The 57,671-nt window shown below is 71.4% G+C and carries 49 protein-coding genes; 11 read left to right on the top strand and 38 right to left on the bottom strand.

The annotated features are described in order from the left end of the window. Positions 1 to 9: 9 nt before the first annotated feature. The 3 genes from RM479_RS18255 to RM479_RS18245 all read right to left on the bottom strand — a co-directional run bounded on the left by RM479_RS18255 (position 10) and on the right by RM479_RS18245 (position 3,111). Positions 10 to 969, bottom strand: a complete 960-nt coding sequence (locus RM479_RS18255; RefSeq protein WP_311512928.1) for a CRISPR system precrRNA processing endoribonuclease RAMP protein Cas6 — start codon at positions 967 to 969, stop codon at positions 10 to 12. Positions 970 to 1,047: 78 nt separating this feature from the next. Then, positions 1,048 to 1,575: a DUF1697 domain-containing protein gene (locus RM479_RS18250; RefSeq protein WP_311512927.1), complete on the bottom strand. Its 528-nt coding sequence runs from the start codon at positions 1,573 to 1,575 to the stop codon at positions 1,048 to 1,050. Positions 1,576 to 1,746: 171 nt separating this feature from the next. Continuing rightward, positions 1,747 to 3,111, bottom strand: a complete 1,365-nt coding sequence (locus tag RM479_RS18245) for a hypothetical protein (protein WP_311512926.1) — start codon at positions 3,109 to 3,111, stop codon at positions 1,747 to 1,749. A gap of 378 nt (positions 3,112 to 3,489) precedes the next feature. Here RM479_RS18245 and RM479_RS18240 point away from each other — a divergent pair, with 378 nt between their 5' ends. After that, a complete protein-coding gene (locus RM479_RS18240; protein WP_311512925.1) occupies positions 3,490 to 4,500 on the top strand; it encodes a hypothetical protein in 1,011 nt (336 codons plus the stop codon). A 71-nt stretch (positions 4,501 to 4,571) separates the two neighbouring features. Here RM479_RS18240 and RM479_RS18235 read toward each other — a convergent pair whose 3' ends face one another. Continuing rightward, positions 4,572 to 6,338, bottom strand: a complete 1,767-nt coding sequence (locus tag RM479_RS18235) for a solute symporter family protein (RefSeq protein ID WP_311512924.1) — start codon at positions 6,336 to 6,338, stop codon at positions 4,572 to 4,574. Further along, positions 6,335 to 6,643 carry a DUF485 domain-containing protein gene (locus RM479_RS18230; protein WP_397222508.1) on the bottom strand — a complete coding sequence of 103 codons (309 nt, stop codon included), beginning with the start codon at positions 6,641 to 6,643 and terminating at the stop codon, positions 6,335 to 6,337. Before RM479_RS18230 ends, RM479_RS18235 begins: the two co-directional genes overlap by 4 nt. Before the next feature lie 645 nt (positions 6,644 to 7,288). Between RM479_RS18230 and RM479_RS18225 the strand changes: the two genes are divergently transcribed. Beyond that, entirely contained in the window at positions 7,289 to 7,549 is a 261-nt protein-coding gene (locus tag RM479_RS18225) for a hypothetical protein (RefSeq protein ID WP_311512923.1), read from the top strand. Between the two features lie 193 nt (positions 7,550 to 7,742). On the opposite strand, the gene RM479_RS18220 is transcribed toward RM479_RS18225, so the two are convergent. From RM479_RS18220 to hutH, 6 genes are all read right to left on the bottom strand, one after another. Continuing rightward, the gene (locus RM479_RS18220; protein ID WP_311512922.1) at positions 7,743 to 8,837 is read right to left on the bottom strand and encodes a GNAT family N-acetyltransferase; all 1,095 of its coding nucleotides are present in this window, start codon (positions 8,835 to 8,837) and stop codon (positions 7,743 to 7,745) included. 339 nt (positions 8,838 to 9,176) lie between these two features. After that, positions 9,177 to 10,382 carry an imidazolonepropionase gene (hutI, locus tag RM479_RS18215; RefSeq protein WP_311512921.1) on the bottom strand — a complete coding sequence of 402 codons (1,206 nt, stop codon included), beginning with the start codon at positions 10,380 to 10,382 and terminating at the stop codon, positions 9,177 to 9,179. Next, positions 10,379 to 11,731 (bottom strand): formimidoylglutamate deiminase, encoded by a 1,353-nt coding sequence (locus RM479_RS18210; protein ID WP_311512920.1) that lies wholly within the window; start codon positions 11,729 to 11,731, stop codon positions 10,379 to 10,381. The genes hutI and RM479_RS18210 overlap by 4 nt, the downstream gene beginning before the upstream one ends. After that, positions 11,728 to 12,933, bottom strand: coding sequence for an allantoate amidohydrolase (locus RM479_RS18205; RefSeq protein WP_311513003.1), 1,206 nt, complete (start codon positions 12,931 to 12,933; stop codon positions 11,728 to 11,730). Before RM479_RS18205 ends, RM479_RS18210 begins: the two co-directional genes overlap by 4 nt. A 51-nt stretch (positions 12,934 to 12,984) precedes the next feature. After that, complete coding sequence (gene hutU / locus RM479_RS18200) at positions 12,985 to 14,643, bottom strand: urocanate hydratase (RefSeq protein ID WP_311512919.1); 1,659 nt, start codon at positions 14,641 to 14,643, stop codon at positions 12,985 to 12,987. Between the two features lie 23 nt (positions 14,644 to 14,666). After that, a complete protein-coding gene (gene hutH / locus RM479_RS18195; protein ID WP_311512918.1) occupies positions 14,667 to 16,214 on the bottom strand; it encodes a histidine ammonia-lyase in 1,548 nt (515 codons plus the stop codon). Between the two features lie 368 nt (positions 16,215 to 16,582). Between hutH and RM479_RS18190 the strand changes: the two genes are divergently transcribed. After that, the gene (locus tag RM479_RS18190; RefSeq protein ID WP_311512917.1) at positions 16,583 to 17,341 is read left to right on the top strand and encodes an IclR family transcriptional regulator; all 759 of its coding nucleotides are present in this window, start codon (positions 16,583 to 16,585) and stop codon (positions 17,339 to 17,341) included. 9 nt (positions 17,342 to 17,350) lie between these two features. On the opposite strand, the gene RM479_RS18185 is transcribed toward RM479_RS18190, so the two are convergent. Continuing rightward, a complete protein-coding gene (locus tag RM479_RS18185) occupies positions 17,351 to 18,034 on the bottom strand; it encodes a hypothetical protein (protein ID WP_311512916.1) in 684 nt (227 codons plus the stop codon). Between the two features lie 136 nt (positions 18,035 to 18,170). Between RM479_RS18185 and RM479_RS18180 the strand changes: the two genes are divergently transcribed. Further along, positions 18,171 to 18,443 (top strand): hypothetical protein, encoded by a 273-nt coding sequence (locus RM479_RS18180; protein ID WP_311512915.1) that lies wholly within the window; start codon positions 18,171 to 18,173, stop codon positions 18,441 to 18,443. A gap of 267 nt (positions 18,444 to 18,710) precedes the next feature. Here RM479_RS18180 and RM479_RS18175 read toward each other — a convergent pair whose 3' ends face one another. From RM479_RS18175 to uvrC, 9 genes are all read right to left on the bottom strand, one after another. Next, a complete protein-coding gene (locus RM479_RS18175) occupies positions 18,711 to 19,082 on the bottom strand; it encodes an RNA polymerase-binding protein RbpA (protein ID WP_274811506.1) in 372 nt (123 codons plus the stop codon). An 81-nt stretch (positions 19,083 to 19,163) separates the two neighbouring features. Further along, complete coding sequence (gene secG, locus RM479_RS18170) at positions 19,164 to 19,400, bottom strand: preprotein translocase subunit SecG (protein WP_274811507.1); 237 nt, start codon at positions 19,398 to 19,400, stop codon at positions 19,164 to 19,166. Between the two features lie 337 nt (positions 19,401 to 19,737). Continuing rightward, positions 19,738 to 20,517, bottom strand: coding sequence for a triose-phosphate isomerase (tpiA, locus tag RM479_RS18165; RefSeq protein ID WP_311512914.1), 780 nt, complete (start codon positions 20,515 to 20,517; stop codon positions 19,738 to 19,740). Positions 20,518 to 20,566: 49 nt separating this feature from the next. Then, a complete protein-coding gene (locus tag RM479_RS18160; RefSeq protein ID WP_311512913.1) occupies positions 20,567 to 21,751 on the bottom strand; it encodes a phosphoglycerate kinase in 1,185 nt (394 codons plus the stop codon). Positions 21,752 to 21,896: 145 nt separating this feature from the next. Then, a complete protein-coding gene (gene gap, locus RM479_RS18155) occupies positions 21,897 to 22,901 on the bottom strand; it encodes a type I glyceraldehyde-3-phosphate dehydrogenase (RefSeq protein WP_311512912.1) in 1,005 nt (334 codons plus the stop codon). A 328-nt stretch (positions 22,902 to 23,229) separates the two neighbouring features. After that, complete coding sequence (whiA, locus tag RM479_RS18150; protein WP_311512911.1) at positions 23,230 to 24,210, bottom strand: DNA-binding protein WhiA; 981 nt, start codon at positions 24,208 to 24,210, stop codon at positions 23,230 to 23,232. 372 nt (positions 24,211 to 24,582) lie between these two features. Further along, positions 24,583 to 25,557 (bottom strand): gluconeogenesis factor YvcK family protein, encoded by a 975-nt coding sequence (locus RM479_RS18145; protein ID WP_311512910.1) that lies wholly within the window; start codon positions 25,555 to 25,557, stop codon positions 24,583 to 24,585. A 220-nt stretch (positions 25,558 to 25,777) separates the two neighbouring features. After that, positions 25,778 to 26,662, bottom strand: a complete 885-nt coding sequence (gene rapZ, locus RM479_RS18140; RefSeq protein ID WP_311512909.1) for an RNase adapter RapZ — start codon at positions 26,660 to 26,662, stop codon at positions 25,778 to 25,780. Further along, entirely contained in the window at positions 26,659 to 28,710 is a 2,052-nt protein-coding gene (uvrC, locus tag RM479_RS18135) for an excinuclease ABC subunit UvrC (RefSeq protein ID WP_311512908.1), read from the bottom strand. The genes rapZ and uvrC overlap by 4 nt, the downstream gene beginning before the upstream one ends. A 245-nt stretch (positions 28,711 to 28,955) precedes the next feature. Here uvrC and RM479_RS18130 point away from each other — a divergent pair, with 245 nt between their 5' ends. Next, on the top strand, positions 28,956 to 30,044 hold the full coding sequence (locus RM479_RS18130) for a mechanosensitive ion channel family protein (protein ID WP_311513002.1): 1,089 nt from the start codon (positions 28,956 to 28,958) through the stop codon (positions 30,042 to 30,044). A 60-nt stretch (positions 30,045 to 30,104) separates the two neighbouring features. Here the strand turns inward: RM479_RS18130 and RM479_RS18125 are convergent, their stop codons facing one another. The 13 genes from RM479_RS18125 to RM479_RS18065 form a co-directional block, all read right to left on the bottom strand. Further along, positions 30,105 to 30,503 (bottom strand): Rieske (2Fe-2S) protein, encoded by a 399-nt coding sequence (locus tag RM479_RS18125; RefSeq protein WP_311513001.1) that lies wholly within the window; start codon positions 30,501 to 30,503, stop codon positions 30,105 to 30,107. 158 nt (positions 30,504 to 30,661) lie between these two features. Next, a complete protein-coding gene (gene uvrA / locus RM479_RS18120; protein WP_311512907.1) occupies positions 30,662 to 33,496 on the bottom strand; it encodes an excinuclease ABC subunit UvrA in 2,835 nt (944 codons plus the stop codon). Between the two features lie 697 nt (positions 33,497 to 34,193). Further along, positions 34,194 to 35,216, bottom strand: a complete 1,023-nt coding sequence (locus RM479_RS18115) for a TerC family protein (protein ID WP_311512906.1) — start codon at positions 35,214 to 35,216, stop codon at positions 34,194 to 34,196. Positions 35,217 to 35,595: 379 nt separating this feature from the next. Beyond that, positions 35,596 to 36,678 carry a glycosyltransferase family 4 protein gene (locus RM479_RS18110; protein ID WP_311512905.1) on the bottom strand — a complete coding sequence of 361 codons (1,083 nt, stop codon included), beginning with the start codon at positions 36,676 to 36,678 and terminating at the stop codon, positions 35,596 to 35,598. Next, a complete protein-coding gene (gene murJ, locus RM479_RS18105) occupies positions 36,675 to 38,297 on the bottom strand; it encodes a murein biosynthesis integral membrane protein MurJ (protein ID WP_311512904.1) in 1,623 nt (540 codons plus the stop codon). Before murJ ends, RM479_RS18110 begins: the two co-directional genes overlap by 4 nt. A gap of 10 nt (positions 38,298 to 38,307) precedes the next feature. Beyond that, the gene (locus RM479_RS18100; protein WP_397222542.1) at positions 38,308 to 39,066 is read right to left on the bottom strand and encodes a hypothetical protein; all 759 of its coding nucleotides are present in this window, start codon (positions 39,064 to 39,066) and stop codon (positions 38,308 to 38,310) included. A gap of 545 nt (positions 39,067 to 39,611) precedes the next feature. Further along, entirely contained in the window at positions 39,612 to 40,673 is a 1,062-nt protein-coding gene (locus tag RM479_RS18095; protein WP_311512903.1) for a copper transporter, read from the bottom strand. Next, positions 40,670 to 41,842, bottom strand: coding sequence for a putative cytokinetic ring protein SteA (gene steA, locus RM479_RS18090; RefSeq protein ID WP_311512999.1), 1,173 nt, complete (start codon positions 41,840 to 41,842; stop codon positions 40,670 to 40,672). The genes RM479_RS18095 and steA overlap by 4 nt, the downstream gene beginning before the upstream one ends. A 204-nt stretch (positions 41,843 to 42,046) precedes the next feature. Beyond that, positions 42,047 to 43,756, bottom strand: coding sequence for a DNA repair protein RecN (recN, locus tag RM479_RS18085; RefSeq protein WP_311512902.1), 1,710 nt, complete (start codon positions 43,754 to 43,756; stop codon positions 42,047 to 42,049). An 86-nt stretch (positions 43,757 to 43,842) separates the two neighbouring features. Then, the gene (locus RM479_RS18080; protein WP_311512901.1) at positions 43,843 to 44,775 is read right to left on the bottom strand and encodes an NAD kinase; all 933 of its coding nucleotides are present in this window, start codon (positions 44,773 to 44,775) and stop codon (positions 43,843 to 43,845) included. A gap of 143 nt (positions 44,776 to 44,918) precedes the next feature. After that, positions 44,919 to 45,719 (bottom strand): TlyA family RNA methyltransferase, encoded by an 801-nt coding sequence (locus tag RM479_RS18075; RefSeq protein ID WP_311512900.1) that lies wholly within the window; start codon positions 45,717 to 45,719, stop codon positions 44,919 to 44,921. 6 nt (positions 45,720 to 45,725) lie between these two features. Continuing rightward, positions 45,726 to 45,914 carry a hypothetical protein gene (locus tag RM479_RS18070; RefSeq protein WP_311512899.1) on the bottom strand — a complete coding sequence of 63 codons (189 nt, stop codon included), beginning with the start codon at positions 45,912 to 45,914 and terminating at the stop codon, positions 45,726 to 45,728. A 33-nt stretch (positions 45,915 to 45,947) separates the two neighbouring features. Beyond that, entirely contained in the window at positions 45,948 to 46,634 is a 687-nt protein-coding gene (locus RM479_RS18065) for a coiled-coil domain-containing protein (RefSeq protein WP_311512898.1), read from the bottom strand. A 210-nt stretch (positions 46,635 to 46,844) separates the two neighbouring features. Here RM479_RS18065 and RM479_RS18060 point away from each other — a divergent pair, with 210 nt between their 5' ends. Next, positions 46,845 to 47,201, top strand: coding sequence for an SCP2 sterol-binding domain-containing protein (locus RM479_RS18060; protein ID WP_311512897.1), 357 nt, complete (start codon positions 46,845 to 46,847; stop codon positions 47,199 to 47,201). A gap of 20 nt (positions 47,202 to 47,221) precedes the next feature. Then, positions 47,222 to 48,511 carry a DUF1015 domain-containing protein gene (locus RM479_RS18055; protein ID WP_311512896.1) on the top strand — a complete coding sequence of 430 codons (1,290 nt, stop codon included), beginning with the start codon at positions 47,222 to 47,224 and terminating at the stop codon, positions 48,509 to 48,511. 7 nt (positions 48,512 to 48,518) lie between these two features. On the opposite strand, the gene RM479_RS18050 is transcribed toward RM479_RS18055, so the two are convergent. Further along, complete coding sequence (locus RM479_RS18050; RefSeq protein WP_311512895.1) at positions 48,519 to 50,012, bottom strand: serine hydrolase domain-containing protein; 1,494 nt, start codon at positions 50,010 to 50,012, stop codon at positions 48,519 to 48,521. Positions 50,013 to 50,499: 487 nt separating this feature from the next. On the opposite strand from RM479_RS18050, the gene RM479_RS18045 reads away from it, so the two are divergent. Then, positions 50,500 to 51,507, top strand: a complete 1,008-nt coding sequence (locus RM479_RS18045; protein ID WP_311512894.1) for an HAD-IIA family hydrolase — start codon at positions 50,500 to 50,502, stop codon at positions 51,505 to 51,507. 572 nt (positions 51,508 to 52,079) lie between these two features. Here RM479_RS18045 and RM479_RS18040 read toward each other — a convergent pair. Then, the gene (locus RM479_RS18040; RefSeq protein WP_311512893.1) at positions 52,080 to 52,637 is read right to left on the bottom strand and encodes a single-stranded DNA-binding protein; all 558 of its coding nucleotides are present in this window, start codon (positions 52,635 to 52,637) and stop codon (positions 52,080 to 52,082) included. Between the two features lie 310 nt (positions 52,638 to 52,947). Here RM479_RS18040 and RM479_RS18035 point away from each other — a divergent pair, with 310 nt between their 5' ends. Both RM479_RS18035 and RM479_RS18030 read left to right on the top strand, forming a co-directional pair. Then, entirely contained in the window at positions 52,948 to 53,952 is a 1,005-nt protein-coding gene (locus RM479_RS18035; RefSeq protein ID WP_311512998.1) for an MBL fold metallo-hydrolase, read from the top strand. A 131-nt stretch (positions 53,953 to 54,083) separates the two neighbouring features. Beyond that, the gene (locus RM479_RS18030) at positions 54,084 to 54,431 is read left to right on the top strand and encodes a GNAT family N-acetyltransferase (protein WP_311512892.1); all 348 of its coding nucleotides are present in this window, start codon (positions 54,084 to 54,086) and stop codon (positions 54,429 to 54,431) included. Between the two features lie 25 nt (positions 54,432 to 54,456). On the opposite strand, the gene RM479_RS18025 is transcribed toward RM479_RS18030, so the two are convergent. Together RM479_RS18025 and RM479_RS18020 are read right to left on the bottom strand one after the other, a co-directional pair. Next, positions 54,457 to 54,864, bottom strand: a complete 408-nt coding sequence (locus RM479_RS18025; protein ID WP_311512997.1) for an NUDIX domain-containing protein — start codon at positions 54,862 to 54,864, stop codon at positions 54,457 to 54,459. 65 nt (positions 54,865 to 54,929) lie between these two features. Then, positions 54,930 to 55,907, bottom strand: a complete 978-nt coding sequence (locus tag RM479_RS18020; RefSeq protein ID WP_311512891.1) for a tetratricopeptide repeat protein — start codon at positions 55,905 to 55,907, stop codon at positions 54,930 to 54,932. Here RM479_RS18020 and RM479_RS18015 point away from each other — a divergent pair. Continuing rightward, positions 55,839 to 57,086, top strand: coding sequence for a hypothetical protein (locus tag RM479_RS18015; protein ID WP_311512890.1), 1,248 nt, complete (start codon positions 55,839 to 55,841; stop codon positions 57,084 to 57,086). The two genes, RM479_RS18020 and RM479_RS18015, sit on opposite strands and share 69 nt — an antisense overlap. The last annotated feature ends 585 nt before the right edge of the window (positions 57,087 to 57,671 follow it).

The raw sequence follows: 57,671 nt of genomic DNA, 5'->3' as shown, positions 1-57,671 counted from the left end.
GCCTCACAGTCAGTCGAAGAGCACGCCTCCGAAATCCTCGATTTCGGCCACCGCCCGCACGGGCGCCTCGGCCCCGGGCGGCCCGGACGGCGCGGGCGGACGCCGGGGGGCGCGGCGAGGCCGTTGGGCGGCCTCGCCGACGACCGTCCGCTCCCAGGTCACCGTGTCGACCAGCACCGACCCGAAGCCCTGGGCGGTGTACTTGCCGACTCCCGACAACTCCACGAGTTCGAGCAGGGTGGTGAAGACCTCGGCGTGCCGCCGGTCCCCGCCCACCACGTCCAGGCGCAGCGCCCCCCGCCAGCCCAGGACGGTCCGGCCTTCGGCCTGGTGGTGTTCGACCAGCCGCACCTCCTCGTCGGGCACGGGGGACCGGCGCACCAGATCCAACCCCTCGGACACCGATTCCAGCCACGGCCCGGACAGCGCGGGTGGCGCGAACCGGGCGACCGCGCCCACGGCCCCGCTGCCGCCGACGATGCCGCCGCCGGAACGGTGCACGGCGCCGAAGATCCGGCGCGGCCCCGGCCACACGTGGGGGATCCGCTCACCGGTGGTGTCCCGGGTCGTGGTGACCACGGGGGTACGGCTGCGCAGTTCGGCCGTCCGCACCGGGGCCGGGCCCCGCGCGCGGGTCAGCAGCGTCGCGTAGTCGTGGTCGAAGGTGCGGGTCACCGAGAGGGGTTCGAGGATGTGGTCGCCGATCCGCTGGATCCGTCCCACCGTTCCCTCCGGATCCACCGGCGGGGCCACCGCGTCGTCCAACCAGGTGAGGGTCCAGTGGTGCAGCCGATCACCCAACGGGGCCGGCCACCCGTTCATCGCCCACCGTTTGGCCGAGGCGTGCTCTTCGGGGGGCTGGGGCCACCAACGGTTGAGCAGACCGTGGCAGTCCTCGGGTCGGATCGGACGCGCCGTGTCGGCCAGATCGCGCAGGATCACGGTCCATCGTCTCGGCACGGACACCACCGTTCCTTCCCGGAGTCGTGCACCGTGGACTTCTCTCGGACAGATGTTTTCTCTCGAACAAGGATCTCGGCACGGGGCTCACCGGGTCATCTCGGCGATCCTGAGGACCGTTCGCCAGTTGCGTCCGGTGACGACGCCGTCGGTGTGACGGGCCACCACGTCGGGCAGCCGGGCCTGGCGAAGCCCCTCCTCGTGAACGGTGTAGGCCTCGGTCGCGGTCACCGCGAGGCGTTCGTCCGGGTACCGCTCCATGTCCAGCGAGGAGAGCGCGCGGGTGTCCAGGGTCCCGGAACAGAACAGGACGAGGAACCGGGAGGGATCGACGACCTCCAGCGGATTGGCCGACACGGCGGCGGCGAACGTCTCCGCGGTGCGCACCACCACCGGCACGTCGAGACCGCACCGGTCGCGCAACCCCTCGGAGACCGCGACGGCGACCGCGTCGGGCCCCTCGTCTCCCGAGGTGACCACGGCGTTACCGCTCTGGAGGTGGGTGGCGACGTCCCGATACCCCAGATCGGCGAGCAGGCGCCGCAGATCGGTCATGGCGATCCGTTTGTGTCGGCCGACGTTGATCCCTCGAAGCAACACCACGTACACGGTCATGGGGGCCATTGTGCCGCCCGTCGCCGACACCGGAACCCGGGCATCGGCACTCGGTCACATATCCGTGGGGCATCGTGCGTCGCCCGTCTTCGCTGAGAGATTCCTCGTTGGCCGTTGCGAGGGCTCTGCAGACCACGGTCCAAGCGTGCGCGAAGAAACAGACTCCGCCCGTCAACCCCCTTCGACAGGGGAACCCGTCGGTTCCGTTCCAGGAGACACCTCGGCTTCGGGAGCCGGCTCTGGTGACGTCTCCGCCCCGACCGAGGAGACCGGGCCAGGGCTACGTGCGCAGGCGATGTTCACCAGCATGTTCGCGTGGTGCTCGGATACGGTTTCGATCTCCTGCGGTTCGGAGGCGCCGGCCTCGGACAGAGCCACCCGGGCGAACAAGGCCGCTTCCCGAAAGGGGACGTTGCCCGCCAGGCATGGGACCGCGACCATGGTCAGATCCGTATCGACTCCGAGCATCTCCCGTGTACGAGCGGTCGGCCACAGCCCGATGAAGCCCTGTTCGATCTTCATCTGAGCCCCCTGCTCCTCTTCCGATGGTCCTCCGATACTCCGGGGCGAGGACATCTCGTCTGCCAGATAGGCGTATCCCACGGAGACGGTGTGATCGGCGTCGATCCGCAGCATCTGTTCGCCGCTGACCGGGTCCGGCGGTGTCAGTGTGAGGGTGCTCAATGTCGGAGAGACGGCTCCGAATCGTTCTTCGCACTGGACACTCGGACCGGATGCGACCTCCAACTCAGCCGCCTGGGTGATCACAGCGGCGGCAGGAAGGTACACATCCTCGTTGTGCACTTTGAACCACCGCTGGTCCAGCGTTCCGAGCCACAGATCAGGCCAGGCCTCACCGAGGCACATGCCGTCCACACCGACCGAACATTCGGGACCGTAGCGTCCGGCCTGCTCGAACTGCCGGCCTGGACCTTCGCGAAAGCTGACCCCTTGGTCACCGGTCATCACAGTGTGCTCGGCACCGTACACGGGCGCGTTCCGGCACGCGGCCACCAAAGCATCCTCGGGGGTGTTGGGGGCGATCGTCTCAGTGATGGTGAAAATGGCGATACCCGCGCCGAACACACCGGCCAACACCGTGGCCGAAGACTCCCCTCCGGAACCTTCCTCGGAGCGGCCACGGCGGTACCAGGCCAGTACGAAGACGCCGGCGACGACGATCAGAGAGCTCAACGCCAAACTCGTCAGCCGCATGGACCCGTCACCTTGGAGGGTGCCGTTGGCGAACAACAGATGACGCATAACGTATGCGATCAAGGCGAAGACGAACAGTGTCGCCAGAGCAACGATCGCCCGCCTCATGGAACGGCCTCCCCGCGGATGCGATGCGCGCCCATGGCGGACCATGCCGGCGAACCGACGAAAAGGAACCGTGAGAATCCACCCCAGGGCGGACCAAAAAGCTCGAAAGGCTTTACGGAAATAGGAGAGGGAGGTGCGCAGATGACCAACGCCCGGCGAGACCTCAGCCCTCGGCACCTCCGGAGTGTCGGATGGTCGTCGACCTTCGGGCATGACGGCGCCTCCTCATCACACGACAGGGGAAAGACAAACCGAACAGTGAACCACGAGAAGACCTAAAGCGAACAGAAGCCCTAAAAAAATTAAAGTGCACAGATCACCGAAATGCAATACCCATTCACTGACACACCCCTTCCCTTCGCGTTAAAATTCGGACATAGCACCCCGATGGGCTGTTTTGCCTGAATTTCACCGAGGGGCCGTCCGGCTGCACAGGGGATGGACGGACGGAGTCGGCCCACGGCCGGGGCTCGGAACCGCTCTACATCACTGGGTTCCCGACCGCCGGCGCATGACCGCGCCTCCTTTGCGCATGCACCGGAACCCGTACGCTGGTGCACGCAGCGCACCCGAGCCGACACCGGAGCCACCGTGACCCGTCTGAGTCATACCTTCGACATCGCCCCCGTGGACCGGGAGACGGTGGACCGGATCGTCGCGGGCCTGTACCAGGTGGCCGCCGCGTGCCGGTTCGACGGCCGCGGCTGGCTGATCACGCCCGACGAGGAGGCACTCTCCCTCCTCGTCGAACGCGCCGGAGAACTGGGACTGATCGACGTGCGAGAACGCGAGAAGCGGATCGCCGAACGGGAACAGGCCATCACGGAACTGCGCGAGGGCGACCCCTCGCCCGGACGGCGCGAGGAGCTGGAGATCCAGGCCTCCCGGCTCGGGCTCCAATTGCGGAGCGGCCGGCACCTGGAGCCGCGCACCCGCTACCTGGTCGCCGAACTCTCCTCCGACGGGATCCCCGTCGAACCCGGAGACGACGAGACCAAGGGCTGGAGCGGCACCGGCGTCGCCGTCACCTCCTGGGACCCGTGGGGGCGGGCGGCGATCGACTACGCCATGCCCGACGGCACCGGAACCGGGGAACCCGCGGTGACCTGGGGTTCGGTCGCCCACGACGGGGCCGCCGGCACCCTGGACTGGTCCCTGGAGGTCCGGTTGCCCGGACGCGGGGCCCGGTTGCGGTCGGCCTCCGGGGCCCTGCACATCGACCTCGACGCCTGGTACGCCGCCCTGGACGGTGGCCCGGTACCGCCGGTGCATCTGAGCGCCACCCACGCCATGGCCCGGGTGGAGGGGTGGATCGACGCGACACGCACCCCCGAGGGTCGTTGGTCGGTGAAGGCCGTCCTGGACGTGCGGGGGCGCGGGGTCTACCGGCCGTTCGTGGCGGCGGCGCTGTGGGCGATGCGGGCCTCCTTCCGCCGCCAGGACGCCCGCATCCGACGGGAGGGCACCGGGGAACCGACCACGGCCGACCGGTTGGAGCAGGCCGCCCGGGACTGGGACACGGCCGCTCAGGCCGCCCCGCAGGTCCCCGATCTGCTGGCCGACCTCGCCCGGGTCATGTCCGAGGAACGCCGACGCCCCTGACCCGCCCGCTCCGCCCACCCGGAGCCGGGGTCCTCGACGGACTGCTCCGGCGCGGCCCCCTCCCCCACCCGTCAGTCCCGGTCGGCGCCCCATCCGGTGAGGGAGCGCACCCGCAGCTCGGTGAACCGGGCGCTGTTGCGCTCGGGGGAGAGCAGGCTGCCCACCACCGCGCAGGCGAAACCGAGGGGCACCGCGAGCAGCGCCGGGTTCTCCATGGGGAAGAACCCGATATCGATCCACGGCGGCAACACCGACAGGTTCTCCCCGGTGACCGGGTCGGTCTTGCCCGACATCACCGGTGAGAACAGCATGAGCAGGAGTGTCGCCGACAGCCCGCCGTAGATGCCCCACTCGACGCCCTTGGTGTTGAACCGGCGCCAGAACATGGTGAGCACGATGACCGGGAGGTTCGCGGCGGCGGCGATGGCGAAGGCCAGTCCCACCAGGAACGCCACGTTCTGTTCCTGGGCCTGTACGGCCAGCACGATGGCGACCGCGCCGATGAGACAGGCCGAGAATCGGGCCACCCCCATCTCCTGCGACTCGCGCGGCCTGCCCCACATGAGGATGTGGCCGAACAGGTCGTGGGCGATGGAGGAGGACGAGGCCAGGGTGAGGCTGGCGATGACCGCCAGGATCGTGGCCAGCGCCACCGCCGAGATCAACGCCAACAGGACGGCGGCGCCCACCGGGCCGGCGGTGAGCCGGCCCAGCTCCTCGGCGAGCATCGGCACGGCGCTGTTACCGGAGGGGTCCAGGGCCATGATGCGTTCGGAGCCCACCAGAGCGGCGGCGCCGAAGCCCAGGGCGAGCGTCATCAGGTAGAAGGCCCCGACCATGACGATGGTGCGGTTCACCGAGGAGCGCGCCGAACGCCCGTCGGGCACCGTGTAGAAGCGGATGAGGATGTGCGGCAGGGCGACCGTGCCCAGCACCAGCGCCAAGCCCAGGCTGATGAGGTCGAGCTTGTTGAACAGGGTGGTGGTGGGCTCCCCCGGCACCTCCACCCCGAAGCGCAGCCCCGGCTCCAGGAACGCCGTCCCGTGGCCGCTGGCCTCGGCCGCGGCGCCGAGCAGGGCCCGCGGATCGAACGAGAACATCGCCAGGACCAGGACGGTGAGCATCCCGGTGGCGGCGAGCAGCACGATCGCCTTGATGATCTGCAACCAGGTGGCGGCCTTCATCCCGCCGTACATGACGTAGACGATCATCAGCACGCCCACCAGCACGATGGCACCGGTACGGGCCTGGGAGGCGCTCATCCCCAGGAAGGTGCCGCCGTCGTGCAGCCCCAGCAGGACCGAGACCAGGGCGCCCGCCCCGACCATCTGGGCGACCAGGTAGAACACGCACACGGTGACCGTGGAGATCGTGCAGGCCAGGCGCACCCGCATCCGGCGCATGCGGAAGGCCGGCAGGTCGGCCATGGTGAACCGGCCGGTGTTGCGCATCAGCTGGGCCATGGGCAGCACCAGCAGCCAGGCCACCAGGAAACCGATGGAGTACAGGAACCCGTCGTAGCCCTGGAGGGCGATCATGCCGGCGATGCCCAGGAACGAGGCGGCGGACAGGTAGTCACCGGTCAGGGCGAGGCCGTTCTGGGTACTGGAGAACCCGCGCCCGCCCGCGTAGAAGTCGACGGCGCCCTTGGTGGTGTGCCGGGCCCGGATGGTGATGGCCAGGGTGACCAGGACGAACAGCGCGCACAGGCCGATGGTCCAGGCGTGCGCGGGCCCGAACCGCCCGTCCAGGGCGGTGGGCTCGGCGAGGAGGTGGACGATGCCGTCCCCCGTGACGGCACCGTCCGCACCCGCCCTCGAAAGCGATCCGACGATCATCGGGACACCGCCGGACCGTCCACGGCGGGCCGCGGCGACCGGGCGCCCCCGTCGGCCTGGTCGCGGATCTGCGCGGCCAGGGGGTCGATCGCACGCGCGGAGAAACGGCCGAACGCCCAGGCGAGCACGAAGGTGAGCAGGAACTGCCCTATTCCCAGGAGCAGGGCGACATTGATGGAATCGGCGATCTGCACGCTCATGAAATCGCGCGCGTACGCCGACAACAACAGATAGGCCATGTAACTACCGAGGAAGGCGACGACCAAGGCGCCGGCCTGGTATGCGAATCTCCTTCGTAGTTTCACGAAGCGGGGATCGACGGACACACGTTCGCAGGCGTGGGCGATATCCGCCTGCTCACGTCGTCGCGCCGCCGCCGACCTGGCCGGTCGCGCGCCGGACTCCTCCCCGGCCTCCGGTGCGCGCCTTCTGTAGACACCCTCCATGTAATCGACCACGAGCCTCCCCCTGTTCCCCTTCCCCCGGACATCGCTCCCCCGCGACCCCATCACCGACCGGCGCGCCGACCACGGCGGGCGGCTCCCGTCCCCCTTCGCCGCGCCGCGAGCGCCCCCTTTTCCGGGCGGTACTGGCAATACCCTAGCCACGCCGTTCGCCGCCCGTTCACCAAATGCACAAATCGACTGGAGGAAATCATGGTGTCCCGTTCCGAGAACGGACGAAGAATAAGTGAATATGACAGTCGGTGTTATATCACCGCGCATCGCGCGATCCGGATCACAGCGACGCCGCCGAACCGGAGAAGGCCTGCTCACCGCGGGCGCGCGGGAGCGGGCGGGCCGCACGCGTCCCCGGTCTTCGCTAGGCTTCGGGGCGACCCCGAACCCCGTGCACGGCGAACCCGGCGCACATTCGGCCGTTTCGTTCGTACAGGTGTATGATTAAGGGGTCCTGCACTGTTCACGCGATACCGAAGGGAAATCCCCGCCGTGGTCACCGAGGTCTTCACGCGCAAGTACTGCGATCCCCACGCCGTTCGCGAGGAGAAGGTCGAGGCGACTGAGGTCATCCAGTTCGCCTGGGAGGGCACCGTCCGCGAGGTCGACGCCTGCACCGACTGCTTCAAGGAGCACGAGGTACGGTTCGAACCGCTCGTGGACTACTCGCGTCCGGTGAAGAAGCAGCGCCGTGTCACGAAGAAGGCCGCCTCCGACGCGGCCGACGGCGCGACCACCGAGGGCGACGAGTAACACCCACGGCCCGGCCGGTCGGCGCTCCCGCGCACCCATGGCCGGCCGCGTACCCGAGCACTCCTCCCCGAGGGGCGAGGGCTCCCGTGTCCCAGGAGACGGCCTCGACGCGTCGAGCACGAGCGGGGGTCGGCGACACCCCCAGTGACCGCCGACCCCCGCGTCCTCGTGCGGCCCTCGGGCCGCGCCGGGTTCAGCCCCGGCCCATCAGCCGGGCCAACTGCCCGACACGGCCCGACTCACCGGCCGGCCCGTTCTGCAGGGCCTCGGCCACCGGCAGCCGGGCGTGCACGTACGAACCCTCCTGCGTCCGCACCGCGGCCCCGAAGCGTCGCATGATCCGCAGCATCGCGGTGTTGGACAACGTCGTCTCCGCCCGCACCTCGGCCAGGCCCCAGTCGGCGGCGATGACCGTCAGCGCACGGGTCAACGCGGTACCCACACCGCGGCCCTGCCACCCGTCCTCCACCAGGAACGCGATCTCTCCGACCCCCGGATCCAGGGTGTACATCAGATGCGCCAGTGCCACCGGGTGTTCCTCGCCCTGCGGCCGCACCGCCAGCGTCAGTCCGCGATCGGGATCGCAGAACACCCGCAGTATCTGCGGGGTCGGTTCGCGCATGCCCGCCAGATAACGTCCCCGCACCGTCTCCGGGGAGCACCGCCGGTGCAGGTCCACCACGGCGGGGGCGTCCGCCTCGCGCACCTGGCGCAGCGACAGCGCCGTCCCCTCGTTCGTACGGATGGTCCGATCGGTGGGCACCGGGCCCGTCGAGGGCATCACCGAACGCACCAGGGCGTCCGCCCGGCTGGACTCGGTCCAGGTGAAAGGCTGCGAGGACCGACGCACCAGCACCCCGCGCAACGGACCCACCGGCACCAGCATGGCGGTGCCCGGCTCCGACCCGTCCACGCCCTCGGCCCGGGTCAGGTTGGTCCAGTGCGCCTCCTCCGCCATCAACAACTCGGCCAGCGCGGCGGGCAGACGATTGGGGTGGGAGCGCAACCGCGCGGTGAGCAGCAGGGCCCGCGTGACGTCGTCGCCCACCTCGCGCCGGTGGGCGGGGACCGCCGTGACCGTCCCGGTGGGGCAGTGTTCCTGGAGCGCGCGCAGGGCGGCGCCGTGATCGTCGGGGATGTCCACCACGAACTCGTCCACCACACCCGTCACATCGGTATGGATGGACAACCCCACGATGTTCCCTCCCCGTCCGGCGAGGGCGTCGACGAGTCCGGCCAGACCGCCGGGGCGGTCCTCGACCGCGGTCCTGATGCGCCACAGGCCCACTGTGCCCCCTGGAGAGAAGATGTTCCCGCCGCCGCGGGACGACGCTGTCACCACGGCGGCGGGACGCGCACCGACGTGTCTCCACATTGAGGGGTCGAGGTTTCCGGCGCGTTATGCGCCGGTTGAGTTCTCCGTTCCCGTTCCCGTTCGCTTCGGCCTGCCCGCGGCCGACGGCCCGCGGCGGACGAACCGGAGTCCGCCCCTCCGGGCTCCGGAACCCCGGGGGCGCACCGTGCCCTCCCGACCCTTCGCCTCGGGCCGCGCGGGGCACCCGGGGCACGCGGCCCCTTCCGCACCCCGGACGTCCGCTCCGCCGGCCCCGTGCGCCGTCATCGCCGGTCAAGGACGGCCGTGCGCGAGGACTCCGTCCTTCCACACCGCCGCGACCTGCGGGACACCGGGCCGGTAGGCCAGGTAGAGGTGGTTGGGCGCGTTCAGCAGGACCAGATCGGCGCGGGCCCCCGGGGACAGCCGGCCCACGTCGGTGCGGCGCAGCGCCAGCGCGCCACCGGCCGTGGCCGCCCACACCGCCTCGTCGGGGGTCATCCCCATGTCGCGCACCGCGACCGCGATGCAAAAGGCCAGACTCGACGTGAAGCACGACCCCGGATTGCAGTCACTGGCCAGCGCCACGATCGCGCCCGCGTCGATGAGCGCGCGGGCGTCCGGGTAGCTCTGCCGGGTGGAGAAGTCCACACCGGGCAACAGGGTCGCCACCGTCGGCTCGGAGCGCTTCGCCGCCTGCGCCAGGGCGTCGACGTCGGCCGCCGACAGGTACGTGCAGTGGTCCACCGACGCCGCGCCCACCTCCACCGCCAACCGCACGCCCGGCCCCTCACCCAGCTGGTTGCCGTGCACCCGGGGCAGCAGGCCGCGGGCCATCCCCGCCGTCAGGACCCGACGCGAGGCCTCCTCGTCGAAGGCGCCGCGTTCGCAGAACACGTCGATCCACCGCGCGCGCGGGGCGCACGCCTCCAGCATCGGCCCGGTGACCAGGTCCACGTACCCCTGAGGGTCGTCGGCGTACTCGGGGGCCACCACGTGCGCCCCCAGGAAGGTGACCTCGTCGGTCACCCGTCCGGCCACCGCCAGGGCACGCTCCTCGTCGGCCACGGTCAGCCCGTACCCCGACTTGACCTCCAGGGTGGTCGTTCCCTGGGCTCGCGCCTCGGCCACGAACCCCCGCGCGCCCGCCAGCAGCTCGGCGTCGCTCGCCGCCCGGGTGGCCGCCACCGTGGTGCGGATCCCCCCGGCCGAATAGGGGCGTCCGCTCATCCGGGCGGCGAACTCCCGACTGCGGTCCCCGGCGAACACGATGTGGGAGTGGGAGTCCACGAACCCCGGGATGACGCACCGTCCGGCGGCGTCCACCCGCGCGTCGGCGGCCGGGGCGTGGGCGCGCGGCCCCGCCCACGCCACCGCGCCGCCCTCGATCACCAGGGCGGCGTTCTCGACCGTGCCGACCCGCCCCTCTCCCAGGCCCGGGTCGTTGGTGACCAGGGTGGCGATGTCGTCGATGAGGATGCTCTCGGGCACATCGGTCATGTCGCGATCTCCTTGATCACCGTGTCGAGGTCGTGGGCGAGGTCGGGCCGACGGGTGTGGACGCCGTCGCGGACGATCCAGCGGCCGTCGGCCATCACGTGCCGCACGTCGGAGGCGTCGGCGGCGAAGACCACCGCGTCCACGGCCCGGTCCGGGTCCGCGCCCGCCAGCCGCACCCCCTCCAAGGGGACGTTGACCAGGTCGGCGCGGGCCCCGGGGCGCAGCGCGCCCGCGTCGTCCCACCCCAGGGAGGCGTGGGCGGTGGCGGCGCGCATCAGGTCGCCCGAGCCCAGGGTGCCGCGCCGGTGGGTGCGCAACCGCTCGTGCAGCTCCACCGCGCGCGCCTCCTCGAACAGGTCGATCCGCGCGTGCTGGTCACTGCCCAGGCTCAACCGGTCCGCGTCCAGGTCCCCGGTGCGGGGCAACCCGTCGGCCAGGTCCCGTTCGGTGGTCGGGCACAGGCACACCGTGGAGCGCGAGGCGCGGATCGCGGCGACGTCGGCGTCGGTGAGGTGGGTGGCGTGCACCAGACTGGTGCGCTCCCCCAGCACCCCGGCGTCGGCGAGCACCGCGACGGGGGTGCGCCCGTGGGCGGCCAGACAGACCGCGTTCTCGGCGGGCTGCTCCGACACGTGGACGTGCAGGGGGCCGCCCAGCCCGTCGGCCACCACCGCCACCCCGGGCAGCGCGTCGGCGGGAACGGCGCGCACCGAGTGGGCGGCCACGCCCAGGCGCGCGTGCCCGGGGAGCGGCCCGAACCCGGTGACCCGCTCGGCCCATCCGGCGACGTCGCCGTCCCCGAAGCGCACCTGGGGCCCGGCCAGGGGCCGGTGGGTGCCGTCCGGTTCCAGTCCGCCCGCCAGGTAGCACACGTCGAGCAACGTCACCCGCAGCCCGGCGTCGGCGGCTGCGCCGAGCAGGGCCCGCCCCATCTCGTTGGGATCGGCGTAGCGGACCCCGCCGGGGGCGTGGTGGAGGTAGTGGAACTCCCCGACGCACGTCACCCCGGCCAGGGCCATCTCGGCGTAGACCGCGCGGGCCAGCCGCAGGTAGGTGTCGGGATCGAGTCGGTCGGCGACCCGGTACATCACCTCGCGCCAGGTCCAGAACGAACCGCCGTCGGCGTGGGTGCGCCCCCGCAACGCCCGGTGGAAGGCGTGCGAGTGCGCGTCGGCCAGCCCCGGCAGGGTGACCCCGGTGAGCGTCTCGGCGTCGGCGGGCGGCTCGACGCCGGCGACGACCGACGCGAACCAGCCGTCGACGATCTCCAACAGGACCCCGTGTTCGGGGGCACCGTCGGCGGAGCCGGTCCAAGCCAGCTCGCACCACAGCCGGATCGGGGCGCTCATCGCGCTCCCTCCCCGGTGAGCAGGTCCGTCAGGACGTCGGCCAGCGCGATGACCCCGGCGTGGCAGTCGTCCGGGCGCGCCCACTCGTGGGGGGAGTGCGACACCCCGGTGGGGTTGCGCACGTACAGCATCGCCGTGGGCACGTGGGCGGCGAGCACCCCGGCGTCGTGCCCGGCGCCGGTGGGCAGCACCGGCACCGCCGGGCCCCCGCCGGCGATCACCGCGCCGAGCCGGTCGCGCAGCGCCTCGGCGAACCCCACCAGCGGGGTCCGGGACTCGGTGACCATCTCCACACCCACACCGTGTTCTCGGGCGGCCCGCTCGGCGGCCCCGCGCACCTGGACCACCACCGCCTCCAGCGCCGTCTCGTCGGCGGCCCGCGCGTCCAACCAGGCCCTGACCAGTGACGGGATCGCGTTGGTGCCGTTGGGCGTGACGAGGGTCTTGGCGACGGTGGCGCGGGCGTCGTGCGCCACCGCCGCCTCCCGGGCGGCCAGGACGGTGTGCGCGAACGGCAGCATGGGATCGTCGCGGTCCACCAGGCGGGTGGTCCCGGCGTGGTCGGCACGGCCGGTGAAGTCGATCCGCCACCGGCCGTGCGGCCAGATGGTGGAGGCCACGGCCACCGCGTGCGGGGTGTCCTCCAGGGCGCGCCCCTGTTCCACGTGCAGCTCGACGAACACGTCGAGCAGCCCCAGGGTGTCGGGGTCAGCGCCGATGCCCTCCGGGTCCAGCCCCGCCCCTTCCATCGCTTTCGACCAGGTCAGGCCGTCCGCGTCGGTGAGGGAGCGGGCCCGCTCCGGAGAGATCCCCCCGGTGGCGAGCCTGCTGCCCAGACAGGGGACACCGAACCGGCCGCCCTCCTCCTCGACGAACACCACCACGGCCAACGGCCGCGCGGGACGCACCCCGCGCCGCCGCAGCTCGTCCACCGCGGCCAGCGCGCTCACCACCCCGAGCGGACCGTCGAAGGGCCCTCCGGAGGGCACCGAGTCCAGGTGCGAGCCGGTGGCGACGGCCCCCGGTCCGGGTCCGCCCCACCAGGCCCACAGGTTGCCGTTGCGGTCGGTCCGCACCTCCAGCCCGCGGGCCTTCGCCTCCTGGACGAACCAGGCGCGGGCGTCGGTGTCGGCACCCGCCCAGCTGAACCGGTGGTAGCCGCCGTCGGTGCCCCGGCCCACCGGGGCCAGGTCCGCCCACATCCGGTCGAACGCCCCCGCGTCGGGGACGGTGCGCTGCTCTCCCACGGGGCGCTACTCCCCCTCGCGCATGGGGACGCGGATGCCGTGCGTCTCGGCGACCCGCTCGGCCTCCTCGTACCCGGCGTCCACGTGGCGGATCACGCCCATGGCCGGGTCGTTGGTGAGCACCCGCTCCAGCTTGGCGGCGGCCAGGTCGGTGCCGTCGGCGACGCTGACCTGCCCGGCGTGGATGGACCGGCCCATGCCCACGCCGCCACCGTGGTGGATGGACACCCAGGAGGCACCCGAAGCGGTGTTGACCAGGGCGTTGAGGAGCGGCCAGTCGGCGATGGCGTCCGACCCGTCCTTCATTCCCTCGGTCTCGCGATAGGGCGAGGCCACCGAGCCCGTGTCCAGGTGGTCGCGGCCGATCGCCAGCGGCGCGGAGAGCTCCCCGGACGCCACCAGCTCGTTGAACCGCAGGCCGGCGGCTGCCCGCTCACCCTGGCCCAGCCAGCAGATGCGGGCGGGCAGCCCCTGGAACGCCACCCGTTCCCCGGCCATGCGGATCCACCGGGACAGGTGCTCGTTGTCGGGGAACAGGTCCAGGATCGCCCGGTCGGTGCGGGCGATGTCGGCGGGGTCGCCCGACAGGGCCGCCCACCGGAACGGGCCCCTGCCCTCGCAGAACAGCGGCCGAATGTAGGCCGGCACGAACCCGGGGAAGTCGAAGGCCCGGGTGAACCCGCCCTGGCGGGCCTCGTCGCGGATCGAGTTGCCGTAGTCGAACACCTCGGCGCCCGCGTCCAGGAATCCGACCATCGCCTCCACGTGCGCGGCCATCGACTCCCTGGCCCGCACCGTGAACTCCTCGGGCTTGGCGGCGGCCAGGCCCTTCCAGTCCTCGAACGCCACCCCGGCGGGCAGGTAGGCCAGCGGGTCGTGGGCGGAGGTCTGGTCGGTGACGATGTCGAGGGGCGCCCCGCGCGAGAGCAGTTCGGGGAACACCTCGGCGGCGTTGCCCAGCACGCCGATGGACAGCGGTCGGCGCTGGTCGCGGGCGGTCGTAGCCAGCTCCAGGGCGTGGTCCAGGTCGTCGGCGCGCACGTCCAGGTAGCGGTGCTCGATGCGGCGGTCGATGCGGCTGGAGTCACACTCCACCACGATCGCCACACCGTCGTTCATGGTCACCGCGAGCGGCTGGGCGCCGCCCATGCCGCCCAGCCCGGCGGTCAGGGTGATGGTCCCGGCCAGGGTCCCGTTGAAGCGCTTCGCGGCGACCGCCGCGAACGTCTCATAGGTGCCCTGGAGGATGCCCTGGGTACCGATGTAGATCCACGAACCGGCGGTCATCTGCCCGTACATGGTCAGTCCCTGTGCCTCCAGACGGCGGAACTCCGGCCAGTTCGCCCAGTCGCCCACCAGGTTGGAGTTGGCCAGGAGCACCCGGGGCGCCCACTCGTGGGTGCGCATGATGCCGACCGGGCGCCCGGACTGCACCAGGAGGGTCTCATCGCCCTCCAGGTCGCGCAGGGAGGCGGTGATGCGGTCGAAGCTGCGCCAGTCGCGGGCGGCCTTGCCGGTGCCGCCGTAGACCACCAGTTCCTCGGGGTGCTCGGCGACCTCGGGGTCGAGGTTGTTGTGGAACATGCGCAGGGCGGCCTCCTGCTGCCAGCCCTTCGTCGACAGGGTGGTGCCGCGGGCGGCGCGGACGGTGCGCGGAACGCTCATGGGGCGGTGTCCTCCTGGGGATCTCAGTGCAGCGGGATGACGGACCCGGCGGCGTCGAGGACCGACCCGTCGGTGATGAGCTCGGCGACCCGGGCGATCTCGGGCGCCAGATGGCGGTCGGGGCCGGGGCCGGAGACGTGTTCGCGGACCGTGCGCAGGACCGCGCCGGTGGCGGGACCGGGCCGGAGCGGGGAGCGCAGGTCCAGGGCGCGGGCGGCGGTGAGCAGCTCCACCGCGAGCACGGTGGTGAGGCCGTCGACGGCGCGGCGTAGCTTACGGGCGGCCGACCAGCCCATGGACACGTGGTCCTCCTGCATCGCCGAACTCGGGATGGAGTCGACGCTGGCGGGCACGGCCAGGCGCTTGAGCTCGGAGACGATGGCGGCCTGCGTGTACTGGGCGATCATGTGACCCGAGTCGACGCCGGGGTCGTCGGCCAGGAACGCGGGCAGCCCGTGGGAGCGCGACACGTCGAGCATGCGGTCGGTGCGCCGCTCCGCGATGGAGGCCACGTCGGCGACCGCGATGGCGAGGAAGTCGAGCACGTACGCCACGGGCGCGCCGTGGAAGTTGCCGTTGGACTCCACCCGGCCGTCGTCCAGCACCACCGGGTTGTCGATGACGCTGTCCAGCTCGCGCCCGGCCACGGTCAGCGCGTGATCGAGGGTGTCGCGGGCGGCGCCGGCCACCTGGGGTGCGCAGCGCAACGAGTAGGCGTCCTGCACCCGGTTGCAGTCGGGTCCCCGGTGGGAGGCCACGATCGGGGAGTCGGCCAGCAGGGCGCGCAGGTTGGCGGCGGAGGCCGCCTGCCCGGGATGGGGGCGCAACCGCTGGAGGTCCTCGGCGAACACCCGGTCGGTGCCCAGCAGCGCCTCCACGCTCATCGCCGCGGTGATGTCGGCGACCTTGAGCAGCCGCTCCAGGTCCAGGCAGGCCAGGGCGAGCATGCCGAGCATGCCGTCCGTGCCGTTGATGAGCGCCAGCCCCTCCTTGGCGCCCAGTTCGACGGGGGTGATCCCGGCCTCGCGCAGGGCGGTGTAGGCGGGCTTGAGCTCACCGGCGGCGTCGCGCACCTCCCCCTCGCCCATGAGGGCCAGCGCCACGTGCGACAGCGGCGCCAGGTCGCCGGAGCAGCCCAGACTGCCGTACTCGTGGACGATCGGCGTGATCCCGGCGTTGAGCAGCGCGGCCAGGGTGTCGACGGTGGCGACCTCCACCCCGGTGTTGCCCGAGGCCAGGGTGCGCAGGCGCAGCAGCATGAGGGCGCGCACGACCTCGCGCTCCACCTCGGGACCGGCGCCGGCGGCGTGCGAGCGGATCAGCGACCGCTGCAAACGGGCCCGAAGATCGGGGGCGATGTGCCGGGTGGCCAGCGCGCCGAACCCGGTGCTGACCCCGTAGGCGGGCACTTCTCCCCGGGCCAGGCTCTCGACCCGTTCGCGCCCGTGTCGGACGGCCTTGCGGGTCTCCTCGGTGAGGGTGACGTGGGCACCGTGTCGGGCGACGGCCAGGACCTCGGCCGGGGTGAGCGGGGCACCGCCGACGGGGACGGAAGGAACTCCAGTGGACATGCCCCCATTCGACACCCCGCGCCACCCCCGGTGAAGACCTGACACGGCCGTTGTGTCTGAGATATCGGACAGTCGCCCCGGCCGACTGGCGGACGACCCCCACCCCACAGCGCGGCCCCGGTGCCGCCGCGAGTCGAGCGTGCGCGGTGACCGGAGCGCGATCCGGCCCTTCGGCGACCGCCGCGTGGGCGGCACCGGCCGACGTCGTTCCGCGTCCCCCGGACCCGCTCGGCGGTGGCCCCGGGTGCCGGCGTGGTGTCCCTCACCGGACGGATGCCCGACCACCGCGCACAGCTCATGGGGGCGTGTGCGAGCACACGGGTGCCGAAAGCACGGATGCCCGGGTCGGGTCGTGGGACGATCGGGGCATGAGCCTCGTTCCGGCGGCGACGCGCGCGTTGCGGCTGCTCCGTTTCCTGGCGACCCGCTCCGGCCCGGTGTCGGCGTCGGCGATCGCCACCGAACTGGGCGTCCCCCGGTCCAGCGTCTACCAACTGCTGGAGGCGATGGCAGAGGAGGGGTTCGTGACCCACCTGCCCGAGGAACGCCGGTGGGGACTGGGCGTGGCCGCGTTCGAGATCGGATCGGCCTACCTGCGCCACGATGGCATGGAGCGCCTGGCCCGGCCCCTGCTCGGCCGGCTCACCGAGTCCACCGGCGCCACCGCGCACCTGGGCGTCCTGCACGGCGCCGACACCCTCTACCTGCTCAAGGAACAGCCGCCGCACGCTCCCGCGCTGATCACCGGCGTCGGCGTGCGCCTGCCCGCGCACCTGACCGCGTCCGGCCGGGCCATGCTGGCCCTGCTGCCCCGCGCCCAGGTGCGCGCCCTGTACCCCGACGCGTCGGCGTTCACCGACCGCACCGGGCGCGGCCCGACCACCCCCGCCGAGCTGCGCCGGCTCTTGGCCGAGGAAGGGCGTCAGGGATGGTCGATCGAGGAGGGCCAGGTGACGGAGGGGTTCGTGTCGGTGGCCGCGGCGGCCCTGGACCACAACGGCCGTCCGGCGGCGGCGATCAGCCTGACCGTGCCCGGCGCCCGCCCGGTCACCCCGCAGGCGCTGGCCGGGCGGGTGCGCGACGCGGCGGCCGAGCTGACCCGCAGGCTCGGCGGCCGCACCTCCTGACGGCGGGTGCTATCCGGCCTTGGGGCGCACCCGCTGGACGATCTCGGGAAAGGGCGCCGTCCGCTCGATCATGCGCAGGATCCTCTCCTTGAGGTCCTCGGGCACCTGCACGTAGAAGTGGGTGACCGCGTCCGGGTCCTCCTCCAGCCCCAGCGCGGCGGCGTTCTCGGCCCAGGACGGCAGCTCGGGGTCGGTGCGGTGGGTGTCCAGCGCGAACTCGATGAAGTAGGTGGTCCGGTGCGTCACCACCGTCTCCTCGCGCACCCGCCGGATCTCCGGCCAGGCGATGAAGGTGCCCTCACCGGGGAACCACCACTTGCGCTCCTGGAGGACCGTGATCCCGTCGCTGTCGGCGCTGATCCCCTGACGGGTGATCCGCTGGGGCAGCCCGCGCAGCACGAACACGTTGCTGACCGGACCGATGAACATCATCGTCAGCGACGCCGAGACCCACAAGGCGACCGAGCCGACCGTGGTCTGCTCGAAGAGCACGTGCCAGAAGGTGGACCCCAGCACCACCAGGAACCCGGCGGTGAGGGTCGCCGAGAAATAGGCGACGGCGATCCACATCCGCGCGTTGGGTCCGCGCAGGCTGACGTACCTGCGCAGGTGGGAGACTCCCGTGGGCGGATGGATCAGGTCCGAGGGGACGCCCCGTGTCACGGGGACGTCCGAGGGGTCGGGGGAAGCCATGCATCCATTGTCCCCCTCGCCCACGGTGCTCCATACGCCCGGCACGCCCGAGAAAGCGAGGATTTCGACGCTTTCAGACCGAACGATGCGATGAAATCCCGGGTGGCCACGGAGCCGCCCCGTTAGAGTCCGGACCATGAATTCCCACACGAGACCGGGCGGCAGCGAGTACGACACCGAACTGAGGGTCGGGGACAGGGTCGTCGTCCTGGACGGCATGGCCTACCAGGGGTGCACCGTCCTGGAGGAAGGGCCGGAGATGTTCGAACCCCTGGAACGCTGGGCCAAGGGGGTGGCCGAGACGTTGGGCGAACCGGTGACCTGGCGGGCCACGGACCGCAAGGGCGAACTCGCCGGACGCGGTACCGTCCAGCCCGGACCTGCGGCTCAGAATCTGCGCGCGCTCTGAGCACCGCACTTGGCGCACTGGAACTTACGATCGTCACCGAGGATCCAGTCGTGGTCCCCGCCGGTAGGGCATGCGGACATCGACACCAACTCCTTGGGAGGGGGTTTCCGGGGGTCTGCGCTGCTCACTGTACGTCTCACGCACCACACCGGTCCCGCGAATGAGGAATTTCCCCCCTTCCCTCACCTCTGCCCCCACCACGTCCGAAAACCGACGGGGCCCGTCGCACAGGCGACGGGCCCCGAGTCGGGTTTCGAGAGGGGGAGATCAGTTCCGCACGGCCCGCATGTGGGCCTCCACCGCGGCGCGGTCGGCGCGCAGCTTGGCCAGGGCCTCATCCAGGATGAGCTTGCCCTCCTCCTCGCTGCGCCGCTCCTTCACGTACGCCAGGTGGGTCTTGTACGGCTCGGTGCGCGGCGGCGAGGGAGGGTTCGCCTTGTCCTTGCCCGAGGGGAACCCGCAACGGGGGCAGTCCCACTCGTCGGGAACGAGCGCCTCACTGGCGAAACTGGGCACGACCTCGTGCATGTTCGCACAGTAGAACGGGACCCGGACGCGAGGGGCGGCCTCGCCGCGCTCAGCCTCGCCCATGGGACCGGCTCCGACCCGGCTGCCACGGATGGCACTGCCACTACCCACGAAAAACTCCTTCGGCGAACACGCTCACCGGAACTGATGGCGAGCTTGACTGTGGAGGGTGAGCCCCCGCCGGGTGGCGGGTCACATCCCCCGATTGATCAGCAGGCCGAGGACGACGATGGCGATGATCCACACGATCCCGATGACGACGGTCATACGGTCGAGGTTGCGTTCGACCACCGACGATCCCCCGAGCGAGGACGTGACGCCACCGCCGAACATGTCGGAGAGGCCACCGCCCTTGCCCTTGTGCATGAGCACCAGGAGGATCAGCAGCACGCTGAGAAGCATCACGAAGATGGACAGACCGAGGATCACACGCTCACCCGTAGCTCGACCCCGCAGCGGGGGGATGGACACCTCGATCCCTCACCGCCCTTCCGTCCCGTCGGAACCATCACGGTGCCGGCCCGGTTCGGGGGAGGAGGAGATCGGGGACGATTTCGGATTTTACCGTGCCTTGAGCGACACGGGTGGGGAAACCGCGAGGCACGCAAGAACCCCACAGCGAAGTGTAGCCCGACCAGGGGACCCGTCGGGTGCCCTGGTCGTCACCATTGGGCAACGGAGCGCGACGGCCGCGCCGTTTCCGCGTCCGCGCTCCGCGTCGGTCCACGTGAGGGCGCCCGCGGGCGCGGGCGCCCTCACGGCCTCCTCAGGAAGCCTCGCCGTAGCGGATGACCTTGACGAACTCGTCGGCCTTCAGGCACGCGCCGCCCACCAGGGCGCCGTCCACGTCCCTCTCCGCCATGATGCCGGGGGCGTTGTCGCCCTTGACCGAACCGCCGTAGAGCACGCGCACCTTGTCGGCGACGTCGGCCGAGTACAGCTCGGCCAGGCGGGCGCGGATCGCCGAGCACACCTCCTGGGCGTCGGCCGGGGTCGCGACCTCTCCGGTGCCGATGGCCCACACCGGCTCGTAGGCCACCACGATGCGCTCGGCCTGCTCGACCGGGATCTCCTTGAGGGCACCGTCGAGCTGGGACAGCACGTGCTCGACCTGACGGCCGGACTTGCGGACGTCCAGACCCTCGCCCACGCACAGGAGCGGCACGATGTCGTTCTTGAACGCCGCCTTGATCTTGGCGTTGACCAGGGCGTCGTCCTCGTTGTGGTACTCACGGCGCTCGGAGTGGCCCACCAGGACGTACGCGCAGTCGAGCTTGGCCAGCATGGCGCCGGAGATCTCGCCGGTGTAGGCGCCCTTGTCGTGGGCGGAGAGGTCCTGGGCGCCGTAGCCGATCCGCAGCTTGTCGCCGTCGACCAGCGTCTGGACGCTGCGGAGGTCGGTGAACGGGGGAAGGACGACCACCTCGGCGGCGTCGTAGTCCTTGTCGTTGAGGGCGAACGCCAGCTTCTGGACGAGCGCGATGGCCTCCAGGTGGTTGTTGTTCATCTTCCAGTTGCCGGCGATGAGCGGCAGACGCTTGGACATATCGGTCACTTCCTTACGAGGTACGAGGGAGCGGGGTCGTGCGAGGGGGTCAACGCAGGGCGTCGATACCGGGCAGGTCCTTGCCCTCCAGGTACTCCAGGCTGGCACCGCCGCCGGTGGAGATGTGGCCGAACGCCGCCTCGTCGAAACCGAGGGCGCGCACCGCTGCGGCCGAGTCGCCGCCGCCGACCACGGTGAAGGCGTCGGAGTCGATCAGGGCCTGGGCCAGGGCACGGGTGCCGCCGGCGTAGGGCTCCATCTCGAACACGCCCATGGGCCCGTTCCAGAACACGGTCCGGGTGTCGGCGAGCTTCTCCGCGAACAGGGCACGGCTCTCGGGGCCGATGTCCAGGCCCATCCGGTCGGCGGGGATCGCGGCGGCGTCGACGACGCCGTGGGGGGCGTCGGCGGCGAACTTCTCGGCCGCGACGACGTCCACCGGCAGAACGATCTCCACGCCCTCGCGCTCGGCCCGCTCCAGGTAACCCTTGACGGTGTCGAGCTGGTCGGTCTCCAGCAGGCTGGCCCCGACCTCGTACCCCTGGGCCTTGAGGAAGGTGAACACCATGCCGCCGCCGATGAGGATGCGGTCGGCGGTGCCCAGGAGGTTGTCGATGACGCCGAGCTTGTCGGAGACCTTGGAGCCGCCCAGGACCACGGCGTAGGGGCGCTGCGGGTCGGTGGTGAGCTTCTTGAGGACCTCGACCTCGGTCAGCACCAGCCCGCCGACGGCGTGCGGGAGCCTTCCGGGCAGGTCGTACACGCTGGCGTGCTTGCGGTGCACGGCGCCGAACGCGTCACCGACGTACAGGTCGGCGAGCCGCGCGAACCGGTCGGCCAGTTCGCCGCGCTCGGCGTCGCCCTTGGCGGTCTCACCGGGCTCGAAGCGCACGTTCTCCAACAGCGCGACCTGACCGTCGGTCAGCGCGGCGGAGACCGCGGAGGCGGACTCCCCCGCCGTGTCGGTGGCGAAGGCCACCTCGGTGCCGAGCAGCTCGCCCAGGCGGGCCGCCACCGGGCGCAGGGAGTAACGGGGGTCCGGGGCGCCCTTGGGGCGGCCCAGGTGGGCGGCCACGATGACACGGGCACCGCGCCGACGGAGCGCCTCGATGGTGGGCAGGGCCGCTCGGATGCGACCGTCGTCGGTGATCCGGTCACCGTCCAGGGGCACGTTCAGGTCGGCCCGGACGAACACGCGCTTTCCGGAGACGTCGAGGTCCTCGATCGTCCGCATGCTGGTCTCCTCGTGACGAATATCGGGTCTGGCGGCCCCGCGCCGGGGCCGGAAGGGGGCGCGTTCACGACGGCACCCCTCCGCGCGCAGTGCGGGCGGAGGGGTGCCGTCTCACGCGCCGATGGCCGCAGAAGGGCCGGGGCGCCTACAGGCCGGAACCGACCAGCTTGGCCAGGTCGACCAGGCGGTTGGAGTAGCCCCACTCGTTGTCGTACCAGCCGACGATCTTGACCTGCTTGCCGAAGGCCATGGTCAGGCTGGAGTCGAAGGTGCAGGAGGGCGAGGTGCCGACGATGTCGGAGGAGACGATCGCGTCCTCGGTGTAGACCATCACGTCCTTGAGGGGACCCTCGGCGGCGGCCTTGAACGCGGCGTTGACCTCTTCGACGGTGACCTCGCGGCCCAGGGTGACGACCAGGTCGGTGACGGAGCCGTCCGGCACCGGAACGCGCATGGCCATGCCGTCCAGCTTGCCCTTGAGCTCGGGGATGACCAGGGCGGTCGCCTTGGCGGCACCGGTGGTGGTCGGGATGATGTTCTGCGCGGCGGCGCGGGCCCGGCGCAGGTCCGAGTGCGGGAAGTCCAGGATGACCTGGTCGTTGGTGTAGGCGTGGACCGTGGTCATCAGGCCCTGCTCGATGCCGAAGGCGTCCAGCAGCACCTTCGCCATCGGCGCCACACAGTTGGTGGTGCAGGAGGCGTTGGAGATGACGTGGTGGGAGTCCGCGTCGTACTTGTCGTCGTTGACGCCCATGACGACGGTGATGTCCTCGCCCTTGGCCGGGGCGGAGATGATGACCTTCTTGGCGCCGGCGGCCAGGTGCTTCTTGGCGTCCTCGGCCTTGGTGAAGCGGCCGGTCGACTCGATGACGACGTCGACGTTCAGGTCGCCCCAGGGCAGCAGCGCCGGGTCGCGCTCGGCGAGGACCTTGATGTTCTTGTCGCCGACGCGGATGTAGTCCTCGCCGACCTCGACGTCACCGGCGAGGGTGCCGAGCACGGTGTCGTACTTGAGCAGGTGCGCGAGTGTCTTGGTGTCGGTGAGGTCGTTGACCGCGACGATTTCGATGTCGCTGCCGCCAGCGGCGACCGCGCGCCAGAAATTGCGGCCGATTCGACCGAAGCCGTTGACGCCTACACGGATGGTCACGGAACCAATCCCCTCATATGTCGCACTTCATTTACACCCGGCTTTGCCGACCGGTTCTCGCCAGGACCGCGGTGTGCACCGCACGAACGGTGTGAACAGGTGTTACGCCGCATCGGGTGTTCACAAAGAGCCTAGCGGAGGGCGCGTGGAGATCGGTTGCCGACCCATGCCCACGGCACTCCGAACGGCTCGTGGATTCGCGACCATCCTGACACCGCAAAGCGAAGAGGTCTATACCATTTGCCGAAGTTATCGACGAGTTCCCGCAGTTAACAAAGCCGAACATCGGTGTTACGCCGACACCGGGACGCGGCACGCACCACCCGGGTCAGGGCACCAGCATGTCCGGAGTGAGGTTCGCCTCGGTCCCCTCGATGCCCAGGTCCGCCGCGCGCTTGTCCGCCATGGCCAACAGCCTGCGGATACGCCCCGCGATGGCGTCCTTGGTCAACGGCGGCACCGACAGTTGTCCCAGCTCCTCCAGCGACGCCTGCTTGTGCGCCAACCGCAGCTTGCCCGCCGCCACCAGGTGCTCGGGGGCGTCCTCGCCCAGGATCTCCAGGGCCCGCTCCACACGCGCCCCGGCCGCCACCGCCGCCCGGGCGCTGCGCCGCAGGTTGGCGTCGTCGAAGTTGGCCAACCGGTTGGCCGTCGCACGCACCTCACGGCGCATCCGACGCTCCTCCCAGGCCAGAACGCTCTGATGGGCCCCCAGCAGCGTCAACAGCGCGCCGATGGAGTCACCGTCGCGCACCACCACCCGGTCCACACCGCGCACCTCGCGCGCCTTGGCGTGCACCTTCAGCCGCCGCGCGGCACCGACCAACGCCAACGCGGCCTCCGGGCCGGGGCAGGTCACCTCCAGCGACATCGAACGCCCCGGCTCGGTCAGCGAACCGTGCGCGATGAACGCGCCCCGCCACGCCGACTCCGAGTCGCACGCGCCCCCGGCCACCACGTGCCGGGGCAGACCGCGCACCGGACGGCCGTTGTTGTCGACCAGACCCGTCTGTCGGGCCAGCGACTCGCCCTCCTTGATCACCCGCACCACGTACCGGTTGCCCTTGCGCAGACCGCTCGGGGAGAGCACGACCACCTCCGACTCGTGCCCGAACACCTCGGAGATGTCCTTGCGCAGCCGGCGGGCCGCCGCACCGGTGTCCAGCTCGGCCTCGATCACGATACGGCCGCCCACCAGGTGCAGACCACCGGTGAACCGCAGGATGGTGGACACCTCCGCCTTGCGGCAGCATGGCTTGAGAATGGCCAGACGGCTCAATTCATCTTTCACCACGCCGGTCATCGCCATCGCTGCGATCCTCCCCCTTGAAACGACCCGGACCGGCGCCGCGCGCCCGACACCGGTGGTTGTCGCCGCGGCCCCGCCACGAGCGACTTTCTTCGAGGCAGACTACGTTACGAGACGCTCGGTGCCGACCCCCGAACGGCGTGTTGCCGATCCCCCCGCAGCACCGACACCCCTCACCGCGACGTTCGTGCCGGTGTGCGGTCAATTGCCCTCGACCTGCGACGACGGCGACTCGACGAGGCGAGCGCACACCACCTCGGCCCGATCGTGCCCGGCACCGCGCCGAGCACGACGACACCACCGGCCCCCGCCCGGCCGCGGACCCGCTCCACCACGACGCGCGGTCACCGGCTCCGCACCCGCGGGGAACCCTCAGTCGGTCAGGATCGCTTCGAGCGCCGCGGCCAACAACGCGGGATCGTGTCGGGGGCTGCCGTCGCCCATCGCCAGGTCGGCCAACTCCAACCGGCCGCCCAGATCCCGCGCCGCCGCCGCCAACGGCGCGACGTCCTCCACCGCGCCGCGGTCGGCCAGCACCACGTCCACGCCCAACTTGGGCGCGTGCTCGCGCAGCACCTCCAGATAGGTCTCCGGCCGGAAGTCGTCGGTCTCCCCCCGCTGCGGGGACAGGTTCAACGCGACCAATCGCCGCGCCCGGGTGGTGACCAGCGCCTGGGCGAGATCCGGCACCAGCAGGTGGGGCAGCACACTCGTGAACCACGACCCCGGCCCGAACACCACCCAGTCCGCCTCGCGCACCGCCTTGACCGCCTGCGGGCCCGCCGGCGGTTCCTCCGGGATCAACGAGATCGACCGCACCCGACCGCCCGTGCTCGCACAGGCCACCTGGCCCCGAACGGTCATCACCTCATCGGGCCTTTCGGGGTCGGCGCCGACCACCTCCGCGGAGATGTCCAACGGCACCGACGACATCGGCAGCACCCGACCGTGCGCCCCCAACAACTGGCCCACCCAGTCCAGCCCGGCCACCGGGTCTCCCAAAAGTTCCCACAGGGCCACGATGAGCAGGTTGCCCACCGCGTGACCGTGCAGATCGCCCTCGGACCGGAACCGGTGCTGGAGCACCTGGCTCCAGGTGTGCCCCCACTCGTCGTCACCGCACAGGGCGGCCAACGCCATCCGCAGGTCCCCCGGTGGCAACACCCCCAGTTCCCGGCGCAACCGCCCACTGGAACCACCGTCGTCGGCGACGGTGACCACCGCCGTCACATCCGTGGTCACCCGCCGCAGGGCCGACAGGGAGGCGTACAGTCCGTGCCCGCCCCCCAACGCCACCACCCGGGGCCGAGGCGGCCCGTCTCCGTCAGGTGCGGTGCTCTTCGCCATGGTTGTGGCCCGTCCCCTCGTCCCATGTCCAGCGGACGTACAGGACCGCACCGCCCCGGGCGGCGGACGCGCCCCACGCCCTCGAACCGTCGGCGCCCCCTCACCCACGGGGATCGGCACAGACGGTGACCGAGTCAATGTAAGGGAAGACGGCCCACTTGGCGATTCGGTTCGCCGCTCCCGCCCCCGACCGGGAGACCCGCCCCGGCAGGAGAAGGGGTCACTCCCGGCCCACGTCCCGGTGCACCACGTGGACCTCCACGTTCTGGGCCCGCAACCGCTCCGCGAACTGTTCGGCCATGGCCACACTGCGGTGCCTGCCGCCCGTGCACCCCACCGCCAGGGTCATGTAGTGCTTGCCCTCGCGCTGATACCCCTCGATGGTGAGCCGCAGGACCTCCGCGTAGGCCTCCAACATCTCCTTGGCCCCGTCCTGGGACAGGACGTAATCGCGCACCGGCTCATCACGCCCGCTCATCGGACGCAACTCGGGGATCCAGTGCGGATTGGGCAGGAACCGGCAGTCCAACACCAGGTCGGCGTCCACCGGCAGACCGTGCTTGAACCCGAAGGAGACCACGTTGGCGCGCGGCCGTGTCTCGTCACTCTCCCCGAAGAAACCGATCACCCGCGCCTTGAGCTGGTGCACGTTGAGCTGGGAGGTGTCGATGACCAGATCGGCCTCGCCCCGGATGGCGCGCAGGGTCTCGCGCTCCCGGGCGATCCCGTCGGTCACCCGGCCGTCGCCCTGCAACGGGTGCGGTCTGCGCACCCCCTCGAACCGGCGCACCAACGCGTCGTCGCCCGCCTCCAGGTACAGCACCCGGGCGGTGATGTCCCGCTTGCGCAGCTCCTCCACCGTGGACAACAGGTCCTCGGTGAACGCCAACGACCGCACGTCCACGACCACCGCGACCCGCGGCACCGCGCCGTGCGTGCGCCCCGCCAGCTCGATCATCGTCGGCACCAGTCCGGGCGGCAGATTGTCCACCACGAACCAGTCCAGGTCCTCCAAGGCCCTGGCCGCCGTACTCCGACCCGCACCGGACATACCGGTGACGATGACCACCTCGGGCGGCAATTCCCCGCCCAGTTCGACCGTCATGTGTCTCCTCCCCCGTCAATGGTGTTCGCTACTGGTGCCCCGTCGATCTCCCGTCCCCCTCCGGCGGGGCCCCCGGACAGGTGCGCGTGCACGGCGTCGGCCAGCTTGGGACCGATCCCGGGGACCGCCGCGATCTCCTCGACCGTGGCCCCCGCCAACCGCTTCACCGAACCGAACTCCTTGATCAGTGCGGACCTGCGGGTCGGCCCCAGACCGGGCAGCTCGTCCAGGGCACTGCCCGTGAGCGCCTTGGCGCGCTTGTGCCGGTGGTAGGCGATGGCGAAGCGGTGCGCCTCGTCGCGCACCCGCTGCAACAGGTACAGCCCCTCGCTCGTGCGCGGCAGGATGACCGGGTCCTCGTCATCGGGCAACCACACCTCCTCCAGGCGCTTGGCCAGGCCGCACACGGCGATGTCGTCGATGCCCAGCTCGTCCAGGGCGCGTCGCGCGGCCTGCGCCTGGGGGCGCGCCCCGTCCACCACCACCAGGTTAGGGGGATAGGCGAACCTCCCGGGTTTCGGCTCGTCGTCGATCCGGTGACCGTCCCGTTCCACGGAGGCGTCGCCCGCCACTCCCCTACCGGTGCCCTCGCCGCCGCGCGCGCTCTCCTCCAGGTACCGCCGGAACCGGCGCCGGACCACCTCGTACATGGCCGCGACGTCGTCCTGCCCGGCCCCGCCCTCACCGCTGCCGCGCACCGAGAAACGCCGGTACTCGGACTTGCGGGCCAGCCCGTCCTCGAACACCACCATGGACGCCACCACGTGCTCGCCCTGGAGGTTGGAGATGTCGAAGCACTCGATGCGCAGCGGCGCCTCCGACAGGTCCAAGGCCTCCTGAAGCTCGTTGAGCGCCCGGCTGCGGGTGCTCAGGTCCCCGGACCGGTGGGTCTTGTGCCGGGCCAGCGCCTCCCGGGCGTTCTTCTCGACCGTCTCCATCAGCGACCGCTTGTCGCCCCGTCGCGGCACCCGCAGGTCCACACCCGCGCCCCGGCGCTCCGACAGCCACCGCTCGACCGCCCCGGAGTCGGCGGGCTCGTGGGAGACCAGCACCTCGCGGGGCACCACCCCACCGGTACCCGCGCCCTGATCCGCACTCTCCTCGGCGCCCTCCGCCGACCCGTAGAGCTGCCCCAGGAACGTCGCCATGAGCTCCTCGGGGCCCGCGTCGTCGACCCTGTCCACCACGTACCCGCGCTGTCCGCGGATACGACCGCCGCGCACGTGGAAGATCTGCACGGCCGCCTCCAACGGGTCGTCGGCCAGGGCGATCACGTCACAGTCGGTGGAATCGGGCAGCACGACCGCCTGCTTCTCCAACGCGGCGCGCAGGGCCTCGATGTCGTCGCGCAGCCGGGCCGCCCGCTCGTACTCCATCTCCGCCGCCGCCTCCTTCATCCGCGCCTCCAGGCGGCGGATGAAGCGTCCGGTGTCCCCGGCCAGGAAGGCGCAGAAGTCGTCGGCCAGGGAGCGGTGGCCCTCCGGAGAGATCTCGCCGGTGCAGGGCGCCGAGCATTTGCCGATGTACCCCAGCAGGCAGGGACGGCCGCTGTTGCGGGCGCTGCGGAACACCCCCGCCGTACAGGTCCGCACCGGGAAGACGCGCAACAACAGGTCGACGGTCTCGCGGATCGCCCAGGCGTGCGAGTAGGGGCCGAAGTAGCGCACCCCCTTGCGCTTGGCGCCCCGCATCACCTGCACGCGCGGGAACTCCTCGTTGAGGGTCACGGCCAGGTAGGGGTAGCTCTTGTCGTCGCGGTACTTGACGTTGAACCGCGGATCGTACTCCTTGATCCAGGAGTACTCCAGCTGGAGCGCCTCCACCTCGGTGCCCACGATCGTCCAGTCCACGTCGGCCGCGGTGGAGACCATCTGCTGGGTGCGCGGATGCAGGCCCGCGAAGTCGCGGAAGTACGACGACAACCGGGACCGCAGGTTCTTGGCCTTGCCCACGTAGATGACCCGCCGGTCCCCGTCGCGGAACCGGTAGACCCCGGGAGAGGTCGGGATGGAACCGGGCGCGGGACGCAGGTGAGGTGTCGCAGGCATGCCCCCATTGTGGTGCGTCCCGACGACATCCGGCCACTCACGCCCCGCAAGGCCCGGACGACCTGCGAGGACCCCGTCACATTCGCCACGATCAGGTCGCCCGAACGTCACGATCGGGTATCCGCATGCTCTAAGTTGGGCGGGTATCACGACCCTTCCCGACATGAACGACAAGGGGGTCTCGCATCGTGGACCTCGACGAGTACTGGGCCTGGATCGCCGTGGGCATCGCCGTGGTGGTCTCCATGGCGTTGGTGTTCGCGGCGCGCTGGGTGCTCAAGCACAAACTCGCCAAGGTATGGCGGATCGCCGAGTTCGTCGTGGCCCGCACCGCGTACTCGGGTTACGCGGCCGGCGCCGTGGTCGGGGCGAACCTGGCCCTGCCCAGCCCCGCGGACGTGGGGTGGAGCACCTACGGCAACATCCGGCACGCGATGGTCATCCTGATGATCGCGTCGCTGACGGCGCTGGGCATCAGCCTGGCCTACGCGGTCACCGACCTCATCCTGGCCCGGCTGTCCCTGTCCAACGGCGACGCCGACCGCAAAGCCCGCCGGTTGCAGACCCAGGTGCGCCTGCTGCGCCGGGTCATCACCTCGGTCATCGTGGTGCTGGCGGTCTCCTCCATCCTCTTCACCTTCCCCCAGGTCCAGGCGTTGGGCGCCGGGCTGCTGGCCTCCGCCGGCATCATCGGCATCGTCGCCGGTGTGGCCGCCCAGTCCACGCTGGGCAACCTGTTCGCCGGCCTGCAACTGGCGTTCAGCGACGCCCTGCGCCTCGGCGACGTGGTCGTCGTCGAGGGCGAGTGGGGCCGGGTCGAGGAACTCAGCCTGGTCAACGTCACCATCAAGATCTGGGACGAGCGCCGCCTGGTGGTGCCGGTCGCCAACTTCACCACGACCAGCTTCGAGAACTGGACCAAGCAGGGCACGGCCATCACCGCCAAGGTGATGATGCCGCTGGACTGGGAGGTCCCCATCGCCGAACTCCGCGAGGAGGCCGGCCGTCTCATCACCTCCAGCGATCACTGGGACGGGCGCAGCTGGTCCTGCCAGGTCGTGGACATCACCGACAACGGCGAGGTGATGGTGCGCATCGTGGCGACCGCCGCCGACACCGGCGCCCAGTGGAACATCTCCTGTGAGATCCGCGAGCACCTCATCGGCTGGCTCGTGGCGCACTACCCGCAGTCGCTGCCGCGCAACCGCACCGAGGTGATCTCCGAGGACGAGCTGGGCGCGGCCCACCTGGGCCGGTTCGCCGCGGTCTCCCCGCGCGAGCGCGGGTCCCGCAACGGGCTCACGCGAACGGACCGCGAATCCGAAGAGGGCTGACCGGTACGCGCGGGCGCCCCGGGGCGGTGCAGCTCCCGGGACGCCCGCGCGTCATCGGGGTCAGTCCAGGATGATGTCGGTGCCGTCGATGGTGAGTTCGAACTCCTCCAACGCCTCCTGGGCGGGGCCGACCACGACCTCACCCGTGGTGTAGTCGAACTCGCTGCCGTGACACAGGCAGCGGATGACGCCGTCCTCCACCTCCTGGACGGTGCAGCCGCCGTGGGTGCAGGAGGCGGCGAAGGCCCGGTACTCCCCGGCCTCGGGCTGGGTGACGACCAGTTTGCTGTGGCTGAACACCGTGCCGCCGCCCTCGGGCACATCGGTGGTGCTCCCGACGACATGTCCCCGTCGGACGTCCTGCGGCTTGGGCGGCTCGCCTCCGCAGGCGCTCACCGCGGTGACGGCGCCCACGGCGGCGACCGCCCCGGCCGTCCCGAGCAGACCCCTCCTGCTCACCCCGCACCCGCACGTCTTCTCGACCGCCACGACGCAACGCTCCTCACCTGCACGGAAATATCACTACACAATGTAGTAGAGCGGGTGGTGTGCCCTGCTCCGGGGCGGCCGAAGGCCCGCCCCCGCGCAGGGGACGGGCCGTACGCGCGGACCGCGACTCAGAGCATCTTGGCCAGGAACCGCCCGGTGTAGGACTCGGCGACCGCCGCGACCTGCTCCGGGGTGCCCTCGGCCACCACCATGCCACCGCCGGAACCACCCTCGGGTCCCATGTCGATGATGTGGTCGGCGGTCTTGATCACGTCCAGGTTGTGCTCGATGACGATCACCGTGTTCCCGGAGTCGGCCAACCGGTCGAGCACCCCCAGCAGCTTGCGGATGTCCTCGAAGTGCAGACCCGTGGTCGGTTCGTCCAGCACGTACACCGTGCGGCCGGTGGACCGGCGCTGCAACTCCGCGGCGAGCTTGACCCGCTGGGCCTCACCGCCCGACAGCGTCGTGGCGGGCTGCCCCAGGCGCACGTACCCCAGACCAACGTCGGTGAGGGTCTGTAGGTGCCGTCGGATCGCGTTGACCGGCTCGAAGAACTCCAACGCCTCCGAGATCGGCATGTCCAGCACCTCGGCGATGTTCTTGCCCTTGTACTTGACCTGGAGGGTCTCCCGGTTGTACCGGGCGCCGTGGCACACCTCGCACGGCACGTACACGTCCGGCAGGAACTGCATCTCGATCTTGAGCGTGCCGTCACCGGAGCAGGCCTCGCAGCGCCCGCCCTTGACGTTGAACGAGAACCGGCCCGGCTGGTAACCGCGCGTCTTGGCGTCGGTGGTCTGCGCGAACAGCTTGCGGATGTGGTCGAACACGCCCGAGTAGGTGGCCGGGTTGGAGCGCGGGGTGCGCCCGATCGGGCTCTGGTCGACGTGCACGACCTTGTCGACCTTGTTCAGGCCGTTGACCCGCAGGTGCCGGCCCGGCACGTCGCGCGCCCCGTTGAGCTCCTTGGCCAACGCCTTGTACAGGATCTCGTTGACCAGCGTGGACTTGCCCGAGCCGGACACACCGGTGACGGCGGTGAACACCCCCAGCGGGAAGGTCACGTCGACGTTGCGCAGGTTGTTCTCACGGGCGCCCTTGACGACCAGCTCGTGCCCCTTGGTCAGGGGGCGGCGCACGGTCGGCAGGTCGATGGAGCGCCGACCGGACAGGTAGTCGCCCGTGAGCGAGTCCGCGCTGGTGAGCAGTTCGTCGACGATGCCCGACACCACGACGTGACCGCCGTGCTCGCCCGCCCCGGGGCCGATGTCCACCACCCAGTCGGCGGCGCGGATGGTGTCCTCGTCGTGCTCCACGACGATGAGCGTGTTGCCGATGTCGCGCAACCGCTGGAGGGTCTCCAGCAGGCGGGCGTTGTCGCGCTGGTGCAACCCGATGGAGGGCTCGTCCAGCACGTAGAGCACCCCCACCAGCCCCGAACCGATCTGGGTGGCCAGGCGGATCCGCTGGGCCTCACCGCCCGAGAGCGAACCCGAGGAACGGGCCAGGGTGAGATAGTCCAGGCCCACGTCGAGCAGGAACCCCAACCGGGCGTTGATCTCCTTGAGGACCTGGGCGGCGATCACCATGTCGCGGTCCGACAGCCGCAGGTCGGCCAGGAACCGGGCGCTGTCGGCCAGCGACATCGACGCCACCTCGGCGATGGACCTGCCGCCGATGGTCACCGCGAGCACCACCGGCTTGAGCCGGGTCCCCTCACAGGTGGGGCAGGGCACCGTGCGCATGTACCCTTCGAGCCGTTCACGACCGTAGTCGCTCTCGGTCTCGGTGTAGCGGCGCTTGACCCAGGGGATGACGCCCTCGAAGTCGGTGTAGTAGGACCGCTCACGGTTGTACTTGGTGCGGTAGCTGACGTGGACCTGGGTCTCGTGCCCCTCCAGGATCGCCTTGCGGGCGCGCTTGGACAGCTTCTCCCACGGGGTGTCCAGGTCGAACCCGATCGCCTCGCCCAGGGCGACCAGCAAACGCTCCCAATAACCGCCGTTCTGCCCGCCCGACCAGGGGGCGAGGGCACCCTCGGCCAGGGTCTTGGCCGGGTCCGGGACGATCAGCTCGGCGTCGACCTCCATCCGGGTGCCCAGGCCCGAGCATTCGGGGCAGGCGCCGTAGGGGGCGTTGAAGGAGAAGGAACGCGGCTCCAACTGCTCGAACGACAGGTCGTCGTAGGGGCAGTACAGGTGCTCGGAGAACACCTTCTCGCGTTCGGCGTCGTCCTCAGCCAGGTCGACGAAATCCAGCACGATGGTGCCGCCGGCCAGCTTCAGCGCGGTCTCCACCGAGTCGGTCAGCCGACCCCGCGAGGACTCCTTGACACTGAGCCGGTCCACGATCACCGAGATGTCGTGCTTGTCGTAGCGCCCCAGCTTGGGCGCCTCGTCCAGGCGCACCGCGGCGCCGTCCACGACGGCACGGGTGTACCCCTTGGACTGGAGGTCCTTGAAGAGTTCGACGTACTCGCCCTTACGGCCGCGCACGACCGGGGCCAACACCTGGAACCGGGCGCCCTCGGTCATCTCCAGGACCCGGTCCACGATCTGCTGCGGACTCTGCCGGGAGATCTCCCGGCGGCACTCGGGACAGTGCGGGACCCCGACACGGGCCCACAGCAGACGCAGGTAGTCGTACACCTCGGTGATCGTGCCGACCGTGGACCGCGGGTTGCGGCTGGTGGACTTCTGGTCGATCGACACCGCCGGGGACAACCCCTCGATGAAGTCGACGTCGGGCTTGTCCATCTGCCCCAGGAACTGACGCGCGTACGCCGACAACGACTCCACGTAGCGACGCTGGCCCTCGGCGAAGATCGTGTCGAAGGCGAGCGAGGACTTGCCCGAACCGGACAGGCCGGTGAACACGATCATGGCGTCGCGTGGCAGATCCAGCGACACGTCCTTGAGATTGTGCTCCCGGGCGCCCCGGACTACCAGTTGTTCGACCATCGAGTGAGACATCCTTCGGCTGTGGCGCACAGGACGTCGGCCTCGGCGCGGACGCCGGCCGGCCCGTGTGTGGTTCGTGGTGCGGCGATCGAGCCCCCCGGACGACCGCCCCGGCCCCGGATCCGGGCCGCTGAAGGGGGTGGGGGGAAGGACGCGGGTCCTCCCCGTCCGTCAAGACTAACGACCACCGGTGACGGTTTCTTCCGCAACGGAGAAGTGCCGCGCCTTCGCACTCCGGCGCCGGCACCCGACCCTGTCGAGAGGCGGGAGAACAGCGGGGTTCTCTCGCGCGGGTCGAGGTTTCGCATCTTCGGAGGGGCTCCTCCTCTGTTCGTGTGGGAGCGGACGGGCGAACGGGCATCGGGCCCGGCCCGGTGTGCGAGCACGCGGGAACGGGTGGATCTCGGCACCGCCGCCGACACCCGGTACCGACGCGCCGCCTCGACCGGCGACCCGGCCTTCCCGCCGGACGGCGCGGATCCGTTCGTCCGCCGGCACCCGCCGTGACGGCTTCCGCCGCCCGCTCACCCGGCCGTCCTCCCCGCCCCCGGATCCGACCCCGAGGGTTCGGCTCGCTCCGACCCACTATAGACGAACTGATGTTCGATATCAGGGTTTTCCGGGTACCCGGACGAGAAAAACGGGGACGGCCCCGACGTGCGGGACCGCCCCCGGACGGGGAGCGCCTCGATCGACCTCAGGAACGGTCCCGGGCGGTGTCCCGATCCCCCTCGTCGATCTCGGGGGCGTTGCGCTTGTCGGCGGCGGACTTGACCAGACTGCCGATGACGGTGATCGCCATGACGCCGATGATCACGGTCAGGGACAGGGCGATGCCGATCTCCGGCACGTGCACACCGTTCTCGTGGAGCGCGTGCAGGATCATCTTGACGCCGATGAACACCATGATCGCCGACAGGCCCCAGCCGATGTAGGCCAACCGGTCCATCAGGCCCGCCAGCAGGAAGTACAGCTGACGCAGACCCAGCAGGGCGAACGCGTTGGCGGTGAAGACGATGTAGGCGTCCTGGGTCAGGCCGAAGATCGCCGGGATCGAGTCGACCGCGAAGACCAGGTCGATGACACCGATCGCCAGGATGACCAGCAGCATCGGCGTGAGGTGCCGTTTGCCGTCCAGCTTCACCGTCAGGCGCGAACCGTGATAGTCGTCGGTGACCGGCCAGAACCGCTTGACCAGACGCACCACCGGGGTCTGGGTGAAGTCCTTCTGCTCCTCGTCGCCCTTCATGTGGTCCCGGACGATCTTGTAACCGGTGTAGATGAGGAAGGCGCCGAACAGGTAGAAGACCTCGCTCCAGGCGTTGATGACCTGGGCACCGAGGACGATGAAGATCCCGCGCATGATCAGCGCGATGACGATGCCGACGAGCAGGACCTCGTGCTGGTACTTCTTGGGGACCGCGAACGAGCCCATCAGGAGGTAGAACACGAAGAGGTTGTCGATGCTCAGGCTCTTCTCGGTGACGAACCCCGCGAAGTACTCGGCGCCGGCCGTCGCACCGCCGAAATACCACAGGCCGAAGCCGAAGAGGATGGCGATGCCGATGTAGAAGGCGGCCCACCAGGCGGCCTGTTTGACCCCGAACTCCTGGGGCCCCTTCTTCTTGCTCCAGGGATGGTCGACGATCGCCAGGTCGATGATCAGGATGGCGACCATCGCGCCGATCGTGGCGGCCCACACCCACAGGGGGACGTTCACTGTCGTTCTCTCCTCCGGTCAGTGCGCGCGAGCTGTTTGCACGCACGTCGAACTGCCGGAGGTCTCTCCCGCTCGTCTTCCGTACAAGACGAACCGACGGAACCGGGAACACGCCGTTGTGCTCCGTGTTGACGGCACCGCCGCGACAGGGATACTCCCCTCACAGACAACCAAGGATAGCCGCTCGCACCACGCGACGGCGCACGCCCGGTCCGTGACCACGATGCCACATCCGTCCTCTCCACAGAAGTGGCGCCGAGGATGAGGTCGAGCGCCCCCGAGGACACATCGACCGACCCTTCGGGACATCCCACGGCAGGCCCGTCCCGGGCCCGGGACGACACGGCGGACACCGCCCCGCGCGCACCCCGGCCCCCACTCACCACCAGGCCACCGACTTGTACACGTCGCACGCCGCCGCCACCGCGTCCTCCTCCGTGGGCAACGCCCGCGACGCCGCCCGCGAACGCTCCCGAAGGTCCCGGGCGAGCCCCGGATCGTCCAGCACCCGGCCCACCGTCACCGCGAACGCACCCGGATCCCCCGGCGGCACCATGAGCACCGTCCCCGTGTACAGATCGGGGATACCCCCCACCCGGGTGGCCACCACCGGCAACCCCGCCCGCAACGCCTCCATGATCACCAACGACGGCCCCTCCCACTGGCTCGTCAGACAGAAGACGTCCGCCGCCGCCAACAGGTCCGCCACATCCGTGCGGTGCCCCAACATCCGCACATCGGCCGACAACTCCGCGGCGGTGTCGTGCAGACTCCCCCACAACGGGCCGTCCCCGGCGATCGCGATGGCCGGCTCCGGGCTCCGATCGGCGATCGCGGGGGCCGCCGCCAACAACATGTCCAGCCCCTTCTGCTCCGCCAACCGGGCGATGGTCAACAACAGCGGACGCTCCGGCGACACCGCCAGATCCGACCGGGTCGCCTCCCGCCCGTTGAGCGGCTCCCCCGTGTCGGGGGCCGCCACCACCGCCGGGCGGGCGTCACGCGCCCCCGCCCGCTCCAACCGCCGCACCAGGTCCCCCGACACCCCCAGCACCACGTCGGCGCGCAACGCCACGATCCGTTCCAGCACCGGGTACGCGGCGACCATCGGCCCACCCACCACGGGCGGGGCGTTGTGCGCCGTCACCACCAGGGGGCGCGCCCCGGCCAACGCGCACAGCGCCCCGGCCCGCATCCCGTGGGCGTGCACGACGTCGGCGCCCTTGAGCACCGAACGCAACCGCAGCACCGTCGCCGGATCCGACACCGAGGGGGCCGCGCCGATCCCCACCGACGCGAACCGCATGCCCGCGTCGGTGAAGGAGAACTCACGGTCGGCCGCGGCCGGACCGACCACCGCCACCCGATACCCCTGCCGGAGCAATCCCTCCCCCAGGGACCGCACATGCCGCCCGGCCCCACCGGTACTGGTCCCCAACACCAAAGCGATCCTGCCGTTCACCGGTTCCCCCTCCTGCGTTCGATCACGCCCCGGACCCGATCCACCACCGACCGCACCGCCGACCGGTCCACCACCGCGGCCACCAGCGTGAACACCGTCACCGCCACCGCACCCGACGCCAGGGCCGCCCCCACCGAGGACCACACCCCGCCGCCCTCCAACGCGTCGGCCACCGGCCGACCCGCCACCCATCCCAGCACACCGCCCACCACGACCGCCGTCACCGACCGGCCCGCCCCCGATAGCGCCGCCGCACCGTGCACCCGCCCCACGACCACCGCCGACACCACCGCGGCCAGCGTCAACCCGGCCGTCGTCGACCAGCCCAACGCGGCGATCGTCCACCCCGCGGGTACCACCGCGACCGACGCCACCGCACAACCCATCACCACCAGCCACCCCGCGACCTGCGCGGCGGCAGCCGGCCGACCGTGGTGGGAGGCGTACAACGCCCGACTGAACAACGCCACCAGACCGAACCCCACCACACCCGGAGCGTAGGCCACCAGCGCCCGCTCCAACGCCTGCGGATCGTGCCGGGCGAACACCACCGCCACCGGACCCGCCGCCACGGCCAGGGCCGTACCCGCTCCCGCCGTGATCACCGCGCAGGCCCGCGCCGCCCCCGAGACCAAGGCCGCGTACCCGTCCCGGTCCCGGTCGACGTGCGCCACCGCCAACGCCGTGAACGCGCTGGTGGCGATCGGCACCGCGATCACCCCGTACGGCAGGGTGAACAACGCCCAGGCGTAGGAGTACAGCACCGCCGCGCCCGCGCCCCCGCCCCGATTGGCCAACGCCACCGACAACAACAGGCACACCTGCATCGCCACCAACGGCAGCAGCGACGCCGCAGCCAGAGAGCGCACCCGCGCCCCCACCCCCGGCGGGAACCTCAGCCTCCAACGCCACCGCAACCGCAACCGGGCCGCCGGCCCCAGGACCGTCAGGAACAGGGCGACGACCCCGGCCGTGGCCCCCAACGACAACACCAGCTCGGCGACCGTCGGCAGGCCCGCCAGATCGTCCCGATGCGCCCCGCCCACAGGGACGAACACCAGATAGGAGCAGATCACCACCAGACTCGACACCAACGGCGCCAGCGCCGGCGACAGGAACCTCCGATGCGCCTGGAGAACGCCGTACAGCACCGCCGCCAACCCGTAGAACACCACCTGGGGGGCGAAGACCAGCAGCATCCGCACCGACACCGCCGCCAGGGCCACCGGGTCGCAGCCCGCGCCCGCCCCCAACATGAGCGCCATCGCGTAGGGGGCGACCGCGGAGATGACCACCGCCAACGGCACCGACACCACCAGGACCCAGGTGAGCAGCGCCGAGGCGGTGTGCTCCACCTGCTCCCGGTCCCCCCGGCCGGCCGCCGCCGCCAACACCGGGACCACCACGGCCGTCAGCGCCCCACCGATGACGATCTCGAACAGCACGGCCGGCAGCTGGTTGGCGGTGACATAGGCTGTGCCCAGACAGGTGTCGCCCACCGTCTGGGAGAACACCACCGTGCGCCCGAACCCGGCCAGACGGGCACCGACGGTGACCACCGCGATGAGCAGCGCCGCCCTGCCGACCCCCCGCGTCACCCCGGGGGCGACGCGGGACACCCCGGTCCCCTCACGCGCACCGCCCCCACCGGTCCAGGGCCCGCAGCGGCGGCACCCGGTCGATGACCCGGGAGAAACTCGTGACCTCGCTGGCCAGGGTCAGGGCGACCACCCCGCCCAGCAGGGCCAGCCGCACCGGGCGGGACGCGCGGGCGACCGCGGCCACCCCCAGCGCCGCACCCAGGGCGTTGGCACCCGCGTCGCCCAGCATGGACCGTTCGGCCAGGTCGTCGGAGAGCAACGCGGCACAGGCGCCGACGGTGGGGGCGAGCAACGGCGCCGCCGGGGAGGCCAACCCGGGCAGGGCGGTGAGCAGACCGAACTTGACGGCGCGGCCCGGACGCAGATCGAACAGGTTCACCAGATTGGCACCGGCGGCGATCAGCGCCCCGTCCACCAGGGTGTCCCAGGGGCCGCGCCGCAACAGGGCGGCGGCGGCCAGGCCGGTGACGCCGATGCCCACCATCTTGACCGCGCCGGTGGTCACCCGGCCCCGGGCCAGAGCACCCAGATGACCCCGTAGACCGCGCGCGTCGGCCGACCCGGCCAGGTCGTCGTAGGCGCCGAAACCGGCGGCACCCGCCGCCGCCAACGCCGTCGCCGCCCGCACCCGGGGATCGAGCCCGGGCGTGAGCAGGCTCGCCGCGCACACCCCCGACGCCAACGCCGGCCCCTCCTGGAGGGTGACCCGACGTCCCCGGAAGTTGGTGCGCCACCACGTCCCCGCCCGCGACGGCCCTCCGACCGGGGTCCCCGCGCACCCGGGCACGGCACCGGCCTCACGGGCCAAGACCCGATCGGCTCCGGACGAACCGTCGGCGCGGGCCACGTCCCCGCCGTCGAAGGCCCGGGGCCGGGGCGAGGCACCGGTCCCGGCCGAGCGGGTTCCCCCGCCCCCGGCCCCGCCCGGAACGGTCAACGGCACGGGGGGCACGGCACCCGGAGCCGCCTCCGCGGCACCGGACGGACCACCGGTCGGTGCCGTGGAACCGACGGCGTCCGCGCCCGGCCCTCGACGCCCGTCCCGGGACGGGCCCAGGGCACCGGCCGACGGCGCGGCGCCCGAGGCCGCCGCACCACCGGGTGCGAAGGGCCCGGCGATCACACGCGCACCGGATCGCGCACGGGGCCGGGGGACCGGGACACGGACGGGCTCGACATCAGGGGTGGCCCGGGTGAGCAGCGCGTAGGCGGCGCGCGCCGCCACCGCCGCCACCACGGCACCGATCACCCCCTGCACGGTGGCCGCGGGCACCGCGGCGACACGCCCTCCGCGACCACCGGCGACGTTCAGGGGCCGAGACGACGGTCCCATCACTCACCGCCCGGGACGACCCGGCGGGCCTCGTCGAGACCGTCCGAGGGCTCCGGGGACGGTTCGGTGTCGGCCGTCTCCCGAGGCTCGGGCAACGGGTCCGGAAGGAAACCGTCCACCCCTTCGCCCACCCCGTAGGCGCCACCGTCACCATCGATGTCCTCGGCCAACGCCAGCACCGCCACGATGTCGCCCATCGGTCGCCCCGCCATGTCGACGGTGGCGAAATCGGCCTCCTGCGCGCGGGCCTGCGCGATCATCCCGTGACCGTGCGAGGAGGGCACGTCACCGGTCAGCACCAGTCCCCCGACCCGATCGTGCAGAGCCGACACGAACGCCGTGAGCACCGTGTTCACCGTCTCCCGGTCGTCCCGCCCGGCCTGCTCGGCCGAGGAGGGGGAGACCATCACCACCACGTCGGACCGACCGGCCGGCTCCCCCCGCACCGTGAGCAGACCGCCCTCGACGAACGCCGCCAACGCCGAGGCCGGATCGTGGCCCCCCTCCTCGGCCCCGCCCCCGTCCTCTTCCTCCGCCTCGTCCTCTTCCTCGTCGGGTTCGGGTGCCCGGGCCAGGGCACGGCCGATCTCGATCCCCGCCTTCTCATAGGGCCCAGAACCCGACAGGGACCCGGCGTCGGCGGAGACCTGCAACGCCAGCTCGTCGACGAACGCGGTGTTGGCGGGGTCGACGAACTCCGGGGCGATCTCGACCCGACCGGCGATCCGACCGCCCGCCTCCTCCACACGCTCACCGAGCGAGGCGGCCGTGTCGGCGTCGGCGCCGGGCGCCTGCACCACCACCACCTCCAGCCCCTCCAACCGACCGTCCAGCATGTCCGCCGAGGCCGCGTCGACCATCTGATCGGCACCGGCGTTGACCCGGTCGGCGACATCGCGTTCGGACCGCAGGTCCTCGGTCTGCCCCCGCAGATCGGCGGTCTCGTTCTGCAAGGTGTCGAGCAGCGGATCCTGCAACATGGTGGTGCCCAACACGAGCCCCACCGTCAACGCCAGGAACACCGCGATGATGGACACCAGGTGGTAGCGGAAATCGATCACGTGAACAGCCCCGTCAGCCAGTAGGTGAAGGCGTCCCAGCGCGCCGCGAGGAACGTGAGGTAGACCTGCCCGGCCGGAGAACTGTAGGCGGCGACCACGATCGTGAGCAGGCAGGCCGCCACCAACCCGAGCAACGCCCACGGGGAGATCCGCGAACGGTACAGACGGCTGACGCCCTTGGCGTCCACGAGTTTGCCGCCCACCCGCAACCGGGTGAGGAAGGTACTGGCCATCCCCGACCGCCCCTTGTCCAGGAACTCCTCCAGCGTGGCGTGGGTGCCCACAGCCACGATGAGAGAGGCACCGGAGCCGTCGGCGAGCATCATCGCCACGTCCTCACTGGTACCGGTCGCGGGGAAGACCACGGCGGCGTACCCCAGATCGGTCAGACGCCGCAACCCCGGGGCGCGCCCGTCCCGGTAGGCGTGCACGACCAGCTCGGCGCCACTGGTCAGGGCCCGATCGGACACCGAGTCGAAGTCCCCGACGATGATGTCGGGCCGGTACCCGGCCTCCATGACGGCGTCGGCACCGCCGTCCACCGCGATGATGACCGGACGGAACTCGCGGATATAGGGCCGCAGCGCCGAGATGTCCTCCCGGTAGTGGTAGCCGCGCACGACGATCAGGACGTGCCGGCCCTCCATGTCCGTGGCGATCTCGGGAATGCCGATGCCGTCCAGGAGCAGATCGCGTTCATGCTGGAGGTAGGCCATGGTGTTGGCCGCGAACGCCTCCAACTGGGTGGCCAGCCCGGCGCGGGCCTCGGCCATGGCGGCGGCGACCGTCTCGGGGGTCTGCACCGCACCCCGGGCCACGACCTCCTCGCCCCGGTACAGCACACCGGCGTCCAGGCGCAACCGCTCGCCGTCTCCGACCCGCGTGAAGACCTCCGGGTCGACGTCGTCGACCAACGGGATGCCCGCGGCCGTGATCATCTCCGGCCCCTGATTGGGGTAACGACCGGAGATGCTCCGGGCGACGTTGAGGACCGCGGCGACCCCGCACCCCACCAACGCCTCGGCACTGACCCGGTCCAGGTCCACGTGGTCGATGACCGCGATGTCCCCGGGACGCAACCGCTTGGTCAGGTTCTTGGTGCGCCGGTCCGAGCGCACGGGAGCGACCAGCCCGGTGGGAGGGTCCGCTCGGGCACGGCGGAACCGCATGACCGTGGCGCTGAGTGCATCCGATACCTTCATCGCTGGCATACTGTCAGAAGTCGACTACGCAAAGTCATAAGTGCGTGGTGGTCGGCGTGTTCGGGCTCCGAGCGCCGCACAGGAGTTCCACGACGACGCTCCACCCCGGTGCCTACCCGCACCCGAGCCCCTTATCCCCCACCGGTCACACCCGGACCGCCCGGAACGACCTCACGCGGCCGGATGCGCCCGCTCAGGATCGGCGTTGACCAACAGCTCCTCGGCGTGCGCCCGACCCAGCTCCGAATCCTCAAGACCCGCCAACATCCGCGACAGCTCCCGGACCCGGCCGTCCCGGTCCAAACGCACCACACCGCTCTCGGTGACCAGCCCGTCCGTGGACTTCTCCACCACCAGGTGGGCGTCCGCGAAGGCCGCGACCTGCGGCAGGTGGGTGACCACGATGACCTGGGCCCGGCGCGCCAACCGCGCCAACCGACGCCCGATCTCCACCGCCGCCTTACCGCCCACGCCCGCGTCGACCTCGTCGAACACGAACGTCGGCACCGGGTCGGCACCCGCGAACACCACCTCGATCGCCAACATCACCCGCGACAGCTCACCCCCGGAGGCACCCTTGTGCAAGGGCAGCGGGCGGGCACTGGGGTGGGGCGCCAACAACAACTCCACCTCGTCACGCCCGTGCGACCCGAACTCCTCACCCGTGGTGATGCGCACGCTCACCCGCGCGTGGGGCATGGCCAACGCCGTCAACTCCTCGGTGACCGCCGCGCCGAACCGCTCGGCCGCCTCGCCGCGGATCCGGGTGAGCTCGCCCGCCCACCGGTCCATCCGCTCGCGCAGCTCCTCGACCTCGGCCCGCAACCCCTCGATGCGCTCGTCGTCGCCCTCCAGCGACGCCAATCGCTTGGCCGCGTCCTCCGCCCACACCAGCACGGCGTCGACCGTCTCGCCGTACTTGCGCGACAACGAGGTCAACAACGACCGCCGCTCCTGCACCTGCGCCAACCGGGCCGGATCGGCGTCCACCGACTCGGCGTAGGACGCCAGCTCCGTGGCGGCGTCGCTCAGGATGTAGGACGCCTCGTCCAGCCGCTCACCGATCGACGCCAGCTCCGCGTCGTGCTCGCTGACCGCCGCCACCGCCTGACGGGCCGCCGACAACAGCGCGGCCACGTCCACCTCCACATCGGAGGTCGGATCCCCCGCCAGCGCCTCGTGCGCGGTGGTCGCCGCCATCCGCAACCCGTCGGCGTGCGCCAACCGGGTCTCCTCCGCCAACAACTCGGCGTCCTCACCCGGCAACGGCTCGGCGGCGGTGATCTCCTCCACCCCGAACCGGAGCATGTCGGCCTCCTGGGCGCGCTCACGCGCCCGCTCCGTCAACTCCGTCAACTCCGCCGACACCTCACGGTGACGCCGATGCGCCGCCGTGTACTGCTTCAACGCCTTGGCCAGCTCCTCGCCGGCGAACCGGTCCAACGACGCGCGCTGACGATCGGTGCGCAACAGACGCTGCTGATCGGACTGGCCGTGCACCGCCACCAGATCATCGGCCAGGTACGCCAACAGGCTCACCGGCGCCGACCGGCCGCCCAACGTCGCACGCGAACGGCCCTCCGCCGACACCGTGCGCGCCACGATCAGCACGTCATCGTCGAGCACACCACCGGCCTCGGAGACCCGCTCGGCCACACGGCCCTCGCGCGGCACCGTCAACCGGCCCTCCACCAGGGCGCGATCGGCCCCGGGGCGGACCCGTTGAGGATCGGCCCGGCCACCGAAGAGCAGCCCCAATCCGGTGACGACCATGGTCTTACCCGCGCCGGTCTCACCGGTGACGACGGTCAACCCCGGCGACAGCTCCAACACGGCGTCGTCGATGACCCCGAGTCCCTGGATGCGGACTTCTTCGAGCACCGAACCCTCTCCTGATAGTCGGCCCCACTGTCTTGGCGTTCCCCTCACGGGAACGGCCCGGAACGATCACGCCCTGCCGGGCACGCTCAACGGCCCTGTTCCCCGCGACCGCGCCAGCCCGCGACCGGAAGCCCGAACTTGGCCACCAACCGATCGGTGAAGGGCGCCCGATGCAACCGGGCCAACCGGACCGGCGTATCGGCACGGGTGATCTCCACTCGGGCCCCCGCGGGCAATTCGACCATACGCCGTCCATCACACCAGAGCACGCCCGGCGCCGTGTCCGGCAGCACCTCCAACGCCACCTTCGCCCGCGGCCCCACCACCAACGGCCGGGCGAACAGGGCGTGCGCGCTCAACGGCACCACCAGCAGGGCCTCCACGTCCGGCCACACCACCGGACCACCGGCCGAGAAGGCGTGCGCGGTCGATCCCGTGGGAGTGGCGCACACCACGCCGTCGCACGCCCACCGCGACAACGGACGGCCGTCGATCTCCAGGACCGCCTCCAGGATCCGCCGCGACTCGCCCTTCTCCAAGGTGGCCTCGTTCAACGCCCAGGTGCGCACCGAGGGCACACCGTCGGCACGCCCCCCGTTGAAGACCGCCACCTCCAGGGTCATCCGTTCCTCGACGTCGTAGTTGTGCTCCACGACGCTGTGCACGGTCGCGCCCAGATCCTCGCGCTCGGCCTCGGCCAGGAAGCCCACATGCCCCAGATTGACCCCCAGCAGGGGAGCCCCCGCGGGCCGGGCCAGCTCGGCCGCCCGCAACAGGGTGCCGTCACCGCCCAACACCATGACCAGTTCCACGCCCTCGGCCGCCGACTCCGGCTCGACGACCTCGACCGGGGACAGGGCGCACCCCGCCTCGGCGAGTTCGTCGAGCTCGGCCTTGAGCATGCGCACGGTCAACCCGGCACGGCTGAGGCTTTCGTGGACCAGCCACGCGCTGCGCACCGCCGCGGGTCGACCGGTGTGGGCCAGCAGGAGAACACTGCGTCCGCTGGTCCTGGTCATCGTCGTCCCCTTACGTTCACTCCCCCGAAGGCGAGTTCGGATGCGGTCCGGGGCGTGTGAGCCGACCCGGCCGGGTCACGTTACCGGACCCCTGCGACAGGGTGCCACGCCCTGACCCGGGCCCTGCGACAGGGTGCCACGCCCTAACCCGGGCCCTCTTCCACCGCCCGCGCCAAACGGGCCGGGTCCAGGGCCGGGGCATCGGCGCGCAACCACAGGAAGTACTCGACGTTGCCCGAGGGCCCCGGGAGCGGGCTCGCGACCACGTCCACCGTGCCCAGCCCCAGGGTCAGGGCGTGGGCGGCCACATCGGCCACCGCCCCGGCCCGCAGCTCCGGCTCACGGACCACACCCCCGGCGCCCACCTTGTTCTTGCCCACCTCGAACTGGGGCTTGACCATCATGACGAAATCGGCCCCGGGAGCGACACCGTCGCGCAGCGGACCGAGCACCAACTTCAGGGAGATGAACGACAGATCCCCCACCACCAGGTCGGGGAACGGCTCACCGATCATCTCCGGCGTGAGCTCACGGACGTTGACCCGCTCCATCACCCGCACCCGGTCGTTACTGCGCAACGACCACGCCAACTGCCCGTACCCCACGTCCACGGCCGTCACGTGGGCGGCGCCACGCCGCAGCAGCACATCGGTGAACCCACCGGTGGAGGCACCCGCGTCCAAGGCCCGCCGATCGGCGACGTCCAGGGAGAACGCGTCCAGGGCACCGATGAGCTTGTGCGCCCCACGGGACACGTACGGGGGTTCGTCGGAAGGAGCGCGCACCACGATGGGCTGATCCTGTCCGACCTGGGTGGCCGCTTTGGAGGCCACGATCCCGGCCACCTTCACGAAACCGCCCTCGATGATCTCGGCCGCGTGGCCGCGTGAGCGTGCGTGCCCGCGGCGGACCAGTTCCGCGTCGAGCCGAGTACGTTTTGCCATGATCACCTACGATACCGGCGGTCGCCGGTCGCCTTCCTGATCGAGCGCGCCCAACACCCCCGACAACTCCCGGTGCAGGGAGTCGAAGACCTCCACGTGCCCGGCGGTGGGACACCCCTCCAGCCCCGCCAACCGCTCCCGGGTGCCCTCCAGGGTCCGGGCGGCCACCGCCTCGGCCTGTTCCTTGGGATCCATCGCCCCTCCCGACATCGTCGATCCGCGACGACCCTACTTCTTCGTGGAACTACGGGCCTTGGTGGTGCGCTTGGCGGTGCCCCCGCGCGCCCGGGTGGTCTTGGCCGCCGTGCCCTTGGCGGGCGTCGCCTTCTTGCGGGCGCCCGGTTTGTCCTCGGACCCGGCGTCCGGTTCGGTGTCCGACCCGGCCGCGGTGTCCCCCGGAGCCTCCGAACCGGTCACGTCCACCGCCTCCGCCTCGGAGACCGACGCCACGTCAGCGCCCTCCTCCACGACCGGCGCGGACTCCAGCACGGCCGCGGGCACGGGCTCCGGAGCCACGGGCGTCTCCTCGGCCCTCTCCTGCGGGGCCGGGACCGCCACCGGCCGCTCCCACCCCTGCCGGGCCGCCAGCCGCCGCTCCAACTCCGCCACCCGACGCACCAACCGCTCGTGCTCGGCCCGCGGCACCACGTCCATCCGCTCCAGACGGTGCTCCACCTCGGCCCGGACCAACTCGGCCAACGCCTCCCGGTTGGCCCGACTGGTCTCCAACAACTCCCCGGCCAGCGCCTGGATGCTCTGTCCCACCCGGGGCGGGACCGCGCCCGCCTCGCCGACCGGCGCGCTCGGCCCGCTCGCCCGCAGCAGGGTCTTGGCCGCGGCCACGGCCTCCTTGCGCGAGAGTTCGGTGAGGCCATTGGCGGCATCGAGATACGTGCGCACCGCGTCGACGACCATGATTCGTGTACTCCTTGACGGACCGGACACAAGAAAGGGGAAACGGCGCCGGAAGCGGGAGGGGCACCGTGCGGTGGGGGGTCTCCCGCACAACGCTACCGGGGCCGCGGAGCCCGTGACACGCGAAACCGGCAGCCCGTCCCCTTCGTCCCCTTGGCCGAACGACACCACCATCCGGGCACCCCGCCCCGCGTAGGGCATCATGTGCCCATGAACAGCATCGACGCATGCCTGGACGGCATCGCGAAGGTCAACGAGCGCATCCTCGCCGAACCCGAGTCCGAACGCCGCAAGCACATCCGCGAACGCACGGTGAGCGTGACCGTCCCCGACCTGGCCACCGTGTTCGACATGCGACTGACCATCGAAGGCCTCACCGACATCACCCACCGCTCCCAGACCGCGCCCGCGCCCCGCCCACGGGTCCACGTCACCGTCACCGTCACCAGCGACGACCTCGTCGACCTCGCCGGAGGCCGCCTGGACCCGGCCCGCGCCCTCCTCACCCGCCGCGTCAAGGTGGACGCCAGCATGGGCGACCTGTTGCGCCTGCGCAAACTCCTGTGACCGAGCGGTACCTTGCTGGGATGCCACGCCAACCTCTCGAACTCGCGCCCTTCCGCGGACTGCGCTACGCGAACGGGGACCTCGACCGGTTCATCGACGGGGAGTTCGACCTCGCGCGTCTGCTGGCCCCGCCCTACGACGTCCCCGACGCCGAGGAGGCGCGGGCCCTGCAACGCTCCGACCCGCACAACGCCGCCCGGGTCACCCTGCCCTTCGAGCTCAGCCGCCACAGCACCGCCGGCACCGAAGGCACCGTGCCGCGCCGCTACCGGGCCGCCGCCGCGCTCCTGCACGACTGGGTCGACACCGGTGTGCTCGCCCTCGACCCCCTCCCCGCCCTGTACGTCTACGAACAGGTCACCGCGGACGGGCGCCGTCAACGCGGACTGATCGGGGACCTGCGCCTGCCCGAGGACGGGGACCCTCCGGCGGTCCTGCCCCACGAGGACGTGGCCGACGCCCCGGTCCACGACCGCTTCACCCTCATGAGGGTCGCCAGGGCCAACCTCGAACCGATCTTCCTGCTCTACCGCGGCGCGGGCGGCACCGCCTCCATCACCACCGAGACCGTCACCGACCCGCCCCTGGTGGAGACCCGCACCCGCGACGGCGCCGAACACCGCCTCTGGGCGATCACCGACCCCGACGTCCACACCCGCGTCGCCGCCGACCTCGCCGACCGGTCCGCCCTCATCGCCGACGGCCACCACCGCTACGCCGCCTACCGACGCCTGCGCGCCGCCCACAGCGACCCCGGCTGGCGTCACGGACTCGCCCTCCTCGTGGACAGCGACACCCACCCGCCCCGCCTGGGCGCCATCCACCGGGTCCTGCCCGGCCTGCGCACCGAGGACGCGATCGCCGCGGCCCTGACCGTGGCCGCCGTCGAGACCGTCGACCGGCCGTCCGCGCACGCCTTCGACACGGTCGAGGGACCCGCTCTGCTGCTGGCCTCCCCCGAGGGCGACACCCACCTGGTACACGACTTCGACGAGAACGCCCTGGCCCGCGCCATGCCCGACCGGTCCCCCTCCTGGCGCCACCTGCCCACCGCCGCCCTGCACGAGGTGCTGCTGCCGCTGTGGGGCATCTCCGAGGAGGCGGTGCGCATGGTCCACGACGACCCCGCCGAGGCCGTGGCCGCCGCCCACCACGAGAAGGGCACCGCCGTCATCGTGCCCGCCCTCGACGTCCACCTGGTCTACGAGATCGCCGCCCAGGGCGAACCGACCCCGCGCAAATCCACCTCCTTCGGCCCCAAACCGCGCACCGGACTGGTCATGCGGCTCCTGGACACCTCCGACCGCTGACCCCTCCTCACCGGGCCGCCGCCGATGCGGCGGCCCGCCGGACCAGGACACCGACGCGCACCGCCCACACCACCGTCACCGCCGTCGTCGCCACCACCAGGAACACCACCGACGTCGGCACCGTGTACAACGCCTGCGTCCACGTGAGGTCACGGCCCCCCGCCGACACGGAGATCCACCGGTGCGGGAACGACGCCGCGGCCACCACCACCGCCGCACCGAGCGCCCCCACCGGGAACCGCCACCGGCGCCCCCGCACCGCCAGGGCCCACCCCGGGGCACGACGCACACCCCGCACCGCGAAGAACACCACCACCCCCATCGAGACGACCAGCACCACGTCCACCACCAGGAGCCACACCCCGACCGGGGCCGGCGGCTCCACCCCCTCGACCAGGGCGACCAGCCCCCACATCAGGTTCGCGGCGTCCCCGGACCCCAGACCGGTACCGGCCATGACCGCGATCCCCACACCGCTCTCGGGCAACAACGCCTGGTGGGCGGTATAGGTGAACTGGATTCCACCGTGGGAGATCAGCGGCGCGCCCGTCCCGGTCCGCCCCACGCTCCAGCCGAACGCCCTGTCCGCGCCCGGCCCCTCGCCGCCGAGCGGAGCGAGGGTGGCCTCCCATCCCCCCGGCGACAGGATCCGCCCATCGTCGGGACCCGCGCCACCGCTGTACTGGGCGATGAGCCACCGAGCCATGTCGTCCGCCGTGGAGACCATGCCGCCCGAACCGTTGACATACCCCTCCGGCTCCGGCAGGGCCACGGCCCGCCCCAGGACCGACACGTGCCCCGACGCCACCCCCGCGGCGAAGACCTCCTCGGCCGTGTCCACGGTGACGGTGTCGACCATCCCCAACGGCGCCAGCACACGCTCGTCCAGAACCTCGGCGAAGGGCCGCCCCTCCACCACCTCCACCATCCGCGCCAACACGTGGTAGTTCGGGTTGTGGTAGTGCTCCTCCGCCCCCGGATCGGCGACCAGGGAGGCGTCGGACAGCCGGGCCACCGCACCCTCCAGATCCCCCGTTGTCGGCTCGCTCTTCTCCCTGAACCCGACATCGGACATGCCCGAGGTGTGCGTGAGCAACTGCCGCACCGTGATCTCGTCCCCGCGCGGGTCGTCGACGGCGAACTCCGGCAGATGCGCCACCACCGGATCGTCCAAGGCGATCGCACCGCCCTCCACCAGGGTCATGACGGTGACCGCCGTGAACGCCTTACCGACCGAGGCCGTCCCCATCGGGGTGCGGGCGCTCATCGGCCCACCGCGGGAATCGACCCCGTACCCGGCCGCCCGCACCACCTCCCTCCCCCGGGTGACGGCCACGGCCGCACCCGGCAACGGCGTGGCGTCCAGATAATCGGCCACGTACGCGTCCACGGCCTCGGCCGTGAGCGGTGTCTCCGCCCCGGGGGAGGCGAAGGAGGGGGAAGGCGCGGGAACGACGAGGGCCGTGGCCAGCGATACCGTGATGGTGATCCGGGAGAACATGCGACCATGCTCGCCGCACGCCCCCGTCCCCCACCACACGGTCACCCGCACGGTCACCCTGCGGTCAGCCCCACCCCGGGGAGCGCGCACCCCCTGCACGCGCACGAGGCCCCCACATGATCCCGGGAAGCACACGCACCGGTCGCGCGCACGAGGAAACCGCCTACGACGACCCGACCGGACGCTCCGCACACCCTCCCCACGACCCGACCGCCCCGGGACCGGGCCCGGCGACACCGCCCCGGACTCCGACGACCTCCCCACCCCGAGCCCGGCCCGGAAGGCCACCGGACCGTCACCCCCGGCCGGACCGACCCGGCGACGGCCCACCCGACCTCCGCCGCCGACTCCGCCACCCCCGGGCACCACCGCCGAGCCCGTGCGACACAACGCACACCCCGTCCGGCGGCGCCCGCTCCCGCCGCCCAGGAGGTGGGCCGTACCCTGAAGGACGTCCACCGCCGCCGCACGGAACGGGTCCGCCGCCATGTCCCTGCTCGCCGCCGAGCACCCCTTGAGCACGATCCACGACGCGCTGCTCCTGGACCTGGACGGGGTCGTCTACATCGGCCCGCACGCCGTGCCCGCCGCCCCCGAGGCGATCGACAAGGCCCGCGCCGCGGGCGCACGAGTGGCGTTCGTGACCAACAACGCCGGTCGCACCCCCGCCCGGATCGCCGAACACCTCACCCACCTGGGCGTCGACGCCACCCCGCAGGACGTGGTGACCTCCGCCGAGGCCGCCGCCCGCCTCATCTCCCAACGCCACCCCGCCGGCTCCGAGGTCCTCGTGGTCGGTGACACCGGTCTGCGCCAAGCGGTGCGCCGCATGGGCCTGACGCCGGTCACCGTGGCCACCGACTCCGTGGTCGCCGTGGTACAGGGCTACTCGCGCAACATGACCCGCGACCTGCTCGACCAGGGCACCCTGGCGGTGGCGCGCGGCGCCTTCTACGTCGCCGCCAACGCCGACGCCACCGCCCCCACCGAATGGGGCACCACCCCGGCCAACGGCTCCTTCGTCCGTGTGATCGCACACGCCACCGGCGTCGAACCGGTCATCGCCGGCAAGCCCATGCGCCCCCTGCACGAGGAGGGCATACGCCGGACCGGGGCCCGCCACCCGCTCATCGTCGGCGACCGGTTGGACACCGACATCGAGGGCGCCATCGTGCACGGCGCGGCCGGCCTGCTCGTGCTCTCGGGGGTGACCACCCCGCTGGACCTGCTCAAAGCACCCGAGCACCAACGCCCCGACTACCTCTCCTGGGACGTGTCGGGCATGAACCACACCCACCCGTCCGTCGACCTCCTCGACAACGGGGCCCGCTGCGGCGGATGGACCGTCACCGTGATCGACGGCACCCCCGCCCTGACCGGTTCCGGAGACCGCTTGGACGGCCTGCGCGCACTGTGCGCCGCCGTGTGGGCCGCCCCGACGACGGACCCGACCGGCCCGGCCGCACGCGCCGCCCTGGACCACCTGGGCTGGTGACCCCACCGGGAGCGACATCCACCCCGGCCGGAACGCCTCCCCGTGCGTGGACGACCCGCGCCCCCGGCCACCCATCCGGCCCGCGCCGGGCCCGGTGCCATCCCCGGCCCTCGGTGGTGGCGACGGACAACGGCCCGCCCTCCCGGGAGACCGCACCCCCACCCGGCCCACGCCCGACACCCCACCGGACCCGGGTGTGAGGGGCACCGACGGACAAGGGCGAACGCCGTGGGAGCGGCCTTCCCCGGGAGGACGGTCCCGCGACGACGGGCGCGTGCGACACGGCTCCCGTCCTTCACCGAGACCGCGCGACGGCGCGTGCGAAGGCCGCAGGCGCGGCGCACCGGGCCAGCGCCACCTCCCACGCCACGAGAACGCCCCCCGTGCGCCGGCGGCCACCGGACCCGCCACCGGACTCCGAAGAGCGGCCCGGCGCCGGGAACGCGCGCACGACACCACCGTGACGAGGGCGCGGACGGCACGGCGCACACCCCGCACCGCGCAGGAACGCCGGGACCGGACGGCCGCGACCACCGCGGGGGGCCGCGGCCTCGCCGGTCGGCTCCACCGGTTCACCGCCCACCCCTCTCACCGGAGGGGAGCGCGAAAGGCACCGCCGAGGCGACAGGCCCGCCATCACCGAGAGCCGCGACGGACTCCCCCACCGGGCCATGACGGCGCACCAGCTCCACCGCGCCGGCCTCCACCTCATAGGTGATGCGAACACCCGACCGCCCCTGCCAGGCCCGACGGCGCAACCCGCCCATCACCCGAACGACATCACCCGATCGCCACTCCCGGACCTCCGTGTGCAACCCGGGATCGAAGCTGACGCAGTAGATCGAATCGGAGCGCCGTCCCGGGAAACCGTCCGCGGGAGACCTGCTCACACAGATCCGCCACGAGGCCAGCCAATCCCCGCTCGGCATCTCCCGGAACACCGCCTCGGAGGTGACCCGTCCCACCAACAACACCTCGTTGAAGTGCTCCTCGTCCTCGACCCCCCGCCGAGGGGACGTCGCCTCCCCCGGACCGACGTCCCCCACGGCCGGGGACCCCCGCCCCGCCCCACCGGAACCGGGCTGCCGGGCCGTGACCCCCACCGCGATCCGCACACCGTCCTGCTGCATGTGTCCTCCAAAGGCCTGAGGCGTCGAACATGAGGGGAAGAGCGACACGACGCGTGGCGTGGCGTGTGCGCGGCACCGAGGGACCGAGGGACCGCGATGACCGAAGACGCGCGCTCTCGATATTCAGGATCACCGCCCACCGGCCCCGGGGAAAGAGGCGGATCGCGCCTGTGGAAAACCACCTCGGCCGGACGCCGCCCGACGATCCCCGCCCCGACACGGGCGATCACCGCCCGCGTGTCCTAGAGTCGGATTCGGATCCGGTTCCTCCCGGACCCCACGACGACCAGAGGGAACAGGGGTGCCTACCGTGCACGACGACGTGGACGTGAGCCGCCTGCCCGAGGGGATCACCCCCCTGGGCAACGACATCTTCGCCATCGACACGATGCTCGCCGGTTATCCCGGAATCGTGTCCAGCTACCTCATCCGCACCGAACGCCCCTGCATCGTCGAGGTCGGCACCGCCGGTTCGGCGCGGATCCTGCACGACGCCGTCGTCGCCCTGGGCCTGGCCCCGGCCGACCTGGCCACCATCGTCGTCACCCACATCCACCTCGACCACGCCGGGGGCACCGGTGACATGGCCGCCCTCTTCCCCAACGCCGAGATCGTCGTGCACGAACGCGGCGCCCGACACCTGGCCGACCCCGGTCGGCTCATGCGCAGCGCCGCCATGGTCTGGGGCGACCGCCTGGACGCCCTCTTCGGTCGCATGAGCCCCACCGAGGCCCGACGCATCCGCTCCGTGTCCGAGACCGGGGAGATCGACCTGGGCGGCGGCCGTCAACTCGTCACCCACTACGCCCCCGGCCACGCCAAACACCACATGGGCCTGGTCGACACCCTCACCGGCGACCTGTACGTGGGCGACGCCCTGGGCGTGTACAACCCGCTCACCGGCGACATCCGACCCGCCACGCCCCCGCCGGACTTCGACCTGGAGGCCTGCCTGCGCACCCTGCGCCTGTTCGGCGACATCAACGCGCAGCGTCTGATGTTCTCCCACTTCGGAGCGGTCGACACGGTCTCCGAGACCATCGATCGGGCCGAGGCCGAACTGTGCCTGTGGGTGGACACGGTGCGCGAGTCACACGGCTCCGTCGGCGACCTCGACCACGCCATCGCCATGGTCCGCGACAAGGTGATCACCCGCTACCGCCCGCTGCCCCCGGACGCCTCCCCCGAGGCCGCCGCCGTCCTGGACACCCTGAGCGGCGCCGAGGCCAACGTGTCCGGCATCGTGCACTGGCTCGACCGCCTGGAACAGGAACGCGCCGAGGCAGAACGCGGGGAACGCGAAGACCGGGCCTGAACCGGGCCCCGGGCGGGGGCGTCACCCGACCATCGGTCATCGGTCGGATCCGGGCGACGTTCCCTGCCGGGAGGCGTACCGACAGCGGGACGCGCGCCGACGAACCCGGCCCGGGCCACGAGGAGGGGTTCATGTCCTTCGAGGAAGGGTTCCAGGGCCCGTGGAGCCATCCCCTGAGCGACCTGGACCTGAGCCTGGTCTTCCTGCACGAGGGCACCCCGGCCGGGATCACCTGTGACGGATCCGACCGCCGCACCCGTCTGGAGTCGTCGATGACGGGGACCCTGCGGGAGTACCGGGGACTCGGCCTGGCCGGATACGCCGAACACGTCGCCCTCCTGCGCGCACGCGAACGCGGCATCACCCACGCCTCCACCGGCGATCACGAGGCCAACGCACCGATGCCGGCCATCGACCGCCGGCTCGGCTACACCCTCCTCGGCGAGGAGACCGACTACATCAAGCGGCTCGACGGCTGACACGCCCGCATCGGGGAACGCCCCATCAGACCGGCCGCGCCCCCGGCAGACCCAGGACCAGCAACAGGTGGGCATAGAGCCCGTCCGCCCAGGAGAGCTCCTCATCGGACGGCAGAACGTCGAACTCCCGGACCTCCACCGTCTCGAACTCCCCGGTGAGCGGTGCCAGGTCGACGACCTGCGCGTGCGTGACGACGGTGACGTGACCGGCCGAGAGAACGTAGTACCCGGCCACTCGGACCTCACCGAGGGTCGCCCCGGCCTCCTCCGCGGCCTCACGGCGCGCCGTGTCCAGGACGCTCTCACCCTCCTCGGCGTGCCCACCGGGGAACTCCCAGGCGCGATGGCGGTTGCGGACCAGCAGCGGCCGGTCCCCCCGGTAGGTCAGACACACCACGGAATGGTGGACCTCGGGAAGGGCCCCCAGACGCACGACGGCACCGCCGAGCGGTTCGGATCCGCCCGACGGTGCCATGGGTTCACGCCCTCGCGCCGAGGTCAGTCACGCTCCCGGACGTCACGGTCATCGGGACGACCGTCGGACTCCCCGCTCGCCTCGGTCTCGGCGGCGCCGTCCTCGGTACCGGACACCGTCCCGGACTCTCGCTCGGGCTCGGTCACCGGCGCATCGTCGGGGCCGGGCTCGTCGGAAGCCTCGAAGGCCTCCTCGTCCTCGGTGTCCACGACGTCCCCGTCGTCATCACCTTGAACGTCGTCACGAACATGACGGTGGTCGTGGTCACGGCCTCGTTCGACCGTGGGAGCGGACGGCGCCTCTTCCGGCTCCTCGAAGTCCTGCTCCTCGGCGTCGGTCCAGACGATGCCGTCCTCCAGGTCGACATCGACCAGCTCGACGCCCTCCAGGGTCGCCAGACGCTCATCGGCGTCGGTCACCCCGTCGGTGTCGACGGCGGCCGCTCGGGAGAAGTACTCGCGAGCGTCCTCCTCACGTCCGAGTTCCTCCAGGACATCGGCGTAGGCGTAGAACAGACGCGCGATCCACGGCCGGGCCCGACGTTCCTTCAGCTCCGGGACCTGCAACTCGGCGAGCGCGCCCTTGGGGTCGCCCATGTCCCGCCGCGCCCCGGAGGCGACGATGCGCAACTCGATCCGCTCCTCGGCGTCGAGCGCCTCGGCCGCCGGGTCCCCGGTGATCTCCAAGGCCCGCTCGGGGCGGCCCAGTCCGCGTTCACAGTCGGCCATGACCGCGAGGAAGTTGTCGCGCCCGCTCATCCGCCGTGCGGCGCGCAGGTCCGACAGGGCCTCCTGCCACTTGCCCACCGTGTACGCGGCGACACCGGAGGCCTCGCGGACACTCGGGAGACGGGACGCCTTGCGGCGGGCGTAGGAGGCGTGCACGTAGGCCCGCTCCGGGTCCTCGTCCATGAGCAGACCCGCGGCGACGATGTGCTTGCCGACCAGTTCGGCCAGAGACTTGGGCAGAGAGTTGAGGTCGCGCCTGGTGTCGGCGTCCAACTGGTCGTAGGTCGCCTCTTCGGGAAGCTGCGGAGCGATGTCCGCGGGATCGCGGTCCTCACGGGGAGGACGACGGTCGTCACGGTAACCGCCCCGGTCGTTGCGGAAGCCGCCCCCGCGATGGTCGTCCCGACGGTCACGGTCGCCTCGGTATCCACCACCGCGACGGTCGTCCCGGCCCTGGTACCCACCACGGTCATCGCGCTGGCCACCACGGTCGCCACGGAACCCACCGCGATCGTCACGCGGACCACTACGGTCGTCCCGACGATCACGGTCGCCACGGAACCCACCACGGTCATCGCGGGGACCACTACGGCCACGGTCCTGAACCCGATCATTGCGGCCCTGGTACCCACCACGGTCATCGCGCTGGCCACCACGGTCGCCACGGTACCCACCGCGATCATCGCGCGGACCACTACGGTCGTCCCGACGATCACGGTCGCCACGGAACCCACCACGGTCATCGCGCGGACCACTACGGTCGTCCCGACGATCACGGTCGCCACGGAACCCACCACGGTCATCGCGCGGACCACTACGGCCACGGTCCTGAACCCGATCATTGCGGCCCTGGTACCCACCACGGTCATCGCGCTGGCCACCACGGTCGCCACGGTACCCACCGCGATCGTCACGCGGACCACTACGGTCATCCCGACGATCACGGTCGCCACGGAACCCACCACGATCGTCACGCGGACCACTACGGTCATCCCGACGATCACGGTCGCCACGGAACCCACCACGATCGCCGTCCTGAACCCGGTCGTTACCGTAGCCGCCACGGGCACCCTGGTAGCCGCCCCGATCGTCCCGACGGTTCCGGTCGCCACCGGAACCACCGCGATCACGGTCTTGGTTCCGGTCCCCGCGATACCCTCCGCGATCATCGCGGGAGCCGCCTCTGTCATCGCGACGGTCGCTGCGGTACCCACCACGGTTCCGGTCATCACCACGGAAACCACCGCGCCGGTCATCCCGACCTCGGTCGTCTCTAGGGCCCTCATAGCCGGAACGGGAGCGGGGCCCGTCACCGCGTCCCCGACCGTCAGAGGCACCGGAGCGGCCACTGTTGTGCTCGTTTGCTCCGGAGTCCTCGCGGTCTCCCGATCGGCTGTCCTCAGTCATCCAACCCGTCCGTCAACACTCAAAAGCGCTGCCACTGAGCAGTAGCAGCGCGTCATGGTAATCGTGTCCTCCAGCTTACGTCATGGAGTCGGTGGGGACCGCCAAAGTCCGAGTGCTCAAAGTCCCAGCCCCAAGCGAAATAGAGGCCCGGGCAAAGAACACCAGCTCGCACTGGCGGTCCGGGCCTGAAGACGAAGCCCGACCTGCGACCCACCCGCGATGGGCCGCTTTCCCAAGGCCCGACCATAGCCGTGGAAGGTACGTTCTCGGGTTCTCGCTTTCCCTTTGGATCGGGCCATGGACTGGGCTCCTGTGGGGACCCTTTCCCCTCGCCCCGGGCCTGGGCGAGGGCTTTCGGCTGGGCCCGGAGGGTCGCTGTTGTCCCTTCGGCCCCCGCCACGGTCGTCGAAGGACCCCCAAGACCCCGCATACGAAAAAAAGGGGGGGTGGCTCCCGGCCACCCCCACCCCAACACAAAAAAAGGGGGGGCCGCCCACGGCGACCCCCCACACACCAACCCCACCCACGAAGGGAGACCCGCCCCAACAGAGACGGGCCTCGACCCCCAAGAAAAACCGTGGCGGCAACCTACTCTCCCACCCCACCACAGGGCAGTACCATCAGCGCAAG

The sequence above is a fragment of the Nocardiopsis lambiniae genome, from assembly GCF_031845465.1.
Lineage (GTDB): Bacteria > Actinomycetota > Actinomycetes > Streptosporangiales > Streptosporangiaceae > Nocardiopsis > Nocardiopsis lambiniae.
Note: the sequence above shows the minus strand (reverse complement) of the source record. Positions and strands in the feature narration are given on the sequence as shown.

What these genes read in the sequence shown, in the direction of transcription:
- RM479_RS18130 (WP_311513002.1), top strand. Translation starts at nt 28,956, where the DNA reads ATGGCGTTGGTGTTCGCGGCGCGCTGGGTGCTCAAGCACAAACTCGCC.
- hutH (WP_311512918.1), bottom strand. Translation starts at nt 16,214, where the DNA reads ATGTCCACTGGAGTTCCTTCCGTCCCCGTCGGCGGTGCCCCGCTCACC.
- RM479_RS18065 (WP_311512898.1), bottom strand. Translation starts at nt 46,634, where the DNA reads ATGGTCGTCGACGCGGTGCGCACGTATCTCGATGCCGCCAATGGCCTC.
- uvrC (WP_311512908.1), bottom strand. Translation starts at nt 28,710, where the DNA reads ATGCCTGCGACACCTCACCTGCGTCCCGCGCCCGGTTCCATCCCGACC.
- RM479_RS18040 (WP_311512893.1), bottom strand. Translation starts at nt 52,637, where the DNA reads ATGCAGCAGGACGGTGTGCGGATCGCGGTGGGGGTCACGGCCCGGCAG.
- RM479_RS18250 (WP_311512927.1), bottom strand. Translation starts at nt 1,575, where the DNA reads ATGACCGTGTACGTGGTGTTGCTTCGAGGGATCAACGTCGGCCGACAC.
- RM479_RS18080 (WP_311512901.1), bottom strand. Translation starts at nt 44,775, where the DNA reads ATGACCAGGACCAGCGGACGCAGTGTTCTCCTGCTGGCCCACACCGGT.
- RM479_RS18050 (WP_311512895.1), bottom strand. Translation starts at nt 50,012, where the DNA reads ATGTTCTCCCGGATCACCATCACGGTATCGCTGGCCACGGCCCTCGTC.
- RM479_RS18205 (WP_311513003.1), bottom strand. Translation starts at nt 12,933, where the DNA reads ATGTGGGCGGACCTGGCCCCGGTGGGCCGGGGCACCGACGGCGGCTAC.
- uvrA (WP_311512907.1), bottom strand. Translation starts at nt 33,496, where the DNA reads ATGGTCGAACAACTGGTAGTCCGGGGCGCCCGGGAGCACAATCTCAAG.
- RM479_RS18180 (WP_311512915.1), top strand. Translation starts at nt 18,171, where the DNA reads ATGAATTCCCACACGAGACCGGGCGGCAGCGAGTACGACACCGAACTG.
- hutI (WP_311512921.1), bottom strand. Translation starts at nt 10,382, where the DNA reads ATGACCGATGTGCCCGAGAGCATCCTCATCGACGACATCGCCACCCTG.
- RM479_RS18235 (WP_311512924.1), bottom strand. Translation starts at nt 6,338, where the DNA reads ATGATCGTCGGATCGCTTTCGAGGGCGGGTGCGGACGGTGCCGTCACG.
- hutU (WP_311512919.1), bottom strand. Translation starts at nt 14,643, where the DNA reads ATGAGCGTTCCGCGCACCGTCCGCGCCGCCCGCGGCACCACCCTGTCG.
- RM479_RS18185 (WP_311512916.1), bottom strand. Translation starts at nt 18,034, where the DNA reads ATGGCTTCCCCCGACCCCTCGGACGTCCCCGTGACACGGGGCGTCCCC.
- RM479_RS18245 (WP_311512926.1), bottom strand. Translation starts at nt 3,111, where the DNA reads ATGCCCGAAGGTCGACGACCATCCGACACTCCGGAGGTGCCGAGGGCT.
- RM479_RS18075 (WP_311512900.1), bottom strand. Translation starts at nt 45,719, where the DNA reads ATGGCAAAACGTACTCGGCTCGACGCGGAACTGGTCCGCCGCGGGCAC.
- RM479_RS18190 (WP_311512917.1), top strand. Translation starts at nt 16,583, where the DNA reads ATGAGCCTCGTTCCGGCGGCGACGCGCGCGTTGCGGCTGCTCCGTTTC.
- steA (WP_311512999.1), bottom strand. Translation starts at nt 41,842, where the DNA reads ATGCGGTTCCGCCGTGCCCGAGCGGACCCTCCCACCGGGCTGGTCGCT.
- RM479_RS18045 (WP_311512894.1), top strand. Translation starts at nt 50,500, where the DNA reads ATGTCCCTGCTCGCCGCCGAGCACCCCTTGAGCACGATCCACGACGCG.
- RM479_RS18060 (WP_311512897.1), top strand. Translation starts at nt 46,845, where the DNA reads ATGAACAGCATCGACGCATGCCTGGACGGCATCGCGAAGGTCAACGAG.
- rapZ (WP_311512909.1), bottom strand. Translation starts at nt 26,662, where the DNA reads ATGACGGTCGAACTGGGCGGGGAATTGCCGCCCGAGGTGGTCATCGTC.
- RM479_RS18160 (WP_311512913.1), bottom strand. Translation starts at nt 21,751, where the DNA reads ATGCGGACGATCGAGGACCTCGACGTCTCCGGAAAGCGCGTGTTCGTC.
- RM479_RS18145 (WP_311512910.1), bottom strand. Translation starts at nt 25,557, where the DNA reads ATGGCGAAGAGCACCGCACCTGACGGAGACGGGCCGCCTCGGCCCCGG.
- RM479_RS18070 (WP_311512899.1), bottom strand. Translation starts at nt 45,914, where the DNA reads ATGGATCCCAAGGAACAGGCCGAGGCGGTGGCCGCCCGGACCCTGGAG.
- whiA (WP_311512911.1), bottom strand. Translation starts at nt 24,210, where the DNA reads ATGGCGATGACCGGCGTGGTGAAAGATGAATTGAGCCGTCTGGCCATT.
- tpiA (WP_311512914.1), bottom strand. Translation starts at nt 20,517, where the DNA reads ATGTCCAAGCGTCTGCCGCTCATCGCCGGCAACTGGAAGATGAACAAC.
- RM479_RS18055 (WP_311512896.1), top strand. Translation starts at nt 47,222, where the DNA reads ATGCCACGCCAACCTCTCGAACTCGCGCCCTTCCGCGGACTGCGCTAC.
- RM479_RS18210 (WP_311512920.1), bottom strand. Translation starts at nt 11,731, where the DNA reads ATGAGCGCCCCGATCCGGCTGTGGTGCGAGCTGGCTTGGACCGGCTCC.
- RM479_RS18030 (WP_311512892.1), top strand. Translation starts at nt 54,084, where the DNA reads ATGTCCTTCGAGGAAGGGTTCCAGGGCCCGTGGAGCCATCCCCTGAGC.